Annotated in this window: 39 protein-coding genes and 1 tRNA gene; 7 read left to right on the top strand and 33 right to left on the bottom strand. The window is 56.7% G+C overall.

Annotated elements, in window-relative coordinates:
• Nucleotides 1-191: 191 nt before the first annotated feature.
• Nucleotides 192-275: transfer RNA gene (locus EI77_RS22170), tRNA-Leu, on the top strand.
• A gap of 213 nt (nt 276-488) precedes the next feature.
• Nucleotides 489-5,027: an NACHT domain-containing protein gene (locus tag EI77_RS22175; RefSeq protein WP_133797508.1), complete on the top strand. Its 4,539-nt coding sequence runs from the start codon at nt 489-491 to the stop codon at nt 5,025-5,027.
• Nucleotides 5,028-5,817: 790 nt separating this feature from the next.
• On the opposite strand, the gene EI77_RS22180 is transcribed toward EI77_RS22175, so the two are convergent.
• Nucleotides 5,818-8,613, bottom strand: coding sequence for a beta-galactosidase (locus EI77_RS22180; protein ID WP_133797509.1), 2,796 nt, complete (start codon nt 8,611-8,613; stop codon nt 5,818-5,820).
• 425 nt (nt 8,614-9,038) lie between these two features.
• On the opposite strand from EI77_RS22180, the gene EI77_RS22185 reads away from it, so the two are divergent.
• Nucleotides 9,039-10,274, top strand: coding sequence for an MFS transporter (locus EI77_RS22185; protein ID WP_133797510.1), 1,236 nt, complete (start codon nt 9,039-9,041; stop codon nt 10,272-10,274).
• Nucleotides 10,275-11,264: 990 nt separating this feature from the next.
• On the opposite strand, the gene EI77_RS22190 is transcribed toward EI77_RS22185, so the two are convergent.
• The 27 genes from EI77_RS22190 to EI77_RS22320 form a co-directional block, all read right to left on the bottom strand.
• Nucleotides 11,265-11,825 (bottom strand): response regulator, encoded by a 561-nt coding sequence (locus tag EI77_RS22190; RefSeq protein WP_133797511.1) that lies wholly within the window; start codon nt 11,823-11,825, stop codon nt 11,265-11,267.
• A gap of 1,002 nt (nt 11,826-12,827) precedes the next feature.
• The gene (gene map, locus EI77_RS22195) at nt 12,828-13,655 is read right to left on the bottom strand and encodes a type I methionyl aminopeptidase (RefSeq protein ID WP_133797512.1); all 828 of its coding nucleotides are present in this window, start codon (nt 13,653-13,655) and stop codon (nt 12,828-12,830) included.
• Between the two features lie 10 nt (nt 13,656-13,665).
• On the bottom strand, nt 13,666-15,171 hold the full coding sequence (gene secY, locus EI77_RS22200; protein ID WP_133797513.1) for a preprotein translocase subunit SecY: 1,506 nt from the start codon (nt 15,169-15,171) through the stop codon (nt 13,666-13,668).
• A 96-nt stretch (nt 15,172-15,267) separates the two neighbouring features.
• On the bottom strand, nt 15,268-15,708 hold the full coding sequence (rplO, locus tag EI77_RS22205; protein ID WP_133797514.1) for a 50S ribosomal protein L15: 441 nt from the start codon (nt 15,706-15,708) through the stop codon (nt 15,268-15,270).
• A 43-nt stretch (nt 15,709-15,751) separates the two neighbouring features.
• Nucleotides 15,752-16,279, bottom strand: a complete 528-nt coding sequence (gene rpsE, locus EI77_RS22210; RefSeq protein WP_133797515.1) for a 30S ribosomal protein S5 — start codon at nt 16,277-16,279, stop codon at nt 15,752-15,754.
• Nucleotides 16,280-16,297: 18 nt separating this feature from the next.
• A complete protein-coding gene (rplR, locus tag EI77_RS22215; RefSeq protein ID WP_279586935.1) occupies nt 16,298-16,654 on the bottom strand; it encodes a 50S ribosomal protein L18 in 357 nt (118 codons plus the stop codon).
• Between the two features lie 16 nt (nt 16,655-16,670).
• Nucleotides 16,671-17,210 (bottom strand): 50S ribosomal protein L6, encoded by a 540-nt coding sequence (gene rplF / locus EI77_RS22220; RefSeq protein WP_133797517.1) that lies wholly within the window; start codon nt 17,208-17,210, stop codon nt 16,671-16,673.
• Between the two features lie 15 nt (nt 17,211-17,225).
• Nucleotides 17,226-17,615 (bottom strand): 30S ribosomal protein S8, encoded by a 390-nt coding sequence (gene rpsH, locus EI77_RS22225; protein WP_133797518.1) that lies wholly within the window; start codon nt 17,613-17,615, stop codon nt 17,226-17,228.
• Between the two features lie 27 nt (nt 17,616-17,642).
• Nucleotides 17,643-18,230 (bottom strand): 50S ribosomal protein L5, encoded by a 588-nt coding sequence (rplE, locus tag EI77_RS22230; protein ID WP_133797519.1) that lies wholly within the window; start codon nt 18,228-18,230, stop codon nt 17,643-17,645.
• Nucleotides 18,231-18,314: 84 nt separating this feature from the next.
• Nucleotides 18,315-18,596: a 50S ribosomal protein L24 gene (rplX, locus tag EI77_RS22235; RefSeq protein ID WP_133797520.1), complete on the bottom strand. Its 282-nt coding sequence runs from the start codon at nt 18,594-18,596 to the stop codon at nt 18,315-18,317.
• A gap of 4 nt (nt 18,597-18,600) precedes the next feature.
• A complete protein-coding gene (rplN, locus tag EI77_RS22240; protein ID WP_133797521.1) occupies nt 18,601-18,969 on the bottom strand; it encodes a 50S ribosomal protein L14 in 369 nt (122 codons plus the stop codon).
• 46 nt (nt 18,970-19,015) lie between these two features.
• Nucleotides 19,016-19,297, bottom strand: coding sequence for a 30S ribosomal protein S17 (gene rpsQ / locus EI77_RS22245; protein ID WP_133797522.1), 282 nt, complete (start codon nt 19,295-19,297; stop codon nt 19,016-19,018).
• Between the two features lie 35 nt (nt 19,298-19,332).
• Entirely contained in the window at nt 19,333-19,542 is a 210-nt protein-coding gene (gene rpmC / locus EI77_RS22250) for a 50S ribosomal protein L29 (RefSeq protein ID WP_133797523.1), read from the bottom strand.
• 20 nt (nt 19,543-19,562) lie between these two features.
• The gene (gene rplP / locus EI77_RS22255) at nt 19,563-19,982 is read right to left on the bottom strand and encodes a 50S ribosomal protein L16 (protein ID WP_133797524.1); all 420 of its coding nucleotides are present in this window, start codon (nt 19,980-19,982) and stop codon (nt 19,563-19,565) included.
• Nucleotides 19,983-20,031: 49 nt separating this feature from the next.
• Nucleotides 20,032-20,865: a 30S ribosomal protein S3 gene (gene rpsC / locus EI77_RS22260; RefSeq protein ID WP_133797525.1), complete on the bottom strand. Its 834-nt coding sequence runs from the start codon at nt 20,863-20,865 to the stop codon at nt 20,032-20,034.
• A 26-nt stretch (nt 20,866-20,891) separates the two neighbouring features.
• Nucleotides 20,892-21,296 (bottom strand): 50S ribosomal protein L22, encoded by a 405-nt coding sequence (rplV, locus tag EI77_RS22265; protein WP_133797526.1) that lies wholly within the window; start codon nt 21,294-21,296, stop codon nt 20,892-20,894.
• 4 nt (nt 21,297-21,300) lie between these two features.
• Complete coding sequence (locus EI77_RS22270) at nt 21,301-22,101, bottom strand: hypothetical protein (RefSeq protein WP_133797527.1); 801 nt, start codon at nt 22,099-22,101, stop codon at nt 21,301-21,303.
• A 38-nt stretch (nt 22,102-22,139) separates the two neighbouring features.
• Nucleotides 22,140-22,418, bottom strand: coding sequence for a 30S ribosomal protein S19 (gene rpsS, locus EI77_RS22275; RefSeq protein ID WP_133797528.1), 279 nt, complete (start codon nt 22,416-22,418; stop codon nt 22,140-22,142).
• Between the two features lie 31 nt (nt 22,419-22,449).
• Nucleotides 22,450-23,289, bottom strand: a complete 840-nt coding sequence (rplB, locus tag EI77_RS22280) for a 50S ribosomal protein L2 (RefSeq protein ID WP_133797529.1) — start codon at nt 23,287-23,289, stop codon at nt 22,450-22,452.
• Nucleotides 23,290-23,331: 42 nt separating this feature from the next.
• Nucleotides 23,332-23,616 (bottom strand): 50S ribosomal protein L23, encoded by a 285-nt coding sequence (rplW, locus tag EI77_RS22285; protein ID WP_133797530.1) that lies wholly within the window; start codon nt 23,614-23,616, stop codon nt 23,332-23,334.
• 1 nt (nt 23,617) lies between these two features.
• On the bottom strand, nt 23,618-24,226 hold the full coding sequence (gene rplD / locus EI77_RS22290) for a 50S ribosomal protein L4 (protein WP_133797531.1): 609 nt from the start codon (nt 24,224-24,226) through the stop codon (nt 23,618-23,620).
• Between the two features lie 20 nt (nt 24,227-24,246).
• Nucleotides 24,247-24,897 carry a 50S ribosomal protein L3 gene (gene rplC, locus EI77_RS22295; protein ID WP_133797532.1) on the bottom strand — a complete coding sequence of 217 codons (651 nt, stop codon included), beginning with the start codon at nt 24,895-24,897 and terminating at the stop codon, nt 24,247-24,249.
• A 39-nt stretch (nt 24,898-24,936) separates the two neighbouring features.
• On the bottom strand, nt 24,937-25,245 hold the full coding sequence (gene rpsJ, locus EI77_RS22300) for a 30S ribosomal protein S10 (RefSeq protein WP_133797533.1): 309 nt from the start codon (nt 25,243-25,245) through the stop codon (nt 24,937-24,939).
• A 41-nt stretch (nt 25,246-25,286) separates the two neighbouring features.
• Complete coding sequence (gene fusA / locus EI77_RS22305; RefSeq protein ID WP_133797534.1) at nt 25,287-27,431, bottom strand: elongation factor G; 2,145 nt, start codon at nt 27,429-27,431, stop codon at nt 25,287-25,289.
• A 54-nt stretch (nt 27,432-27,485) separates the two neighbouring features.
• Nucleotides 27,486-27,959 (bottom strand): 30S ribosomal protein S7, encoded by a 474-nt coding sequence (rpsG, locus tag EI77_RS22310; RefSeq protein ID WP_133797535.1) that lies wholly within the window; start codon nt 27,957-27,959, stop codon nt 27,486-27,488.
• 51 nt (nt 27,960-28,010) lie between these two features.
• The gene (gene rpsL, locus EI77_RS22315; RefSeq protein ID WP_133797536.1) at nt 28,011-28,421 is read right to left on the bottom strand and encodes a 30S ribosomal protein S12; all 411 of its coding nucleotides are present in this window, start codon (nt 28,419-28,421) and stop codon (nt 28,011-28,013) included.
• A 905-nt stretch (nt 28,422-29,326) separates the two neighbouring features.
• Nucleotides 29,327-29,974, bottom strand: coding sequence for a response regulator (locus EI77_RS22320; RefSeq protein ID WP_166647445.1), 648 nt, complete (start codon nt 29,972-29,974; stop codon nt 29,327-29,329).
• 594 nt (nt 29,975-30,568) lie between these two features.
• Between EI77_RS22320 and EI77_RS22325 the strand changes: the two genes are divergently transcribed.
• The 3 genes from EI77_RS22325 (at nt 30,569) to EI77_RS22335 (ending at nt 33,297) form a co-directional block, all read left to right on the top strand.
• A complete protein-coding gene (locus EI77_RS22325) occupies nt 30,569-31,033 on the top strand; it encodes a hypothetical protein (RefSeq protein WP_133797538.1) in 465 nt (154 codons plus the stop codon).
• A 109-nt stretch (nt 31,034-31,142) separates the two neighbouring features.
• On the top strand, nt 31,143-32,375 hold the full coding sequence (locus EI77_RS22330) for a hypothetical protein (protein ID WP_133797539.1): 1,233 nt from the start codon (nt 31,143-31,145) through the stop codon (nt 32,373-32,375).
• A gap of 16 nt (nt 32,376-32,391) precedes the next feature.
• Entirely contained in the window at nt 32,392-33,297 is a 906-nt protein-coding gene (locus EI77_RS22335) for a trypsin-like serine peptidase (protein ID WP_133797540.1), read from the top strand.
• Between the two features lie 5 nt (nt 33,298-33,302).
• On the opposite strand, the gene EI77_RS22340 is transcribed toward EI77_RS22335, so the two are convergent.
• The 4 genes from EI77_RS22340 to EI77_RS22355 form a co-directional block, all read right to left on the bottom strand.
• The gene (locus EI77_RS22340; RefSeq protein ID WP_243839013.1) at nt 33,303-33,788 is read right to left on the bottom strand and encodes a Fur family transcriptional regulator; all 486 of its coding nucleotides are present in this window, start codon (nt 33,786-33,788) and stop codon (nt 33,303-33,305) included.
• A 61-nt stretch (nt 33,789-33,849) separates the two neighbouring features.
• Nucleotides 33,850-35,583, bottom strand: a complete 1,734-nt coding sequence (locus tag EI77_RS22345) for a lysine--tRNA ligase (protein WP_133797541.1) — start codon at nt 35,581-35,583, stop codon at nt 33,850-33,852.
• 2,092 nt (nt 35,584-37,675) lie between these two features.
• On the bottom strand, nt 37,676-37,966 hold the full coding sequence (locus EI77_RS22350) for a hypothetical protein (RefSeq protein WP_133797542.1): 291 nt from the start codon (nt 37,964-37,966) through the stop codon (nt 37,676-37,678).
• A 445-nt stretch (nt 37,967-38,411) separates the two neighbouring features.
• Nucleotides 38,412-39,023, bottom strand: a complete 612-nt coding sequence (locus EI77_RS22355; protein WP_133797543.1) for a hypothetical protein — start codon at nt 39,021-39,023, stop codon at nt 38,412-38,414.
• An 884-nt stretch (nt 39,024-39,907) separates the two neighbouring features.
• Here EI77_RS22355 and htpG point away from each other — a divergent pair.
• Nucleotides 39,908-41,764, top strand: coding sequence for a molecular chaperone HtpG (gene htpG, locus EI77_RS22360; protein ID WP_133797544.1), 1,857 nt, complete (start codon nt 39,908-39,910; stop codon nt 41,762-41,764).
• A 381-nt stretch (nt 41,765-42,145) separates the two neighbouring features.
• Here the strand turns inward: htpG and EI77_RS22365 are convergent.
• Nucleotides 42,146-42,801, bottom strand: a 656-nt coding sequence (locus EI77_RS22365; RefSeq protein WP_133797350.1) for an ammonium transporter, incomplete at its 5' end; no start/stop codon positions are given.

Genomic DNA, 42,801 nt, shown 5'->3' on the forward strand with positions numbered 1-42,801 from the left:
CGCCTCCCCCCCGCGCCGCCAAACTGGACCCCCGCCCCCCCACGCCCGACTTCCACGGCCTCCGCCAAAAACTCCACTCCCCCGCCTCCCTCAAACAAGCCATTTTGTTTCGGGAGATACTTGGCCCTCCAAAAGCCTTGCAATCCTCCGCCGACGCGCCATTCTAGAGATTCCTTTGCAAGACAGCACACGCCGGTGTGGTGAAATGGTAGACGCGCTAGACTCAAAATCTTGTTCCGAAAGGAGTGTCGGTTCGAGTCCGACCACCGGCACCACCTTGAAAATCAAGGAATTATAGTCTGAAAGTCACTTTGATTTGAGAGGTGAATTTTTTACCTATTCTCTTTTTGGGATGCCTTTCCGCTTCGAATAACCTATCCCTTGGGATCATTCAAGATCCTCCCGGATTCTTCCGCCCTCACAGGCGATTGTTGTCACGGAACAATTAAGCGTTTCTAATGGTTGACTAACCCTTAAATGAACGACTGATGCCACGCCCTGGAGGAGAATCTGGAAAACTAGGTGACCGTTATGAAGCGATCTGGACTGTCGACAGCATTCTAGATGTGCTCTGTGGTGAAGCATTGAGCATCGTTGTTGAGCCGTTCGACGCTACGGAATCGCTTGGCATTGAATTCAAAAAGGAACTGCCCGAATGCACTGAATTTCATTCTGCAAAACGGCAAACAACAGGTCAGCTTTGGTCAATTGCTGACTTGATACGCATAGATACCAATGGGCGTTCAGTACTGGGTGATCTATTCTCAAAGTTGGATCTCGATGAAAACCATCGTGTCGTCTTTGTTTCCGGGACAACGGCTCGAGATCTGGAAGAAATTTGTGGGGCGGCTATCGAAGCCCAAGATTCAGCGGCTTTTGAAACACGGCTCGACACTGTCTCTCGCAGAATGCATAGAGAAGTCGATGAGAGATTGCTTCGTCCACACTTTAAAGGCGACATTTCCGATGCCTGGCACACTTTAAGACGAGTCCGTGTTGTCAGCTTAGACGAGCGTGAAATGATTCGTCGAGTTGATCAGAGAATACGCGCGATGCTTTATCGGCCTGATGGCTCCTCATTGGATGCAACCGCTGTCCGTTGCCTAGTTGCTGAAATGGTGTTCGGTTTATTTGGGCAGCCCATCCGACGGCATCAGATAATTGATTATCTCAACGAACACAACGTGGCGGAACGCGATTGGGCTCGTGAGCATGGCCCGCGCGAAATCGTGGAGCGGCTTAACACGGCTTATATGGGCCACGTGGAAGCTGAATTGATCGCGGGTGAAAGGATTGCTCGCGAAGAAGCAAAAACGGCAGTGGATGCACTGGTTGGTGGTGGAAAAAAACGAGTTGTGTTTATTGGTGCGGCAGGGTTGGGGAAAAGTTGTGCAGTTGCACAAACTCTCGTGCATCTGCACGGCGAGCACATTCCGGTCCTCGCATTGCGACTTGATATACAGACTGCGGTGCTCACTTCCCGACGCTTTGGCGAGGAGTTGGGGCTGCCTGAGTCTCCAGTATTAGTATTGGCTGGCATAGCCAATGGCGGGAGGTGTGTGCTGGTTCTTGATCAGCTTGATGCGATTAGTTTCACTTCGGGTCGAAATCAAAGCCTATGGAATGTCTTCGAAGAGATGCTGATCGAGGCTCAGCATTATCCGCAAATGCGAGTGCTACTAGCTTGCCGCGCCTTTGATGCAGAGCACGATCCGCGATTACGTCGCCTCTTGGCCGATAAAGATAATGCAGTTCAGATCGATCTAGGTAAGCTTCCTTTCGAAACTGTAAAGAGGTTGGTTCAAGAGCACGCTGGAGTAGATCCTGCGACTCTTGATGTGACGCATCTCGACCTGTTGCGGGCTCCCCTCCACTTGAGCCTCTACCTGCAAGGTGATCCACAATCCCACCCTCGGTTTAGTGGTGTTCAGGAGTTGTTAGGTCGCTATTGGAGTCACAAGCGGCGTCTGGTGGGCAACCAACTTGGCCGTGGAAGTCGCTGGCATGATATTATTCTGAGCCTTGTCGGTCGGCTCAGTCGTGATCAGACGCTTAGCGCGTCAGTCACGTTACTCGATCCGTATGACGAGACAGAGATCGGCTTAATGGCTTCGCACAACGTGATTGTGCTGGACGGTGTTTCAGTGCGGTTTTTCCACGAGGTGTTCTTCGACTATTGCTGTGCCCGTCTTTTTATGGAGCAGGGACAGACACTCTTGGATTTCTTGACGGAAGGAGGGCTAGAACAGCATCTTTTCCGCCGTGCCCAAGTCCGTCAGATTCTCGAATATGAACGTGAGCACAATGTGGAAGCCTATCTGAGGGACTTGAGAGAATTGCTAGCCAACAGTCGTGTTCGTTACCATCTCAAAAAACTGGCACTCGATTGGTTAGGTGGACTCGCTGACCCTCGCGAAGAGGAATGGCGATTGTTGGAGTCGCTCGATTCTGCTGCTCCGATCACCCGCTGGGCATTGCGTATTTCCTGGGGACGTCCTGCTTGGGTCTATCTACTTGGACGAATCGGAGTGTGGGAACGCTGGCTCGAATCTGCTGAGGTGGAAACTGTTTGGTCCGCAGTTCGGATGTTGAGCTTACCCGAGATTATGAAGGTATACTCAGCCGAGATCGCAAGACTCTTTAGACCTTACGTTGACGGCACAAAAACATGGCGCGCGGAATTCAACGAGTTGTTCTCTTTTGGTGAATTCCATCACAGCGCCGAAATGTTTTCACTCATCTGCGATGCAATGCGACTGCATTTGCTTCGCGTGCCGAATTCTGACGATTGGTATCGCTACGAAAAACTAGCCCAGGAAAAACCGGATTTCGCAGTGCAATTGCTGGCTCTGATGCTCGATCTCGAATGCGAAAGCAATGGCGATGAGGTGGTCGGAAATATAAATGATAAGACGAACTTTATCACTGAGTGTGCTCGCAGAGCTCCAGAACCCTTCGTTCGAGCGATACTGCCTCGAGTGATTGAGCACTTGAAAAAGCATGATTCAGATGCGCCATGGAGAAGAAGCTATCATCGAAGAATGATTTCGGGTGCAGATGCCCCTGAAGAAGCCTTGGAGCAAGGGCTGGAACTCGCTTTGGAATCTCTGGCACAAGACCATCCGTATGTCTTGGACGCACTTACAGAGGTCGCGGAGGAATTTCAGAACGAAACGATCTCGATATTGCTGCTTTCAGCATGGGTGGAGAATGGATCTCACTATGCCGACAAGATTGTCTGCTATCTGCTTCAAAACCCAGAACGTTTGGGTCTTGGATATCATATGTGGCAGGCCGGAAATGGGAGGGCAGCCATCGGACGCTCAGCGGTGCGTAAAGCCTCAATACATTGCTCAGCCACCAATTATGCGATGCTTGAAACAGCGATCCTCGTTTTTACAACCGAGTATGAGCGCCAAAAGCCAGGCCACCAGGGCTATCGTAGGATGCTGTTGCTCGAATGCCTTCCATCTGAACGCATTTCAAACGAGGCTCGGTTGCATTTCGAGGAACTGAAAAGGAAATTTCCATGGGAGAAATTTGAAATGCCTGGAACGAGTTGCAGTTTTGGCTTTATTGGATCTCCCATAAAGCCAGAAGCTGTAGAGCGCATGAATAACGCTCAATGGATCAAAGCAATGCAGCGGTATGCATGTGAACGGAAACGTGATTCCTCAGATTTTCTTAAGGGAGGCAAGAGCCAGCTTGCTAGCATCCTACAAGAGCAGGCACAAATCGACAAGCCTCGCTTTGCGGAACTCGCTTTGCGCCTTGATGTAAACATCGCACCAGAATATTTTAACTCAATTTTATCGGGCATATCATCGATCAGACCTGAGTCTAGTAGGGGAACAAAGCTTCCCGCATCAGCACTGGAATCTTTAAATACTATCGTCGCTGAACAGGTTATCGCTCGGGCGCATTCTCTATATAGTCATGAGTGTGCACGAGACATATGTTGGGCGATTAAAGCGATTGCAGAGAATCATCCATCGAATGCAATCGTTGCCATTCTGTGTCACTATGCAATGAACGATCCTGATCCAGAGACGGAGCAATGGCAAGAGATGGCAGGCGGAAGTGCAATGTGGGGCGGAGATCCGCATTTCCATGGAATGAACTCCGTGCGAGGGGTGGCAGCAGAAGCGTTAGCGATTCTCCTGTTCGCAGATCAAATATACTTTGGGAAAATTAAACCTGCGGTTTTGTCTGTCGTTCATGACCGTTCAATTGCTGTCCGTTCCTGTGCGATACTATGTTTGGTTGCAATGATCAATTTTGACCGAGAACGCGCGGTGGCACTGTTTCTCGAGCTTTGCAAAAATGCCACACCCGTACTCAACACTCATTATTCTGAGCAGTTTATTTATCACGCAACCTATCGTCATTATTTGCTTCTGAGACCTGTGTTGGTGCAGATGCTAACTGTAAAAGAAGAGGGGACAAGAGCCATAGCCGGTCGCCAAATCACACTTGCGGCCTTCCACGACTCTCATGCAGCATCGGATATGCAATCCGTCTTGGGCGGAGACAATGTGTGCCGCGAAGCAGCAGCCAAAATCTATGCGCACAACTTGGGGAGAGAGGCCTTACAATCTATTTGCCGGGAGCGCCTTGCTCAGCTTTTTGATGATCCAGACGCCAAGGTTCGGGGCACAGCGGCAAATTGTTTCAGACTGCTCTCTCCAGCTCTACTTGCTCAAGAGCAGAACCTTATCTACCAGTTCATTGAAAGCATAGCCTTTGTAGAGAACAGCCACGAACTCATTCATGCACTTGAAAAATCCACAGAGGCCCTACCTGAGGTCATCTGCAGGATTCCTGAAAGACTCATTGCCGAATATCGGGCAGAGCAGCAATCCGGTCAAACCCGACGGTGGATCTATCACTTGCCAGCGCTAATCGCTCGGCTATACGAGCAGGCACGCGATGCCCAAATCAAAAGTCGGTGTCTTGATATTATCGATGGCATGCTTGAACTCGGCTTTAGCGAAATCGAAAAGGAACTGGCCCAAGTAGAGAGGTGAGTGATGGAAGCCCCCGTCGATTAGCACGGGACATTGATGACCGCGACAGTCACCGATTGCCTTGACTGTGTTAATCCGACAGCCTCTAGCCATAAGCTGGGCACTCTCAGTGAATAGGTCTACATTCATCGGCGGATTACTTCCCAGGAGGTTCTTCATAGTGCACACTCAGCAAATGACTCACTATGATGGCCAATACGTTGGCATCAGTGCTTATTTCCATCCAGCTATGAGAAGTCTGTGAAGGAATCTCCTTCGTCGGCGGATGCCCCCACTGGGTAGCGTCATCCGCCGCACTTAACGGAATCGTTAACGGTCCGTCATGACCCGGTAATCAGCCATTCTCATTCTGGCCATGCGGAAGTGCAGCCACCACCATACACATGCAATTCACCATTATGAAATTATACTTCACCATTCATACTATCCTTTCCGTTCGTTGGACGCCAGCCATCATTCTACCCATTGTAATGAGCCAATGAGGTGTGAGGTGGAACCCACAGGCCCCTATCCGAAGCGCCCCCTCATCCCTCCCAAAATCCTGCAATCCTGCAATCCTGCAATCCTGCAATCCTGCCATCTTGTTAATCCTGTAAAAAAACCTCCAACCCCCAATCCCCGTCCTCACCCTTCAAAAGTAGCCCGCTCAGTCCCCTGAGCGGATAGCCACCTCGAAGCCCCTCCCATCCACCCCACCATCGAAGCTCACCGTCTCATTACTCCGCATTCTCCGCCTCTTTGCCCCTCTGCGTTAAACCGATCACAGTATACCACCCCTCCACCCCACCCCTCACTCCTCTTCCGCTCCCGCCTTCAAAAAAACATTCGTGGCACAAATCGCACGATCCCCCTGCCCATCATTCCACCGGGCCACCAGCGGAAAAAGATCCGGCCGGGCCGCCCCGCCATCGTCAGGCACCGTCACTGTGAAACGATAACTCCGCATCTCCCCACGGGCCAGCGTCCCCGTCTCCATCCGGGCAGGCTGTACCTTCCATGCCTTCAGCGCACGCACCTCCAGGTGCCCGGGCCCCAGCGGTTCCTGCCCGGCAGTCGCCAGCTGGACCTCCATCATGAAAGTCTGCCCCGCATCAACCTGCGCCGCATGCCCATCATTCGCCCGTTCCACACCCTGGATCTGAGGGATTCCCAGCAGCGGCGGATGCTCCTTCAGCAAATAAATCACCCCCGCCGTCTCGATGGAAGGCAAGGAGACGGAAGACCGGCCATTTTCCAGCCGTTCCACACGGATCGGCTCCAGGCCCGCATCCTCCGCACGCCCAAACACAGCCAGTGACCAGGAACCCTCTGGCAACATCACCTCCACCGTAGTTTCCGGCAGGGTGATAGCACTGCCCGGCAGGCGCAGCACCGCATCCGTGGAATACGTCAGCACCACATTCCCCTGGTCATCCCCCCAGGGCTGCTCCAGGCGGACGTGCGGCTGCATCGCCAGCCCGTTTTTACCCGTCAAGCGGTACGCCGGTTCAATGCCCAGCCGCTGAAGCTGCTGCGTCAGCCATCGGCTTTCCTTAAACGCGGCAGCCACCAGGCCTTCCCCGGCATCGGCCGTGTTCGGATTCACCGGCGCATAACCACTCTCCACCACCGCCTTATCCTGCGGACTCCACAAGGACCCCAGCTTCATCGCCAGGTGCAGCACACGGCCTTTCCCCACCTTCCGTTCCGTCACCAGCGGGCGGCCATCGGCACTGCGCTTCACCGCCGTTCCCGTGGTCACTTCCACCGGCACCAGACCACTGGCCACCACGCCCGCATAGTCGCCCCCCAGATCATAAGACGACTTCCCATCCCAAGCCTCAAAACGCGCCCCAAAAAGATCATCCAGCTGATGGCGCACCCGATGCCGCTCATCGTAATAGCCTGGGCGCTCATCCGCGATCACCGTCCCCCCCTGCGTCACATACGCCGTCAGCCGCTCACACTCCCCCTGCGTCAGGTGCTCCGCCCCCACCATAAACAGCGCCTGATATCGCCCCAGGTACCCAGGGTCCAACTTATTATAAGGCAGCACATCCACCCAATACCCCGCTTGGCGCAGCCACTGGAAAACCAGGCTGCGATTATTCTCCGGATACGCCCACTGGCTTTTCATCCGGCTCGGTGGCGTCGCCAGGATCAGGTCACGCCGGGGCAGCAGGATCGCCACCCTCGGCATATCAGGCAGCGGCTGCGCCTCCTTCCACAGCTTTTCCGTACGGTGGATCATGTGCGCCCAGCGCGCCGCATAAAACATCTTGTCCCGCGGCTCCCCAGTCTTCGCGTCGATGTGGCCAAACGTCGCATAATCCTCCTCCGCCCCCTTGTGCCCAGGAGCGAACAAATTGCTCGCCTTCAGCCCGTTGCTCAGCACCCGCCAGTAAGTCGCCCCCCATTGGTAACCAGGGCCATTGTGATTATTCATCTCCGGCGTCATCACCCCGAAGGCGCCGCCCTCCAGCGGCTGGATGCAGTGGTAAATGTAATTGATCTCATACGCCTCGCGGTCGCCAGATCCATAAACATTCACACCATACAAACCGCCGCTGATGTCCCGCATCTGATCCGCAAAACGCTCGTGGTTGAACACCCCACGCCGACGGGAAACATGCGGCATATCAATCATCTGCTGCGTGGACTTGTGCACCACCGGCCGCCTCAGTGGATCATGCTCATGCAGCGTATGCGCAGCCTCCGACATGAACGCCGTGAAGGCCTCCGTTTGGAAATCATGCCAGTCCAGAAAAGCCCCAGGGTGGCTCACATACTCAGCGATTTTCGGCGGCTGAGCCGCAGCCTCCGCAAAGCTTTTGAAGCCCCCTTCCCACGCCTCATTCAGGCCGGAGATCTTCCCCCCATACGTCTTTTCCAGCCAGACAGCAAAGGCCGCCTTCGCCTCATCCGCATAGTTCAGCATCCCTTCCCACTCATTCTCCATGCCCCAAAACAGCGTCGGCTTCGCCAAAGCATGCGCCGCACCCGCCAGCCGCCCCGTCGCCGCCTTCGAGTCCAGGTGATAAGCACGCCGCCCCGGATTGAAAATATTGAAAGCCTGCTTCGAGCCACTGTCCAGCTTCCCCGTTTCCCCCTTCTCATCCACCCCCAGCGTGATCATCCCATACCCCGGTGCCTCACGCGGCAACTTAGACATCCCATGCGGCGGCGGCGGCCGCATATCCTTCGCCTGCGTAAAGCCGAACATCCCATGGGTAAACAAAGCCGCCTTCTCAGCCTCCGGCCTCTTTTCCGGCTCAAGGACCGCCCCTTCCCCAGGTCGCGCAATGGAGAAATCCTGCCACAAATTAAATCCCGCATGCGTCACCAGCCTCACCACCTGCAGCGGCGGATCCCCACCCCGAAGACCGATGGGAAAATACCCCGGCAGCGGCAGCCCCGCCGAGTCAATTTCCAGACTGTAAGCCCGCACATTCTCCAAAGGATCCCCCACCCCCTGCGCCGGAGCCTGGCCAATCCAAAGCCCTCCCACTCCTAGCCACAAAACCCCCAACCGCATCCCTCCGTGAAAAGCAGAGCCAAAAATTCGCGCACAAGCCAGTCGGCCCACCAGATCTGAGAGGAAATTCATTCGTCATGAATACACCGCCCACCCCCCAAAAATATCGCCTCATCCCCCACCCAAAAAAATAACCCCGCACGAAGCACCCGCGCCCATCCCCCATGGAGCGCGGGCGTCCCGCCTGCCGTCTTGTGCGTCCCCGCACAAGACCGTTCTAGCGCCCCCGTCCGCCACCATGGAGCGCCGACGATCCGTCGGCATTCAAAAAAAAGTCCCCAGTCCTCAGATAAAAGGGTGCCCCCGTCCCCCTCCTTCTCAGCCCCAAGCACACCTCCGCCCCTTTGCCCCTCTGCGGCAAACCCACCCCAGTATAACGCTCATTTCGTCCCACATAGAAGCAGAGCCCGCAACCGAAGCCACCCCCACCCTCCCCCTGAAAAAATCGCCCCGACCTTGCACACCCCCGCATTCTCAGCGTTAGGTGCACAGCCTTTGTGACTCAGCCGTCCACCACCAGCCGCAGCAAGCTCGCCCTCCTGTTCTTTTGCACCGCCATGCCCATGGGCATGTGGAACGTGCCACTGGCCAACATCTACGCAGCTTACGGCCGTGAGCACCTCGTCCCCTGGGTGCTCGCCACCTCCGCCGTCGCCGCCTTCATCTCCCCCCTCTTTGTCGGCGCCCTGGCGGACCAGAAACTGTCCCCCACCCTCCTGCTGCGCTGGCTCGCCCTGGCCACGGGGCTCGCCCTCGCCCTCAGTTGCACCGCCCTCGCCCAGGGCTGGAATGACGGCCTCGTACTCCTCTGCGCCCAGGTCCAGGCCCTCGTCGCCACCCCCGTCTGGAGCATCACCAGCAGCATCATCTTCTCCCAGCTCCACACCCCGGCCAAGCAGTTCGGCCCCCTCCGCGCCTGCGCCACCTTCGGCTGGATGGCCGGCTGCTGGATCGTCAGCTTCGTCCTCCATGCCGATGCCTCCCTCGTCGCCGGATACACCGCCGCCGGCCTATGGCTCCTCGTCATGTCTCTCTCCTGGACCCTCCCCCTCATCCAGCCGGCGGACATGCAGGGCAGGCGCAGCTTCCGCCAGATCCTCGGCCTGGATGCCATCGATCTCCTCAAAAACCCCGACCACCGGGTCGTCTTCATCACCGCCGCCCTTTACAGCATCCCCCTCGCCGCCTTTTACCCCTACACCGCCCGTCACCTCAAAGACCTCGGCGTCGAAAACGTCTCCGCCGTCATCTCCCTCGCCCAGACCACCGAGGTCCTCACCATGCTCCTACTCGCCGGCGTCCTTGCCCGCTTCCGGCTCAAATGGGTCTTCCTCTCCGGCATCAGCATCTGCGTCTTCCGTTACTCCCTCAATTCCCTGGATACCCGTCAGTGGATCATGATCGGCACCACCCTCCACGGCTTCGCCTTCACCCTCTACTTCATCACCACCCAGATCTATCTGGAAGAACGCATCGACCGCAAATGGCGCGTCCGTGCCCAGGCCCTCCTATACCTGCTCATGAGCGGCGTCGGCAACCTCATCGGCTACCTCGGCGGCGGCTGGTGGCACGCCGCCTGCACCCACAGCGGCATCACAGATTGGTCACGCTTCTGGTTAGGAGAATCCGCCCTCACCGCCGCCGTCTGCCTCTTCTTTGCCATCGCCTACCGCGGCATCCACCGCCAACCCGACGCCCCCCCGCCCCCCGACCCCGCATCCTCCCCCGCCTGAGTGCCCGCCGGTGCGGAATCACAGCTCCCCTCCCTCTAAAAAAGTAGCCCGCTCAGTCCCTGAGCGGATAGCCACCCCGAAGCCCCCTCCCGCCCTCTTACCATCTAGTCCACCACTCCCCCTCAAAAGTAGCCCGCTCAGTCCCTGAGCGGATAGCCGCCTCGAAGCCCTTTCCGCCCTCCTACCATCTAGTCCACCACTCCCCATCAAAAAGTAGCCCGCTCAGTCCCCTGAGCGGATAGCCACCCCGAAGCCCCCTCCCGGACCCACCAACTCCGCCTCCTCAGCCCCTCCGCAGTAAACCGATAACAGTGTAAAGCCCTGTCCCAGCCGCATAGAGGCAAAGATTGTGGGTATAAAGGATATGGATTTTCGCATACGAGCCGCGCAAGGCAGATAACTTCGTGGCCGCGCAGGACAGATCGCCTGCGGCTGTGTGGACAGATCGCCTTGGAGCGGTGGTGCCTTTAAGCCCAAAGGGCTTGTGGATTTAATCCCAGGGTTGGAACAACCCTGGGACTGGAGCACCGCAGACCGAAAATTCTGCGAACCCCAACGGGGTTCTGTCCTGGAACGTGCCCACGTTCTGCCCCCCGGCTGAATTACCCCAAGCCCGACACCAGCCCACTAAAAACCATCGCCCCAAGCCCGTTGGACTTGGGAGGGGCGAAGGGGGCACCCAGGTGGGTATAAAGGATATGGATTTACGCATAAGAGCTGCGTGGGCAGATAACTTGGTGGCCGCGCAAGGCAGATCACTTGGTGGCCGCGCAGGACAGATCGCCTGGTGGCTGTCTATGCCTTTAAGCCCAAAGGGCTTGTGGATTTAAGCCCAGGGTTGGAACAACCCTGGGACTGCGAACCCCAACGGGGTTCTGTCCTGGAACATGCCCACGTTCTGCCCCCCGGCTGAATTACCCCAAGCCCGACACCAGCCCACAAAAAAGCCGTGGATCGCAAGACCCACGGCTTCCCAAAATCTCACTCAGCTCACACCTCCGCACCCTTGTGCCCGAGCTGCTTCACCGCCTTATTCAGCTGATCATACTCGATCGGCTTCTTGATCACCGTCACCGGCCCGTGGGAAAGAATACGGCTCAGAATCTCACTGTCCGGATACCCCGTGATCACCACAATCGGCAGATCTGGATACATCTCCTTCAACTGAGAATACACCTCATCCCCCGGCACATCCGGCAGCTTCAAATCCAGGAAAACAAAATCGAATTTCTGCTTCTTCGCCACACTGATCGCCTCCGCCCCAGTGCCCACCACCAAGCGTCCGAAGCCCGCTTTCTTCAAAAACTGCTTAAACAGTGCCTGCAAAGCTGGATCATCATCCACCACCATCACGGTGGGCTGGCCTGACTCATCTTCCTTACGCAGAACATCGCGGTCAAGCAGGCTCCGCTTGATGCGCCACCGACCACCGATCTGCACCGCTGGCAATTGCCCACGCTGCACGAGATAATAGACAGTCGGCAAAGGAATGCGCAAATACTCGGCAGTCTCTTTGACTGTCATGAGTTCGGGAGAGGTCAGTTCGGCCATAATGAATTGTGGTAAAAGTGGAGATTCGAGTTGAGTCGTTGTGAACAACTCATCAAAATCAGAATTGCGTCGAAGTTGCTATATAATTACCATGACGGCAAGCCCATTTTTGCAGATTTTAACGATCTTGAAAGTTTTCATGAATGTCAAATATGAGAATAAAGACGGAACTGCGATCAAACTATGCGCAAATTCACCTCTCCCGCTCTCTTTTGAGAAACATTAAAGATATCTTAAATAGATCCATATTCGATAGAAACCCTCAACCCCCTAACCGTTCAAAGACATTTCACATACTTCATACCACGCCCCCTCAATCATGAAGTTTAACATCCCGCCTTTCTGAGCATGGAGTGTAGGCGTCCTCGCCTGCATCTGCGGCCAGGATGGCCTCACCCCGTGTAGCAGCCAAAGCATTCCAGAGCTTCAGCTCGCAAAAGCCAAGCATCAGATTCGCCCACCATTTTTGATCAGGATCACATACTGGCCTGAAAGCCCCCAAGAGCCTGATGCTCAAACCTTCTGCGGAGCGCCGATGCAAAAAGTCGGATGTGAATCAGTGCGGGCGAGACGCCCCCACCCCTTGCTTTCTACAGCGACGTCCCACTCCTTTGCACACGCCCGCCGCCCCAACCCAAGGAGTTGGGGCGTCTCGCCCCGACTTCCCCACCTCGCTTTGCTCTACGAGGATCTATGTCTTTCGATTCTCAAGATCCCAAGGGCCAGGGTGGCCTCGCCTGCCCATCCCTCGTAGGGCGAAGTGTGTCCGGCGCATTCCACATTGTTTCGCGCACCCATCCCCCCTCGCCGGATTACCCGCCTTCTTTGAAGCCGCGAGTCCTTCACCTCATCTCCGTTAAACAAAATTGCTCCGAAAGAAAAAAGGGCACCCTCAAAGAAAGGCGGGTCATTCCACGAGCTATCGGCTCATGATCACAAGCCAATCCCACCACAAAACACCCCACCCCATAACCTGCCCATCCCCCTCACGCCCCCCAAACCTCAAAACAACTCGCTCACCGGCACAGGCGTCAGATCCTTGACCCCTTGTGGAAACATCCGTTTGCGGAAAGTCAGCAGTTCCGGCTCCTTGTCCGTCACCAGCACCACGTGCTCATAATGGGAACTCGGTTTACGATCCACCGTGATGACCGTCCAGGCATCCGCCAGCACACGCGTCTTCGCCGTGCCCATGTTCACCATCGGCTCGATGGCCAGCGTCATCCCGGACCTCAGCCGTGGCCGCTCACCCTTCACGCCATAGTTCGGCACCTCAGGTTTTTCGTGCAGTTTCCTGCCCACCCCGTGGCCCACAAATTCACGTACTACGGTGTAACCGTACTGCACCACGTGCTCTTCCACCGAGGCACACAGGTCCCCCAGCATCCAGCCGTCGCGGGCATGGTTCGCAGCCACGTGCAGGGATTCCTCCGTGGCCGCCAGCAGATGCAGCGTTTCTTTCGCCACATTGCCCACCGGCACCGTCAGCGCATTATCGCCGATCCAGCCATTGTATTCGATTCCGACATCGATCTTCACCACATCCCCATCCTGGATCACGCGCGGACCGCCGATGCCATGGATGATTTCCTCATTGATGGAGATACAGATGTGCCCCGGAAACTGCCGGTAGCCTAAAAAAGCACTCTTGCAGCCACGGGCCTTCATCTCAGCAGCCGCACAGCGGTCCACCTCCCCCGTCGTTATGCCCACCTGGGCCAGACTGGCCGTTTTCAGCAGGATATCGCGCGCCATTTGGCAGGCTTCGCGGATGCCCTGCTGCTGGGCACCGTGACGGACGGGGATCTTTTGACTGTTGATGAACGCCATGGACTCAGTCTTACATGCCCTTATTGTAGATCAGCCAGGCCACCCCCACGAGGGTGATCACAGCGATCCCGGACCAGAGCATGACCACCGTTGCAGGATTGGCCACATTGCCACTCTGCTGCATGCGGTCGAAACGGCCACGGATACGGCCCTTCTTCAGGAACCCATCATAATGGCTCTGCAGAAGGTGCGTCTCGATCTGGCGCATCACATCCAGCACCACGCCGACAAGAATCAGCAAGCTCGTGCCGCCGAAGAACTGCGCCGTCTGCGGGGCGATGCCCAGCAACGCACTCACCACACCCGGCATCACATAAAGCAGCGTCAGGAAAATAGCGCCAGCAAAGGTCAGGCGGCTCATCGTGAAGTCCAGGAAATCAGCCGTTGGCTTGCCCGGGCGGATGCCAGGAATGTAACCACCGCTCTTCTTCAGATCGTCAGAGATCTGCGTCGGCTGGAACATCGTCGCCACCCAGAAGTAGCTGAAGAAAAAGATCAGCGCCGCAGAGATCGCATAATACACCCAGCCCGTCGCGATGGCCTGGGAGAAACGTTGCACCCAGCCCACATCCGGGAACATGGAGGAAATGATGGAAGAAGGGAAAAGCAGGATGGCCTGCGCAAAGATGATCGGCATCACCCCGGAATAATTGATCTTCAAAGGCAGATACTGAGTCTGCCCGCCATACACCTTGCGGCCCACCACGCGCTTGGCGTACTGGATCACGATGCGCCGTGTCGCCTGCGTCAGGGCGATCACCCCGGCGATGACCGCAATCATGAAGGCCAGCAGCAGCACCAGCGTCGCCGGCTTGCTCATGTCACCATCCACATTGCCCACGTAAGTCTGCCACACCTGCACCATCGCACCCGGAAGATCCGAAACGATGTTCACACAGATCAAAAGAGAAACCCCGTTACCGATGCCGCGCTCCGTGATCATCTCACCCAGCCACATCATCAGCATCGTACCCGCCGTGATCGTGATGACCGTCGTGATCACAAACCACATGTCATAATCCGGCACCAGCGGCCGCTGCAAGCGGTCGATCGTGTCCTGCAAACCACCCAGGAAAATGTTCTGCCCTGGATTCTGCAAAGACTGCGCCAACAAGTAACCCTGGAAAACGCAAAGAACGATCGTCGCGATACGGGTGTATTGCGTGATCTTCTGGCGTCCACCATCTTCACGGGCCAGCTTGCTCAGACGTGGCACCACTGCCGTCAGGAGCTGGAGCATGATGGAAGCACTGATGTAAGGCATGATGCCCAGCGCAAAGATCGCACAGTTCTGCAGGCCACCACCGCTGAACACGTTCAGCAACGCCGCCACCTGGGCTGCGCCGGAGCCGGCATCAGCCGTGCGGGTCTTGATCCATTCATCCAGCACTGTCACATCCACGCCAGGCAGCGTGATGGAAGCACCGATGCGGACGATGACGATCATCGCCAGCGTGAACAGGATGCGGGAGCGAAGATCTGGAATTTTGAAGCTGTTGGCGAAAGCAGAAATCATGAGTAAGGGGAGTATAAAGAAAGCGGGCCTAGCCATCTGACAACCGCAAAGGTTGATCGGTGACTGGCCCGCTGACGGGTTGAGTTCGATCCGTTATTAGGCAGCGATGGAACCGCCGGCCTTCTCGATCTTCTCGCGGGCCGAAGCACTGACGTTCTTGATCTCGATAGTCAGCTTGCGGGTCAGCTCGCCATTGCCGAGGATCTTGATCGCGTCGCAATTGCGGTTCACGATGTTGTTCTCACGCAGGAAAGCTTCGTTCACCACGGTGCCATCTTCGAAGGCATTCAAAGCGCCCACGTTGACGACTTCATACACGTCGCGGAACTGCACATTGCTGAAACCCTTCTTGGGGAGACGGCGGTGAAGAGGCATCTGGCCACCTTCAAAGCCTGGGCGGATGCCCGCACCAGCACGGGCCTTCTGGCCCTTGTGTCCCTTACAGGAAGTCTTGCCGTGGCCGGAGCTCTCACCGCAGCCGATACGCTTGCGGCGCTTTTTAGCCCCTGGGCGGGGTTTGACGTCTTGGAGTTGCATACAGAATGGAAAAGTAAAAATTGAAAACTGAAGTCAGCTTCTCTTAGAGAGCCTTCTTCTCTTTGATCTCCTTGCCGCGAGCGCGGAAGATTTCATCACGTGGACGCAGAGCGCCGAGAGCCGCCAGAGTCGCCTTCACCACGTTAGCGTGGTTGCTGGAACCCAGAGACTTGCCGATCACGTCACGCACACCGGCTGCTTCCAGCACGGCGCGGGCGCCACCACCGGCGATGATGCCCGTACCAGGCGTCGCAGGCTTCAGCATGATGCAACCGCCACCGTGCTCACCGATCACCTCATGAGGGATCGTGTTGTTGTTCAGGTGCACGCGGTTCATGTTCTTGCGGGAAGCTTCCGTGGCCTTCTTGATCGCGTCAGCGACTTCGTTAGCCTTACCGAAACCGCAACCGACTTTACCCTGCTGGTCGCCAGCGACGACGAGAGCAGAAAAGCTGAAACGACGACCGCCTTTCACGACCTTGGCGCATCGGTTGATGTGCACCACTTTTTCAATGGTATCCGGGCGGGAATCAGAAGATTCGCCTGCGGGACTGAGTGTAGCTGCTGCCATAAATGGGATTCGTCGGGATTAGAATTTCAGACCCTTTTCGCGGGCGGCGTCGGCCAGTGCTTTCACTTTGCCGTGATAGGTGAAGCCGCCGCGGTCGAAAACCACGGCTGAGATGTTGGCGGCAATGGCGCGCTCGGCCACAGCCTGTCCCACCTTAGCGGCGGTTTCGCTGTTAGCACGGCTTTCGCCAAAGCCTTTTTCCTTAGTGGAGGCGGACACGATGGTCTTGCCTGCCACATCATCAATGATCTGGGCATACACGTTGGAGTTTGAAAAATAAACTGCCAGACGTGGACGCTGAGAGGTGCCACTGAGAGTCTTGCGGATGCGCGCGTGGATACGCGAGCGGGTGAGTTTGCGGTTCTTCGCTGCCATGATGACTTTCCTCCTGTTACTTCACACTCTTGCCTGCCTTACGGCGGATTTGCTCGCCTGCATAACGGACGCCCTTGGCCTTATAAGGCTCAGGCGGATAATAGGCGCGGATATCAGCGGCGAGCTGCCCGACGACCTGCTTGTCAATGCCTTCAATCGCGATCTTTGTGTTGTCAGCGACGGTGACTTTCACACCTTCGGGGATCGGATGGAGACGTGGATGAGACTGGCCCAGGTTCAGGTCAATCACGTTACCTTTCACAGCAGCGCGGAAACCGACGCCGTGGATTTCAAGGTTGCGTGTGTAGCCCTTGCTGACGCCTTCGATCATGTTGCTGATCAGGCGCTGGGACGTGCCATGCATGGCGCGCACCCGGCGGTCTTCGCTGGAACGGGTGACAGAGAGCTCCTTGCCTTCATTGGCGACGGAGACACCTTCAGGCAGGGTCCAGTTGAGCTTGCCCTTGGGTCCTTCGACGAGGACGCTGCCATCAGCACCGATTTTCACGGTGACCTTGTCTGGGAGAGAAATGGGTTGTTTACCGACTCGTGACATAATGTATTCCTCGTGTTACCAGATTTGCGCCAGGAGTTCGCCGCCCACTTTGGCTTTCTTCGCACGGGCACCAGTCATGATGCCGCGTGAGGTGGACAGGATAGAGATGCCAAGGCCGCCGAGCACGCGAGGGATCTCGGTGGAGCCAACATACTTGCGCAGACCAGGCTTGCTGATGCGGGTCAGGCTGCGGATCACCGGGGACTTGCCCTGGTACTTAAGCTTCAGTTTCAGACGTGGGTGGGCATCAGTCGTGTCCACTTCGTAGCTCCAGATGTAGCCTTCTTCCTGCAGGATGCGGGAAAGCTCGGCCTTCATTTTGGAGAAGGGCACAAACACTTCCTGCTGGCCAGCAGTGGCTGCATTGCGGATGCGGGTGAGAAAATCGGAAATCGGGTCAGTCATTGGGACGCGGAATATCGGCTGTTAGAATTAGGCGGCGGCTTCGGTAGTCTCACCAGCCTTGTTCACGGCAGTCTTGCCACGGAAGGGCATGCCGAGAGCGCGCAGCAGTTCCCGCGCATGGTCATCGCTGTTGGTCGATGTGACGAAAGTGATGTCAAAACCCAGAGTGCGCTTGACCTTGTCGAGCTCAATCTCAGGAAAGATGGACTGGTCATTGATGCCCAGTGTGTAGTTGCCACGGCCATCAAAGGCTTTTGGAGCAACACCGCGAAAGTCACGGATACGTGGGATGGCGGTCTTCACCAGACGCATCAGGAAGTCATACATGCGGGTGCCACGCAGGGTCACCTTCACACCGACGGCTTCACCTTCACGCAGCTTGAAGTTGGCGATGGCCTTCTTGGAAAGCGTGATGACTGGCTTTTGGCCGGTGATCAGCGTCACTTCATTGACGGCATCTTCAATCGCCTGCTTGCGCTCCCCTTGGGAACCCACCGAGCAGTTGAGGACAATCTTCTCAAGCTTCGGGACTTGATGGACGTTTTCGAGAGCGAGCTGAGCTTTCAGCGCGTCGCGGACAGTATCTTTATAGAGCTTTTGCAGCAGGGGTTCCATGGATCAGATTTGGCTGAGCTTCCTTTCCTTTGCAGGCCGGGCGAAGACCAGGCGCGAAACAAAGGGGGTGAGCATATTCGTTGACTACTTCTTCTTCGCAACTTTCTTCTTCGTCGATTTTGCTTTTGTTTCTTGTTCAGCAAGTTTGACGTTGGAGATATGAATCGGGCCTTCTTGCTCGATGATGCCGCCACCCGGACGTTCCTGGGATGGCTTGACCGTTTTCTTGATCATCCGCACGCCTTCAATAAGCACGCGGTTCTTTGCGGTCTGCACTTCGATGATGGTGCCCTGCGCACCTTTATGGGCGCCGGAGGTGACGACGACAGTGTCGCCTTTTTTGACGTGGGTCTTGATCTGGCTCATGGCATTACAGCACTTCGGGGGCGAGGGAAACGATCTTCATGAAGTTCTTGTCACGCAGCTCACGAGCCACAGGACCGAAGATACGGGTTCCTTTTGGATTGTTGTCTTTGTCAATGATGACGATCGCATTCCGGTCGAAGCGGAGGATCGAACCGTCATTGCGGCGGATTGGGTGCGCGGTGCGCACGACCACAGCGCGGACGACTTCGCCCTTCTTGACGCTGGCGGTCGGGGTGGATTCACGAACGTGGGCAGTGATGATATCACCCACATAAGCGAAACGGGTATTCTTCTTGCCGAGCACGCCGATCATTTTGGCGACTCGGGCTCCGGTATTATCGGCGACCGGAATTGACGACTCCATTTGCAACATAAACTTTTCTTCCTCAGATGAATGGGTTGAACTCTAACGTACCAGCTTAGTGCTTCTGCACTTCCACCAGGTTCCAGCGCTTCAATTTGCTCAGCGGGCGGCACTCAGCGATGAGCACTTTGTCACCCACCTTTGCCTGCTCGCTCTCATCATGCGCATAGAACTTGGATGTCTTGCGGATGATCTTCTTGAACCGTGGGTGTGGCACGCGGCGCTCCACTTCGACCACGATGGTCTTGTTCATCTTGTCGGAAACCACCACACCCACACGTTCCTTGCGGACGGGAGCCTGGACGGGTTGCGCTTCTGCGGTTGTAGCCTCACTCATGATTTGAAAAAAAGGTCGAAATTGCGGGGTTGGCCTTAGGCGGCCTTGGCGGCGGCGGTGCGGGTGCGGTCCGTCACGACGGTCTCGATGCGGGCCACTTCACGGCGCAGCACCTTGATGCGGGACGGGTTTTCAAGCTGGCCGCTCTGCTGCTGCATGCGCAGGTTCAGCATTTCCTGGCGCAACTCACGGCGGCGGGCATTCAGCTCGTCAACGGAAAGTTCACGGAGTTCTTGGATCTTCATGATGGGTCAGGGGGCGGATATTAGATGGTGGCAGCGCGGCTCACAAAACGTGTGCGCAGGCCGAGTTTGTTGGCCGCCAGGCGGCTGGCTTCACGGGCAGTCGCCTCGTTCACGCCGGAGATTTCAAACAGCATGTGCCCTGGAAGAACCACTGCCACCCAGAATTCCGGGGAGCCTTTACCTTTACCCATTCGGGTTTCTGGTGGACGGGCCGTCACTGGCTTGTGAGGGAAGATGCGGATGAAGACCTTACCCTTACGCTTGAGGAAACGGTTGATCGCCACACGGCAGGCTTCGATCTGGTTGTTTTTGATCCATCCACGATCCAGGGTCTGAAGGCCAAACTCACCGAAGTCGAGTTTGTTGCCACGGGATGCGGTGCCAGAGCGGCTACCGCGCTGGGTCTTGCGATGTTTTACACGACTGGGAAGAAGGGCCATAGGTCAACTCCTGTTGGAATCCTGAAAAGGGGGTGGTTACTTTGAAAAATTACTGGGCTGCTGCAGGTGCGGCTTCGGCCTGGGGCGCGGGAGCTGCGGACTGCTGGTAAGAGGACTGGCCTCCCTGCTGATAACGTGGCGGGCCGGAGCGCTCACCACCGCGACGGCCGATGCCACCGGCACCACCGCCACCACCACCGCTGTTGCGGTCACCACCACGCTCACGGCGGCGGTCGTTACGAGGGGTCGTGTTTTCAGGGGCATTGCCACGGTTCATCCACACTTTCACGCCGATGATGCCGTAAACCGTGCGGGCTTCCGTGAAGCCGTAGTCGATCGGGATACGCAGTGTCTGGAGAGGCACTTTACCCTGACGATACTGCTCAGCACGGGCGATGTCTGCACCGCCGAGGCGGCCTGCGACGCGGATACGAATCCCTTCGCCACCCATTTCCATCGCAGTCTGCACCGCACGCTTCATAGCGCGGCGGAAAGAAATACGGCGCTCAAGCTGAACGGCCACGCTCTCAGCGATGAGCTGCGCGTCCAGTTCCGGCTGCTTGATCTCGAAGATGTCAATCTTCACCTGCTTGCCACCGCACATTTCAGAGACCTTCTGGCTCATCACTTCGATCTCCTGGCCCTTACGGCCGATCACCAGACCCGGACGGGCGGTGTGGAGGGTCACGCGCACCTGGTTCCAGGCACGCTCAATGATGATCTTCGACAAGGCGGCCTGCATGAGCTTCTCCTTGAGATACTTGCGGATGGCAAGGTCGCTATGCAGAGCATCGGCGTATTCTTTCTCAGGAGCATACCACTTGGAGCGCCAGTCTTTCGTGACTGCGAGGCGGAAGCCGATTGGATTAACTTTCTGTCCCATAAATCAGTGTGTGTGGCTGAGTGAAATTATTCGGCGGCTGCGGTCGCGGCCTTGGCCTTTGGAGACCGGTTTTTACGGACAGGCTTTTCAGCCTCTTCCGGTTTGGCGCCCAGCACGACGGTGATGTGCGTCATGCGTTTTTTGATTGGGGAGGCCGAGCCACGGGCACGTGGCGTGATGCGCTTCAGGGCTGGCCCTGGGGTGGCGACGGCACTGCGGACGACGAGCTCCTCGGCATCCAGTTCATGATTGTTTTCCGCGTTAGCGACTGCTGACCGAAGAACTTTACCAACCAAAAAGGCGGCTTTCTTCGGGGTGAAGTCGAGAACGCTGAGTGCCTGCGACACAGGCATACCGGTGATTGCCCGTGTAACTTGACGCGCTTTCTGCGACGAGATGCGGGCGTATTTATAGATTGAACGCACTTCCATAACCTTAGAATGATCTGTTGATATCCACTTTGCCTCTGTCTCCGACCTTCACCGGATCAGCTGCGTTTGCTAGCTCCTGAACCACTGCACCGCTTACAGAGCTGCGCACTTCAGTGACGAGGATTTTTGCGATGGGTTTGTCCTCGCGATAAATTTCAAAGGGCATCCCTGGCTTCACGCCATCACGGGATCCGACTGACAAAACTGCGATGCCGAGGTCCGGCTTCAAGCTGACGATCCGCGCATCTTGCAGATTCGTCCGTTCCGTGGCCACTTCCTCCGTCTGCGGAGCCGCAGCGGCGGCACTCAGCACAGCCTCAGCTGTCGAGAGGGCCTTGGAAAGGCGGTCGCTGGAGGCAGCATCCGGAGTTTGCACCGTTTTGGCAAACTGGAGGGAGGCTTCAGCCAGCTCCATCAGGCTGTCGGCCAGCTTCTGACGGGAGGTCTCAGCGATCCGCAGATCACTGAGGGAGGCGAGCAGACGCCCCTGCGTCTGTTCAGTTGAGTTTTCCAGGGCGGAGATCCCCAGACCTTCCAAAAGGCCGCGAAGCCTTTCATAACGGTCCTTCAGCTCTGCCGCTTCCTGGTTGGCCGCTGCCGCACTCTGCGTCAGCGCATCCGTTTTATCCTTGGCCGATGCCAGTTGAGACTCCAGAGACTGGATCTTCTGGGCAGCCACCTGCAGCGTCATGTTCAGCTCCTGCAACTCATAGGACGTCTGCGCCTGCGCACCGCCCAGCATCACCACGGCTGCGAAAAGCAGCGTAGCGCACTGGTTAAAACGATGATGCAGACGGGTGGTCATGAAAGTGGGGAGGAGAAAAACGAAAACGCTAACAGTGATTACTTGGCGGCCTTCACCGTATGGGCACCGTGGCCCTTGAAGATACGGGTCAGGGAGAATTCACCAAGGCGGTGACCCACCATGTTTTCCGTGACGTAAACGCTCACGAAGTCTTTGCCGTTATGCACCAGGAAGGTGTGACCGACAAGGTCCGGAGTGATCATTGAGCTGCGGGCCCAGGTCTTCACCGGGCGCTTTTGACCGGCGTCGTTGAGCTTGTCCACTTTGTCGAGCAGGGCTTGCTGGACGAATGGGCCTTTTTTGAGTGAGCGTGCCATAGGGCTATTAAATCAGGATTCGGAAAACAGGTTACTTCTTGGCGTGACGGGTCTGAACAATCAACTTGTTCGTCGCCTTCTTCTTGTTGCGGGTCTTCTCGCCCTTCGCATGGCCCCATGGGCTGAGAAGGTGCTGACGACCACCGCCGGATTTCGAGCGGCCTTCACCACCACCGTTCGGGTGGTCGATCGGGTTCATACACATACCGCGGACGGTCGGGCGGGTACCCTGCCAGCGTGTGCGGCCAGCCTTGCCGGAAACCACGTTCATGTGCTCGGTGTTACCCACCTGGCCAATGGTTGCGTAGCATTCAGCGTGAATCTTGCGGATTTCTCCAGAAGGCATGCGCACCAGGGCGTATTCACCTTCACGGTTGGAGAGGATCGCAGCCTGGCCAGCAGCACGGGCGGCGACGCCACCCCGGCCTGCGGTCAGTTCCACATTGTGGATCTGCGTTCCCAGAGGGATCTTGCGCAGTGGCAGGGCATTTCCCACATCGGGAGCCGCCTTTTCACCGGCGATCACACTCGCTCCGACCGCCAGGGCGTTCGGGGCCAAGATGTAAGCGCGCTGGCCATCTGCATATTCCAGCAGCGCAATGCGGGCGGAACGGTTCGGATCGTACTCGATGGCGATCACTTTGGCAGCTTCATCACGGCGGGCACGCTTGAAATCAATCAGGCGGTAGCGGCGCTCATGACCACCACCAATGTGGCGGGTCGTGATACGGCCGGTGTTGTTGCGTCCGCCGGACTTACGAAGGGCGACCGTGAGGCTGCGCTGCGGGCTGTCCTTAGTGATCTCCTCGAAGGAGTTCCACTCCTTGTATCGATTTGACGGGGTATTGGGCTTGAAAGTTTTCAGCGCCATGGCTCTTCGTCTTTCTGTTTAAAGGGTTACCGAAATTTGAAATTACACCAGGTCCAGGGTCTCGCCGTCTTTCAGACGCACGATCGCTTTTTTCCAGTGGTTGGTGCGGCCAGAGTCAGCACGACGTTCGCGACGCGCTTTGCCTGCATAGTTTGCGGTGCGGACACCCACGACTTTTTTGCCGAAGTGTTTTTCCACTGCCTGCTTGATCTCCAGCTTGTTAGCCTTCGGATGCACGACGAACACATATTCATTGTTCGTTTCACCAAGCATCGTGGCTTTCTCTGTGAGACGGATCGTTTGGATGATCGATTGCGGATCTTTCATATTAGACTGCAGTCCTCCGGGCAAGGATTGGAAGGGCGTCAGCGATCACGAGAACCTGCGGGTAAAGCAGCAGTTGTTCGGCGTTGACCTCTTCAGCGGAAATGAGCTGGACATTCTGCACGTTGCGTGCGGAGCGGAAGGTCAGTTCGTCGAAGGAGCCGACGATCAGAGTCTTCTTGGCGGTAGAAAGCGCATCCACTGCGCTCACGAAACTTTTGGTCTTCCCATCGCTGATGGAGAAGCTCGGGATGGTGGAGATCGCACCATCCGTGATGCGGGCTGTCAAAGCCGTGCGGAAGGCCAGTTTCCTGACGTTCTTCGTGGTCTTTTTGGACCAGTCACGGGTTTTTGGGCCGAAGACGACACCACCACCGGACCAGATTGGGGAGCGCTTGCTTCCCATACGGGCGTTGCCGGTACCCTTCTGGTTCCAGAGCTTCGAGCCGGAGCCGGAAACTTCTGCACGAGACTTGGTGTGGGCGTTACCCTGGCGGCGATTGGCGCGATAGGCGACGAGGACGTCGTTGAGTGCCTGCTTGCCCTGATGACCCTCAACGAGGTTCAAGCTGGCCTGCTTGGCGCTTTCTGTAGAAAGGACGGTTGCTGACATGATTCAATTCCTCCGGGATGTTACTTGGCTGGAGCAGGCTTCTTCTTGGCAGGGCGCACCACGACGATGCTGCCTTTGTTGCCAGGGATGGCTCCGCTGATGAGAAGCACGCCATCTTCCGGGCGGCTCTGGATGACTTTCAAATTCTGCGTGGTCACGCGGTCCACACCATCATGACCGGGCATCTTCTGGTTCTTCCAAACCAGACCTGGTGTCAGACGGCAACCGATGGAACCTGGGCGGCGATGCATCATCGAACCGTGGGTCTGGGGCTGTCCGGCGAAGTTCCAGCGTTTCACAACGCCCTGGAAACCTTTACCTTTTGTCGTGCCGATCACGTCCACCCACTGGCCGGCGCTGAACAGGCTGGCGTCGATGGTTGCGTCTGCTGCAGGGAGCTGGTCGTCAGAGGTGACGCGGAATTCCTTGATGATGCGCTTCGGGCTCACGCCGTGCTTCTTAAAGTGGCCCAGCACTGGCTTGGTCAGGCGGCTTTCCTTCTGGTCATCATAACCGATCTGGACAGCGCTATAACCGTCTTTGCCTGCTGTTTGCTTCACTTGGATCAGAGCGTTGCCGCTGACATCCACAACTGTGACGGCGATGGCTTCGCCTTTGTCGGTATAGACTTTCGTCATGCCGAGTTTTTTGCCAATCAATCCTAAAGACATAGTGATTTACCTCCTGGGGAGTCGTTCGCGGGGTGGAAACTAGATTTTGATCGTGATGTCCACGCCAGAAGGAAGGTTGAGCTTCTTCAGCTCGTCCACGGTGCGGGATGTTGGGTCCACAATGTCAAGCAGGCGCTTGTGTGTGCGGATTTCGAACTGGTCCATGGACTTCTTGTCCACGTGCGGGGAACGGTTCACGGTGAACTTCTCGATACGGGTCGGAAGAGGGATCGGGCCGGCCACTTTGGCACCCGTGCGCTTCGCTGTTTCGACGATGTCTGCCGTGCTCTTATCAAGCACGCGGTAGTCGTAAGCGCGGAGGCGGATTCTGATTCTCTGATTGCTCATGGCGTGTGTCCGTGAAGGGGTTGTCTTAAATTTGCTTAGTGCTACTTGCCGCCGCGCTGCTCGACGATCTGTTCCACAATCTGCTGTGGCACCTGTTCAAAGTGCGAAGGCTGCATCGAGTAACTGGCGCGGCCGGAGGAAAGAGTGCGGATCGTGGTCGAGTAACCGAACATTTCAGCCAGGGGCACTTCAGCACGGATGATGGCAGTCGTGCCGCGGGTGTCGATGCCCTGGATCTTACCACGGCGACGGTTAAGGTCACCCATGATGTCGCCCTGATAATCTTCCGGTGTGGAAGCTTCCACCGCCATGATTGGCTCAAGAAGAATGCACTTGGCTTTTTTCAGCGCGTCCTTGACGGCGAAGATGGCGGCCATCTTGAAAGCGTTTTCGTTGGAGTCCACGTCGTGGCTCGAACCGTCCACCAGATCGATGCTCATGTCGATCACCGGATAACCAGCGATGATGCCATTCAGAGCGGCTTCGATACAACCAGCTTTGGACGGGTTGATGAATTCTTTCGGGATGCTTCCGCCGACGGTCTTGTTTTCGACCACGATACCAGTCCCCTTTTCACCAGGGCGGATCTTGACCACCACGTGACCATACTGACCGCGACCACCGGACTGCTTCACCAGCTTACCGTCGCCATCAGCTTCCTGCGTCAGGGTCTCGCGGTAGGCGATCTGTGGCTTACCAGTGTTGGTTTCCACTTTGTGCTCGCGCTTCAGGCGGTCGCAGAGAATTTCAAGGTGAAGCTCACCCATGCCGGCGATGATCGTCTGGCCGGTTTCTTCATCCGTCTTGACGAAGAAGGTTGGATCTTCTTCCGACAGACGCTGGAGGGCGTTGCCCATTTTTTCCTGGTCACCCTTGGTCTTCGGCTCGACAGCCATGGAGATCACGGGTTCTGGGAAGGTTGGTGGCTCGAGGAGCACTTCCAGGCTCTCATCGCAGAAAGTATCACCTGTGCGGACATCCTTCACACCCACCAGGGCGGCGATGTCACCGGAGTAACAGCAGTCGATGTCCTTATGCACGCTCGCCTGGATCTGGATCAAGCGGCCCACACGCTCAGACTTGCGAGTGCGGGGATTGTAAATCGTGTCACCCTTGCGGACGCAACCGGAATAAACACGGAAGAAAACGAGGCGGCCGAACTTGTCAGACCAGAGCTTGAAGCCCAGGGCGATGAACTTGCCAGCATCATCCGGGATGGCTTCGATTTCGTTCTCAGGCTCATCAATGACGTGGCCTTTCTGAGGGGCGATGTCGAGAGGTCCTGGCAGATAGTCGATCACGGCGTCGATCAGATACTGAACGCCCTTGTTCTTGAAGGCGGAACCACCGGCCATCGGGATGATCTTGTTAGCGATCACGCAGCGGCGAAGGCCTTCCTTGAGCTGCTGGATGGAGATCGGCTGTTCTTCGAGGAAGAGCATGCCGATTTCTTCATCGTGGCTGCAAACCTGGTCCAGAAGACCATCATAAGCTTCTTTAGCTTTGGCGATTTCAGCACCTTCGAGCTCACGGACGGTATAAGTGGAGCCGAAACGGTCGTCATCATTGTAGATGATCGCCTTGTTGTTCACCACGTCGATCTGGCCGATCAGATTTTCTTCAGCACCGATCGGGATCAGGATCGGCCAGGCATTTGCACCCAGCTTCTCACGGACATCTTTGACCACGTTGTCGAAGTTGGCACCTGTGCGGTCCATCTTGTTCACAAACGCGATACGAGGCACACCATACTTCTCAGCCTGGCGATAAACCGTTTCAGACTGCGGCTGCACACCGGCCACACCGCAAAGAACGAAGATCGCACCGTCAAGGACGCGGAGGGAACGTTCCACTTCAGCCGTGAAGTCCACGTGTCCAGGGGTGTCAATGATGTTGACCCGCATGTCCTCGTTTTCGCGCATCTTATAGATGCCCTCTTCCTTGAGCTGCTTCCAGCGTGCTGTCACAGCAGCGGAAGTAATCGTAATACCGCGCTCTTTTTCCTGCTCCATCCAGTCGGTTGTCGCAGCGCCATCATGAACTTCACCAATGCGGTGAATCATGCCTGTATAGAACAGGATACGCTCAGTCAGTGTGGTCTTGCCCGCGTCAATGTGAGCACAGATCCCGATGTTACGGGTGCGCTCCAGAGGGTATTCGCGGTTGGGAGAATTAGGATTCGACATGGGACAGAAAAAAGTGGCGTGAACAGTGCAGCGTGGTGGGGAAAGGAACCGCTATTAGAAGCGGAAGTGGGCGAAAGCGCGGTTGGCCTGAGCCTGCTTATGAACGTCGTCACGCTTGCGGACGGCGGAACCCTGGCCTGTGGAGGCCTCTTTCAATTCATTGGCGAGTGCGCGGTGCATCGGGACGCCTTTGCGACCCCGAGCATAACCGACGATCCAGCGCATGGCCAGAGACTCGGAGCGGCCACCGCTCACTTCCAGAGGCACCTGGTAGGTGGCACCACCGACACGACGCGCCTTGACTTCAACCTTAGGCTTGGAGTTTTCGATGGCGCGGTTGAAGAGGTCCAGAGGATCGATGGAATCCGTCTTCTCATTCAACTGCTCGATGGCGGCATACACAATGCGCTCAGCGAGGGACTTCTTGCCGCTCTGCATCACGCGGGCAATCAGGTGGGCCACAAGCTCGCTATCATAGCGGGAATCTTTGTGAACAGGCTTGTCGTAAACTCTTTTTCTGCGGGCCATAACGGTAAAGGGATCGTGGTGGGCTTAACGGATGATTGATTCAGCAAAGGCTTACTTCTTACCCTTGGCAGGAGCGGCAGCAGCAGCACCCTTCTTCGGACGCTTGGCACCATACTTGGAACGGCCACGGCGGCGCTTGTCCACCCCAAGGCAGTCAAGGGTACCACGGACGATGTGATAACGCACACCCGGCAAATCCTTCACACGTCCGCCACGGACCAGCACGATGCTGTGTTCCTGGAGGTTGTGGCCTTCACCGCCGATGTAGGCGATAACTTCAAAACCGTTCGTCAGACGAACTTTGGCGACCTTACGCAAAGCCGAGTTAGGCTTCTTTGGCGTGCGGGTCATGACCTGAAGGCAAACGCCGCGACGCTGCGGGCAGCTTTCAAGCGCAGGCGACTTCGACTTCACCGCTTTATCTTTGCGGCCGTGTCTGACGAGTTGATTGATGGTGGGCATGGTCTGAAAAAATGTTCCGTTCCTAAATGACCTAAAAGGGCATGGAATCAGAAGAAGACAGTGCCGCCACCCTCGAGAGGGTTTAGCACAGTGTTTTTCCGGTTCACTGCTCCGATAGCAAAGACTCACTCTCGTGAATCATTAGCCAGCACTCACTAGGAGCGCTTGGGCCGGGGAGCGGGCACCTTGGAGGTGATCCCGTTTCGTGCAACATGTTTTTTGCATCTTTGTGAAGTTTTTCACAACCATTTACCTAACACATCCGAAGCATTTCCCCTTCCCCAAAGCCTTTCCAGGCCCTCCCTCCCTGATCCCATCTCTGGTTAGACCGCCAATCCACAATTGGTTAGACCCAGGTAAAACCAGCCTCCCTGCCCGTCCCCATGGAGCGCACGCGTCTCGCGTGCCGTCTTGTGCGTCCCGCGCAAGACCGTTCTCACGCCCCCGTCCGCCACCATGGAGCGCCGACGACCCGTCGGCATACAAAAACAAGTGCCCAGTCCTCAGCTCAGAGCATACCCCGTCCCCCCATGGAGCACACTCGCCAGTCCACCATGGAGCGCGGGCGTCCTCGCCTGCCGTTGCCTGCGTCCCGCAGGGAACCGTTCTCACGTCCCCGTCCGCCCCAACAAGTACTGTGGGAACTCTTGCCCACGACTCGTCCGCCCCAACCCATCCTCGCCCGCAAATCTCCCCGCTTCTCGAAGCCCCAGAACGCTCGTTCGCGGGCAAGAGTTCCCACGGTACTTCATCCCCCGTCCCCCATGGAGCGCCGACGATCCGTCGGCATTCAGAAACCAGTGCTCAGTCCTCAGACTTCCCCCCCTAACCAAGCCCCTAGCTCCTATCCATCCTAAAAGCCCAATTACCCTCTAACTACCAGACACTGAATACCGCGGAGCCCCCTACCCCTCCCCACACAGCGCCGCATGACGCCGCAGCGCCCCTGCACTCCCCAGCTTCAGCTTCTCTTTAATACGGTGGCAGTGCGTCTCCACCGTCTTCACACTCACTCCCAGCTCCTGCGCCAGCTCCCGCGTACTTAGCCCCCGGCCCAGCAGCCGCAGCACCTCCCGCTCCCGGTTGGACAACCCCGCCTCCGCATTCCCGCGCAGCTCCATCTCCCCGCAGGCCAGCGTATTCAGCATCACATGCTCCACCCGAGGGCCGATGTGCCGCTCCCCCCGCACCGCACCCTCCAGCGCCACCATGAGCGCCGTCAGCGGATCCCGCCGCGTCACATACCCGCTGGCCCCCGCCTGGAAAGCCCGCTGCACCGTCAGCGCATCCTCCAGCGCCGTGAAGACCACCACCCGCGCCCCCGCATGCCAGCGCCGCAGCTCCTTAATAAAGGTAAAACCATCCCCCATCGCCAAATCCACCAACACCAGGTCAGGCTCCCCCTGCTCACACCACCGCCGCGCCCCGCTCAGCGAATCCACATCCCCACAAACACAGAGGGAAGACTTCTCCTTGATCAACTGCATCAGCCCCAGCCGTGAGGCAGGCTCCGCATCCACGATGAGAACACGCGTTTTTCCAGGATTTGCCATACGAAGATCGATTTCGTCTTCTGTAATGGAACATCTGACACACATACAAGCAAATTATTACGCAATATCACTTCCCCCTGTAAGCCCCTTACCCCCGCCCCTACCCCCACACCATTTGACACACCTCCCCCTCTTGCGTGCATTTCACCCCGCTGTTGGATGCGTGCATGGCACCACAATTCAGATATATCCTAACACGAACCTCGCTGTTAGGCCTCGGCATCGGCCTTTTGTATATCCCATCTGTATTCAGTCAGACTCCTCCGACTGTCTATATTCAGGTGCCTTCAAACGCCCCAGCAGGGCAGGCAGATTCATCGTTGCTAAATAGGCCTTCAGATAGCGACATGAGGCCCTTTCGCGGAACGAGGCCCAATGATGGTATCCTCATAATACCAGGCCACAGCACCACCCCTCAGCAGGATCTTCAGATGCAAATCTTAGCGCTGGAACTCCAGGTAACAAAACAAAAGGAGCTCATTGATTCTCAAACAGCCTACATCGCCAGACTTGAGGCAGAAATCACCCGGCTCAAACCACCCGTGTCTCCTGAGGCACCTCAACCTTGATTGTTAAATCCTTCCCATACCCATTATGTCCGAAGCCACTCCGCCCAATCCAGCCCTAACTTTAGAGGAACTGAAAAAAGCTGTGGAGACTAAAACCGCTGCCACTGAGCAAGCGGCCGAGGCCGTGAACCAGATAACCACACAGGGTCAGCCCACTACAGAGTCAGCCGCCAACGCAGCCGGTTGGAGTCCAGAGCTGGTCACCCATCTCGGCCTTGGCCTCTTAATCTTCAGCATCCTTCTAATGGGTCTCATCGGCTTTCTCATTTACAAAGAGAAGATCACGCCACCCCTCCATGATGGCCAGTGGCTCGTCCGCACCCTCGTCATTCCCATCTGCGTCATTGCCGCCGTCTTTCTCGTCATCACAGGTTATTCGCAGGACCAGATCGCCCCCGTCATCGGCCTCCTCGGCACCATCATCGGCTACCTCCTCGGCGCCGGCACCCGCACCCCTCCGGATACTGCCGCTCAAGCCCCCACGAGATAATCCATCCGCCATATGCCACATTTTCAGCCGGAACCTCACCTAAAGACCATCTTTTGATATGATTAAATATTGTAATAAGCTGTGTAATACTCGCCTGACACTTTGCTTCATGCCTTTATTGATCATGAGTTGCACAAGCCTTCAAACCACCGAGCAAGGCATTGGCAACCAACAGTTTAGCCCTGAAAAAGATGATGGTATGGGACTGCATTATTTTCTTCCAAAGGCTCTGCTTACTATAGAAGGAGCACCAGATGATAAAAGCCCGGGGGACTTCAAGGTAATCGTCAGTCGAAAAATGGTAGCTGATGATCGCAAAGAATTTCATCTTCGCTGGAAAAACAATCCTTTTTACCACGATAAAATTTCCACTCCCATTGAGGTCAATGAGCAGTGCCTGCTGACCAGTGTACAATTTGATGCCGAAGATAAGACTGCCGCCATTCTGGAAGACCTTACAAAGACTACTATTAATGTCTTCAAGATTCTCGGCGGTGGCGGACCACAGTTAGGGGATGCTCCAGGACCAATGGAATCATTTAGCATTACCTTTGACCCCTTAGATATCGCAGAAACACGATCTGCCCAGTCCGCTTTGAAAGCCCTTATCGGAGGCGATATAAATATATGCCCTCCCGCAAATCGCATACAGAGCTGCATAGGCGATGGGATGTCAGGGCATGATGGCAAATTCGTCGCCGTGGATCATGCTAGTGCGCAGAGAGAAGCCCAAGATCGAGGTGGGGTGCTATATCATCCACCAATGGCCATCGAACTGCGCTTCGATTTTAGACCTAAAGCAAACATCATACATCGTGAAACCGTTCTTGTCCCTAACCCAGATAGAATCGCCAGTTTTCATTTCGGTAGGTCGGCGTTTGTGAAAAGATCCACATCCCTCACATTGAGCAATGGCATGCCGACGAAATTCAGCCTAGACCGTCCTAGTCCCATTCAAGGGTTCACAGGCATGTTAAGCTCCGTTACTACTATCGTTGGTCAAGCCATCCCTACATTGGTCAATGTTAAAGTGAATAAAGAAATTTCAGAAATAAACGCTGAGAAGAGTCTAATCGCGGCTAAAACTGCCCTTGCTAATGCTGAAAAAGCGAAACTGGATGCTGACAGTGCACTCAGCAAAGTAATTCTCAATTCAAGCGCTGGAGGACCCCAATATGGTACTCCAGATGTCAAAAGCAATATGCAACCCGGTCCTGGGTATACACCACCTGGCGGCGGTAATCCAAAGTCTGGGGATGCCTCTGCCCAGTCAGGAAAGAATGAGAGTAAAGAAGACACTAAAATGCTACAGTTCCAGGGAACAGTTGAGCTTCCAAACTAATTAACAGATCCGATTTATGGCCACCAAAAAGGCAATAACAAAGAAACCAAAAGGTATTCCAAAGTCACCAGACTCTGTTCCCGACTCCCCCACTCGATGGATGCCCAGAGGCAACATCGGAGCACGGCTTCCAAATGTAAAAACCGGCTTCAAAACGGAATGTATCATCCCGGCCGCCTCTTCAATAGTCCCCTTTTCCTCTTCGTTAGCACTGCATCCAATTGCAGAGAGTTTAGAGCGGCGCTTAAGCGTCTTATCGGAGTTACACACGACGCCTCAAGTCATCTCCAATCCAAATGCGATGCCTTGGAGTTCCCATGTTTTAATGGAAATGGTGGCTATTGATGGAAAAAGAAAAATCGGGTCGGGGTGGGTGATTGGTCCGCGCACTATCATTACCGCAGGTCATTGTGTGTATGATGGTGGATGGATGCGTGAAATATTAATCACCCCAGGAGGCCATGGCTCGCAATTTACTAAGCGCATCCGTGGCATCCATTGGAATACTACAGATGATTGGATCAATGGATCAACATCCGCACTTCGAGAAAGTGCAGATGTTGGAGTCGTCTATCTAGACCAAGACATCTCTATAGACACCGGAATCCTTAAATATGCTACATATAGTGACAGTGTGATATCCCGTATTCCTGCGGGCCGGATCAGTGTTGCAGGCTTCCCCGCTGACCCTTATGGAACATTTTTGGCAGATTCCGGCACATTACGCGGATACACGGCGTCGCATCTTATTTACGACATTCAAACCTATAAAGGCCAAAGCGGAGCCCCTGTTCTTTATTGGGAAAGGGATGACTCTCCCACAGTCATTGGCATTCACCACTGGGATGTAACAAATAATTTGAACCGTGCCATACGAATCACTCCAGAAGCAGCCAGCTTGTTATTGAACTGGACAGCCTAATCCCCTCAACCCACCTTCTCCGCGCAGTCGGGGCACTGGCCGAAGAATTCGAGCTCGTGGTACAGCTTTTTGAAGCCGGATTTTTTGGCGATCTGCTTTTCCAGGACTTGTACGGGGCAGGCGATGTCCAGTTTCTCGATGCGGCCGCAGTCGTTGCAGATGAGGTAATCGCTGTGCTCACCGGGCAGGATCATGGTGTAGTAGGCGGAGCGGTCATGCAGGCCCAGGCGGCGGATGAGGGAGCGTTCCTCCAGCTTCATCAGCAGGCGATAGACGGTCGCTTTGTCCGCGCCGCTGTCCAGGTCCTTGGATTCGGCGATGTCTGCCAGCGTCAGTGGCTGGCAGGCATCGATGAGGATGGACAGCACATCCTCCAGCGCCTTGGTGCGGCGCAGGCCGGAGGCGCGGGCGCGCTCCACGGCCTCCTTGACCAGCTTTTCGGGCTCAGGCCGCACGCAGCCTTCGTGGTGATGATGGTGATGTTTGCTCACAGTGCTTCTTGTTATACACAACGGCTCTGCCGCGTCAGGTGTTGCTAAAAGTCACACCTGCTTACTCGGCCTTGCGTTTGAGCTGGGGGAAAAGGACCACGTCACGGATGCTTTCAGCCCCGGTCAGCATCATGATGAGGCGGTCGATGCCGATGCCGATGCCGCCTGCGGGGGGCATGCCGTGCTCCAGGGCCAGGATGAATTCTTCGTCGATCTTTTGGATCTCCTCGCCGGCCTGGTGCTCCAGGCGCTCGCGCTGGACGATGGGGTCGTTCAGCTCAGAGTATCCGGGGCTGATTTCCTGGCCGTTGATGACGAGTTCGTAAACGTCCACCACGGAATCATCCGTGGTATTCTGCTTGGCCAGGGGCACCAGCTCCTTCGGCACATGAGTGACGAAGAGAGGGTTGAAGCTCTTTTCTTCCACCAGTTTTTCAAAGGCCTTCTGGTCCAGCTCATAGTGCTCATCCCCGGCATGGATCTCATGCACGCCCAGGCTCTGCGCACGCTGCACTTTTTCTTCCTTGCTGAGGGTGAACCAATCCTCCCCGGCAGCCCCTTTCACCAAGTCCCGGTAGGGGGTGCGCTTCCAGGGGCGGCTGAGGTCGATGAAGGCCTCCGCACTCAGTTCTTCCAGCTTGGCCAGCATGCCGGCGAAGAAGCCCTTCTGGCCTTCGTTCAGGTGGTCGCCGCAGGCGGTGACAAAGCGGGTCATTTCTTCCTTGGCCGTCTGGGCCACAGTATTCGCGCTGTCATGGTCCAGCTCATTGAGCGCCTTGTGCGCCATGGCGATCACGGCCTGGAATTCGGTATTCGCCTCCGGGGTCAGCGTCAGGTTATGCTCCTGGCACAGGCGCGGGATCATGAACAGGATGGCACGCACTTCCGTCACGCGATTGCGCTTGATGCGCAGTCCGCCGCAGAACTTTTCCGCCAGGTGGCAGATCAGGCTTTCCACCAGGTCCGCCATCTGCTCGAAGTCGGAGAAGGCCCAGTAGGCCTCCAGCATGGTGAATTCTGGATTGTGGCGGCGGCTCACACCTTCATTGCGGAAGTTGCGGTTCAGCTCAAAGACGCGTGTGAAGCCGCCCACGAGCAGCCTTTTCAGGTAAAGCTCCGGCGCGATGCGCAGGTACATCTTCTGGTCCAGGGCATTGAAGTAGGTCTCAAACGGACGCGCAGCGGCCCCGCCGGGGACGTCCTGCATCATGGGCGTCTCCACCTCCATGAAATCGCGGCCATGCAGGAAGCTGCGGATCTCCGCCACCATCTTGCTGCGGGTCACGAAGATTTCCCGGCTGCGGTCATTGGAAATGAGGTCCAGGTAACGCTGGCGATATTTGATCTCGCGATCCGCGATGCCATGCCACTTGTCCGGCAGCGGGCGCAGGGCCTTGCCCATGGGGGTGAGCACCTTCACATGGATGGAGTTTTCCCCCTTCTTGGTCACGAAGCTCAGGCCCTCAATGCCGACGAAATCGCCGATGTCGATCTGGTGGACAAAGAGGTCGTAGGCTTCCTCGCCCACATCGTTCTTGCTCAGGTAGCACTGGATGCGGCCCGTGATATCGCCGATGTCAAAAAACGTCGCCTTGCCCATCTGGCGGCGGGAGAGGATGCGGCCAGCCACGCGGACGTCCAGGCCCTCCGTGAAATTCGCCTTCAGGGTGCCGGGATCATGGGAGACCTCGAACTTGCCGCCGAAGGCCGCGATGCCGCGTTTCTGCAACTCCTCCAGCTTGTGGCGGCGGAATTGGAGCAGTTCGGATTCGGAGTGTTCAGGAGCAGGTTGCATGGTCAGACGAATAATGGGGCCGTGTCTTTAGCCCGTCCAGCCAGCCTTTGCCACGGCAAAATGATGGCGTGTGGTGGATGAAGGGGGAAGCGGTGGGGTCCGGTGTCGCCGCGCCCGCCAGGGCGTGGGGTCTTGTGTGGCTGCGCCCGCCAGGGCGTGGGTCCGATGTGGCTGCGCCCGCCAGGGCGTGGAGTCTGGTGTGGCTGCGCCCGCCAGGGCGTGGGGGTTAGGGATGGAGTGTTGGAGGGATGTGAAGGTGAGCTTCGATGGTGGGTTGGATGGGTGGAGGCTGGTAGGGGGCTTCGAGGTGGCTATCCGCTCAGGGACTGAGCGGGCTACTTTTGAGATGGGGTGGAGGTTTCGAATGGGGAAATGGGGAGCGATTGTTATTTTTCCCCATTTGGGGATTTTTCCAGGTAAGGGGTTGAGGGTGAATGGATTGCGCATGGTGATTCATGGGGATTTTGTTCCCCATGGGGGAGATTGGGGGAATTTTGAATGCCGACGAGGGCGTCGGCGCTCCGTGGGTCTGCGCCCGCCAGGGCGTGGAGGGGTGGTATATTTTGATCGGTTTACCGCAGAGGGGCAGAGGGGTGAAGGAGGCAGAGTGCTTGTTTCTGAATGCCGACGAGGGCGTCCGCACTCCGTGTGGCTGCGCCCGCCAGGGCGTGGGGTTTGGAGGATCGATGGCGTGAGAACATTTGTGAGGGCGAAAGGGGGTCGCAGAAAGCTCGCCCACTCGCTGGTGCGAGCAGCTACAGGTGGCTGATGGGGAGCGATTGTTATTTTTCCCCATTTGGGGATTTTTCCAGGTAAGGGGTTGAGGGTGAATGGATTGCGCGTGGGGATTCATGGGGATTTTGTTCCCCATGGGGGATTGAGGGGGATTTCTGAATGCGGACGAGGGCGTCCGCGCTCCGTGGTCAGAGGGCAGACGGGGCTTGAAGTACGGTGGGCACTCTTGCCCGCCTGGGTGGGGGGCAAGTGATGCGGGCACTCCTGCCTGCAACTTCGCGGCTTCGAGAAGCGGGGAGATTTGCGGACGGGGATGGGTTGGGGCAGACGAGTCGCGGGCAGAGTGCCCACGGTACTTGTTGGGGCGGACGGGGGCATGAGAACGGTTCCCCGCGAGACGCGGGCAACGGCACGCGAGATCGCCGCAGTCGCGGGACAGGCGCGCGCGCTCCATGGCGGACGAGGGCGCAGGGGCATGCGGAATTTTCCGGGCGGTAAACGGGGATGGCAAGGGGCTAGGGGTGGCACTTGGGCCAAGTGAGGAAAATTGGGGGTCCTCTCCAACGTCATGTCGTTCCTGCGCACTAGCTACCCCCCACCCCAAAGGTCCGACATCCCGGCCCATCTGCACCCCAGACTGGCCTTCACCTGTCTGCCCCTAAATGAACCTCTGCATCCACTTCCATACCTAGACAAACGCCTCTTCAGCACTTGCTGCGTCGGGTTCATCACTTAACTGTCCTGATGAAGGACCTTTTGAATCCTCTGCCCAGCATTCAGCATACTCACGTGTGCACTTACATTGAATGCAATGCCCAGGTGGAGACAGCGGCCCGAGCCTATCGCTTTGGCCTGTTAGAAGGCAGCCCACAAAAGATGGTCGTTTTTTTCCAGACGGTTAGACATCAGCCAGGGTCATTCGCCACCTGGACTCAAATGGACATCGAGGATGCCATTGCAGAGCGAATACGGTCCGAGGTGAATACCATCCATATCCCTTTATGCTCGCCAGCACGCAATTGGAGTTCAATGCACTGCAACCGCTCCCTAATGCTAGAAGCTCGGGGAATGGCACTGGACCTTTGGTGGGATTCAGAAGACAGCCCCCTGGGGGATGCACTCCGCCCACTGCTCTGTCTGTTAAGAGATGTAGTGAAAGCAACAGAATTAATCTCTGAGAAAAAACGCAGGGCAATAATCCTTGATGATGAGTTGTGAGTGGGAAACGGCATCAGGCTGCGACTCTTGATAAAAAGATCGTCAAGCCCAGATCTCCAGCCTCCGCCCTGATCCCCGCCTGAGTTCGGCTTCAATGCCTATCCGTGTTCATCCGTGACATCTGTGGTTAAATCAGGATTTAGCGGGCTTTTTTAAAGCTGTCAGCCCTCACTTCATCCAAAAACGCAGCAGCTTCTTCGGCCAGTTTTGTTTCCAGGAAATTGTCGATCTCATACTCCTTTTTTTCCAGTACCAAAGCGAGGCCACCATACAATCGGCCGCTCGTTAGCGTATGCGTGACCCAGGTAACATCAGACCATGGGAAGGTGATCTCCTTCTTGTAAAAGGGTGCTACATGCAATATTTGAATTCCAGTGCGGTCCGCCACACACTTCACGGTGGAGAAAGTTTGGAGGTATTGATCACCCAAGAAAATAACCCCTCCAATCATCCACAACACACTCCACAGCCCGACAAAAACTCGGGTGCTTGTCACCAAATCAGGGTCATCAAAGCTCACGACCGCCTTTATACCCAGTCCTCCGAAAAGGAGCAAAAAGAGACAGCAACAACCAGCAAAGGTATATCAACCGCTTTTCTAAAATTCCAGGTGGTTATCTCTAAACCAGAGCTGGTTCGACGGGATTTAAGGGTCCTTGAAGCAAAAGTCTGCATGCATATTTATATACTGGAGAAACTGCGTCAGCCTATTGTTCACCAAAAAATCATCGATCCAAGATTCCCAGCCTCCGCCCTGAGCCCCACCTCATTCAGCTCAATCCCCATCCCTGGCCATCTGCGGGCAACCAGGGTTATGCCGATGAGCTTGGGAAAGGTAGAAAGCACAAATGCTGCGTTTCATGCGTTTCAGCGTTTCAATCTTTTTGGGTGCGGGACTTTGTTTGGGAGAGGAGTTGTTGTTTGCGGGTGGTTTCGGCCTGCTGGAACTCTTGCAAGCGCTGGCTGCTGCCGAAGAGGGTGAGGAGCTGGACCTCGGCAGCGAGGCGGATGCTGTCTTGGCGGGTGATGCTTTGTTCCCAGTGGGCGCTGTCGCGGGCGGTTTTGCTGAAATCTCCTACGGCGAGGGGGCGGTCCTGGAGGAACTGCATGGAATCTTCATGCAACTGGGTCTGGCGGTCCTGAATGATTTGGAGGGCGTGGGTGATTTGGGGTTCGCCAAAGCCCCATTCACTGAAGAGCTGGCGGTAGGTGGGTTCCATGGCGCGCATCCAGTTTCCAATGCTTTCGCGGGTGAGGGCGGGGGTGAAGCGGGAGGCTATTTCACTCATCTCCAGGGCGCGATTCATGGCCTGGGCGGCGTGGGTGGTCTGGGGCGAGGTGTTTTTTTCCAGGGGGGCCGGGGGCTGTTTTTCTAGTTGGGGCGGGGCGGCGGGGATGATCCCCTGCCCTGCGGTGGGGGCCAGCCTCTGCCAGGCCAGGGTGCCTAACAGCATGAGGCTGAGGAGGAGGAGGGCGGCGGTTTTCATGGAGGGGTGGGCTGGATGGTAGGAGGGCGGGTGGGGGCTTCGAGGTGGCTGTCCGCTCAGGGGACTGAGCGGGCTACTTTTTGAGGGCTAACTTTGCTTCTTTGCTCCTCTGCGGTAAAAACTGGGCGTTCTGCTGTCATCGGTTGGCCGCAATGGGGCGGAGTTGGAGGGGTGGGCTGGATGGTAGGAGGGCAGGTGGGGGCTTCGAGGTGGCTGTCCGCTCAGGGGACTGAGCGGGCTACTTTTTGAGGGCGGGAGCTAAATGTTTTGTTTATAGATTATCGGTGATTTTAGCAAGTGTGTTGTGGAGGGGATGCAGGGATAGAACGGAGTTTGGGGGTTGGAGGGGGCTGCTTTTACAGGATTAACAAGATGGCAGGGTTGACAGGATTTTGGGAGGGACAAGGGGGCGACAAGGCGCTGCGGATAGGTGCGATGGGGGCAGATACATCCTATAGGGTTTTGAACTGGGCTGCTAACTCTGAGCACTGAGGACGGGTATCTGAATGCCGACGAATCGTCGGCGCTCCATGGTGGCGGACGGGGTTTGGAAGTACGGTGGGCACTCTTGCCCGCCTGGGTGGGGGGCATGTGATGCGGGCACTCCTGCCTGCAACTTCGGGGCTTCGAGAAGCGGGGAGATTTGTGGCCGGGGATGGGTTGGGGCAGGCGAGTCGCGGGCAAGAGTGCCCACGGTACTTGTTGAGGCGGACGGGGGTTTGAGAACGGTTCCCCGCGAGACGCGGGCAACGGCACGCGAGATCGCCGCAGTCGCGCGGGACAGGCGCGTGCGCTCCATGGGCGGACGGGGGTTTGACAGGGGGCGTTGGGCGTCTATTCTCTGCGCCCGTTTTTAAAACCTTTCTCTTTTTCTATCCCTTCCTATGAGCAACACGACCGGCAATAGCAGTACGCATGAGTTCCAGGCTGAGGTAAAACAGGTCCTGGATATCGTGATCCACAGTCTTTATACGGACCGCGAAATCTTCATCCGGGAGCTGGTCTCCAATGCGGCGGATGCGCTGGAGAAGATGCGCCTGACGCAACTGACGGAAAAGGAAGTCTATGGGGCGGAGCTGCCGCTGGAGATCCACATCACGACGGATGAGGCGGCGGGGACGCTGACCATCGCGGATCACGGCATCGGCATGACGCGGACGGAGCTGGTGGAAAATCTGGGCACCATCGCGCATTCGGGGTCGAAGGCGTTTGCGGCGGCGCTGAAGAACGCAGGCAAGTCCAATGAGGCGTCCCTGATCGGCCAATTTGGCGTGGGATTTTACAGTGCCTTCATGGTGGCGGATGAGGTGCGGGTGCATACGCACTCCTGGCGCATGGAGGGTGAGCCGCTGGTGTGGACGAGCACGGGTGCGGGCACGTATTCCATCGAGGACTCGGCCGAGGAGGTGCGGGGCAGCCGCATCGTGATCAAGCTGAAGGAGGATGCGCTGGAATTTTGCCGCCCGGACCGGGTGAAGAGTGTGCTGGGCAAGTATTCAAACTTTGTGGGCTTCCCCATCCAGCTCAATGGTGAGCGGGTGAATACGGTGGAGGCGATCTGGCTGAAGAGTAAGGATGAGGTGACGGAGGAGCAGTATAAGGCTTTTTATCAGTTCACGGCGCATGCGTTTGATGAGCCGAGCTATCGCCTGCACTTCCAGGCGGATGCGCCGCTGGTGATCAATGCGCTGCTTTTCCTGCCGGACCAGAATATGGAGGCCTTCGGCATGGGGCAGATGGAGCCGGCAGTGGGCCTGTATTGCAAGAAGGTGCTCATCGACCCGCATCCGAAGAAGCTGCTGCCGGAGTGGATGCGCTTCGTGCGCGGGGTGATCGACAGTGAGGATCTGCCGCTGAATATTTCCCGCGAGTCCATGCAGGACAGTGCGCTGGTGCGGAAGCTGGGTGAGGTGGTGGCGAAGCGCCTGCTGAAATTTCTGGATAAGGAAGCGCAGGATGATGCGAAGAAATTCCAGGAGTTTTACGCGAAGTTTAGCCGCTTCTTCAAGGAAGGCGTGGCGACGGACTATCTGAACCGCGATGCCATCGCGAAGCTGCTGCGCTTTGAATCCAGCCTGACGGAGAAGGGCGAGGTGATCGGCCTAGCGGACTATGTTTCACGGATGAAGGAGGACCAGAAGGCGATCTATTACCAGGTGGCTCCGTCCCGCAATACGATCGAGTCCGGTCCGTATGTGGAGGCCTTTAAATCGAAGGGCTATGAGGTGCTGTATCTGTATGAGTCCATCGACGAATACGTGGTGAACAGCCTGCGCGAGTTCGACGGTAAGCCTTTGCAGGCGGTGAACAGCAATGAAGTGGACCTGGGCGATCTGGCCAATGAGGGCGAGGCGCTGAATGAGGCGGAGACGCAGATGCTGTGCGACTGGCTGAAGGGCCGCCTGGCGAGCGGGGTGGAGGATGTGCGCAGTGGCAAGCGGCTGGTGAGCAGCCCGGCACTGGCCATCACGCCGGATGGTGAGATGACGCCGCAGATGCGCCAGATGATGCGGGTGATGAAGCCGGATGAGGTGGAGGCCCCGAAGGTGATCCTGGAGATCAACCCGCGTCACGAGATCGTGAAGAAGCTTTCCGCGCTGAGCGTGAGCGATGCGGACAGTGCGCAACTGGTCGCGGAGCAGGTGCTGGACAATGCGCTGCTTTCCGCCGGGCTGCTGGATGATCCACAGCGCATCGTGGCGCGGACGGAGAAGATCATGGAGCGCCTGCTGGCGAAGTGAGTTTAGCGGCCTGAAAAGGGCTGATTGAGAAAAAGGCATCACGTTTCGGCGTGATGCCTTTTTTGTTAGGTGGGGGGATATGGGATGGGATGAGGGATTTTTAAACTTCTTTGCCTAACAATAGGCTTAGCCCTCTCTGCTCCTCCGCCCCTCTGCGGCAAAAGGGGTGTCACACTGATATGGATTTACCGCAAAGAGGCAGGGGGGCAGAGGTGGCGGAGAGTTTTGTAGTCCCGGCTTTAGCCGGTCTGGCCATCGATGACTTTGTGGGGACTCAGCAGCCAATGCACCGGCTGAAGCCGGGACTACAATGCACAAAAAAGCCGGAGCGCTTTCACGCTCCGGCTTCCTTTCCTGGCAGGATCTCTCCTGCCCAAGTTCTTAGTGTTCGTAGCCGGACTCGCCGTGCTCGGAGAGGTCCAGACCCACCTGCTCCACTTCGTCCGTTGGACGCAGGCCCACGATCAGTTTCACCACCAGGGTGATCACGAAGGTTGCCACCACGCTCCACACGATGGTCACTGCCACTGCTTTGAGCTGCTCCATGAGCAGGCCTTCTTTCAGACCTGCCACGATGGAGTTGGCCTTCTCATCGGCCAGCACGCCTGTCAGGATCGCTCCCATCGTTCCGCCCACACCGTGCACACCAAAGGTGTCCAGTGCGTCGTCATAGCCCAGGATCTTCTTCAGGAAGGCCACCGCGATGAATGGAACGATACCAGCTGCCACACCCATGATCACTGCGCCATTGGCAGTCACGAAACCAGCTCCGGGAGTCACCACCACCAGACCGGCCACGATGCCCGAGCAGAAGCCCAGCACGGATGGCTTGCCACGAGTGATCCACTCCAGGAGGGCCCACACAAATCCGGCGATGGCGGCTGCCAGCGTCGTGGTCATGAATGCGTTGGAGGCGATGCCATCAGCACCCAGAGCGGAACCGGCGTTGAAGCCATACCAGCCCACCCAGAGCATGCCTGTGCCCACGGCGCAGAGCACCATGCTGTGAGGAGCCATCTGCTCTTTGCCGTAACCTT

Source organism: Prosthecobacter fusiformis, assembly GCF_004364345.1.
In the GTDB taxonomy this organism is placed as follows: Bacteria; Verrucomicrobiota; Verrucomicrobiia; order Verrucomicrobiales; family Verrucomicrobiaceae; genus Prosthecobacter; species Prosthecobacter fusiformis.

Coding starts and splice junctions, on each gene's coding strand:
- rplB (WP_133797529.1), bottom strand. CDS start 23,289: ATGGCGCTGAAAACTTTCAAGCCCAATACCCCGTCAAATCGATACAAG.
- EI77_RS22180 (WP_133797509.1), bottom strand. CDS start 8,613: ATGAATTTCCTCTCAGATCTGGTGGGCCGACTGGCTTGTGCGCGAATT.
- EI77_RS22330 (WP_133797539.1), top strand. CDS start 31,143: ATGCCTTTATTGATCATGAGTTGCACAAGCCTTCAAACCACCGAGCAA.
- EI77_RS22335 (WP_133797540.1), top strand. CDS start 32,392: ATGGCCACCAAAAAGGCAATAACAAAGAAACCAAAAGGTATTCCAAAG.
- rpsS (WP_133797528.1), bottom strand. CDS start 22,418: ATGGCACGCTCACTCAAAAAAGGCCCATTCGTCCAGCAAGCCCTGCTC.
- rpsE (WP_133797515.1), bottom strand. CDS start 16,279: ATGGCAGCAGCTACACTCAGTCCCGCAGGCGAATCTTCTGATTCCCGC.
- rpsG (WP_133797535.1), bottom strand. CDS start 27,959: ATGGCCCGCAGAAAAAGAGTTTACGACAAGCCTGTTCACAAAGATTCC.
- rplO (WP_133797514.1), bottom strand. CDS start 15,708: ATGCAACTCCAAGACGTCAAACCCCGCCCAGGGGCTAAAAAGCGCCGC.
- EI77_RS22270 (WP_133797527.1), bottom strand. CDS start 22,101: ATGACCACCCGTCTGCATCATCGTTTTAACCAGTGCGCTACGCTGCTT.
- EI77_RS22345 (WP_133797541.1), bottom strand. CDS start 35,583: ATGCAACCTGCTCCTGAACACTCCGAATCCGAACTGCTCCAATTCCGC.
- rplD (WP_133797531.1), bottom strand. CDS start 24,226: ATGTCAGCAACCGTCCTTTCTACAGAAAGCGCCAAGCAGGCCAGCTTG.
- EI77_RS22175 (WP_133797508.1), top strand. CDS start 489: ATGCCACGCCCTGGAGGAGAATCTGGAAAACTAGGTGACCGTTATGAA.
- EI77_RS22325 (WP_133797538.1), top strand. CDS start 30,569: ATGTCCGAAGCCACTCCGCCCAATCCAGCCCTAACTTTAGAGGAACTG.
- secY (WP_133797513.1), bottom strand. CDS start 15,171: ATGATTTCTGCTTTCGCCAACAGCTTCAAAATTCCAGATCTTCGCTCC.
- rpmC (WP_133797523.1), bottom strand. CDS start 19,542: ATGAAGATCCAAGAACTCCGTGAACTTTCCGTTGACGAGCTGAATGCC.
- map (WP_133797512.1), bottom strand. CDS start 13,655: ATGGCGTTCATCAACAGTCAAAAGATCCCCGTCCGTCACGGTGCCCAG.
- rplF (WP_133797517.1), bottom strand. CDS start 17,210: ATGTCACGAGTCGGTAAACAACCCATTTCTCTCCCAGACAAGGTCACC.
- rpsQ (WP_133797522.1), bottom strand. CDS start 19,297: ATGAGTGAGGCTACAACCGCAGAAGCGCAACCCGTCCAGGCTCCCGTC.
- rplR (WP_279586935.1), bottom strand. CDS start 16,654: ATGGCAGCGAAGAACCGCAAACTCACCCGCTCGCGTATCCACGCGCGC.
- rpsH (WP_133797518.1), bottom strand. CDS start 17,615: ATGACTGACCCGATTTCCGATTTTCTCACCCGCATCCGCAATGCAGCC.
- rplV (WP_133797526.1), bottom strand. CDS start 21,296: ATGGAAGTGCGTTCAATCTATAAATACGCCCGCATCTCGTCGCAGAAA.
- htpG (WP_133797544.1), top strand. CDS start 39,908: ATGAGCAACACGACCGGCAATAGCAGTACGCATGAGTTCCAGGCTGAG.
- rplX (WP_133797520.1), bottom strand. CDS start 18,596: ATGAGCCAGATCAAGACCCACGTCAAAAAAGGCGACACTGTCGTCGTC.
- EI77_RS22355 (WP_133797543.1), bottom strand. CDS start 39,023: ATGAAAACCGCCGCCCTCCTCCTCCTCAGCCTCATGCTGTTAGGCACC.
- fusA (WP_133797534.1), bottom strand. CDS start 27,431: ATGTCGAATCCTAATTCTCCCAACCGCGAATACCCTCTGGAGCGCACC.
- rpsJ (WP_133797533.1), bottom strand. CDS start 25,245: ATGAGCAATCAGAGAATCAGAATCCGCCTCCGCGCTTACGACTACCGC.
- rplE (WP_133797519.1), bottom strand. CDS start 18,230: ATGGAACCCCTGCTGCAAAAGCTCTATAAAGATACTGTCCGCGACGCG.
- rplP (WP_133797524.1), bottom strand. CDS start 19,982: ATGGCCCTTCTTCCCAGTCGTGTAAAACATCGCAAGACCCAGCGCGGT.
- rpsC (WP_133797525.1), bottom strand. CDS start 20,865: ATGGGACAGAAAGTTAATCCAATCGGCTTCCGCCTCGCAGTCACGAAA.
- rplW (WP_133797530.1), bottom strand. CDS start 23,616: ATGAAAGATCCGCAATCGATCATCCAAACGATCCGTCTCACAGAGAAA.
- EI77_RS22190 (WP_133797511.1), bottom strand. CDS start 11,825: ATGGCCGAACTGACCTCTCCCGAACTCATGACAGTCAAAGAGACTGCC.
- rplN (WP_133797521.1), bottom strand. CDS start 18,969: ATGTTGCAAATGGAGTCGTCAATTCCGGTCGCCGATAATACCGGAGCC.
- rplC (WP_133797532.1), bottom strand. CDS start 24,897: ATGTCTTTAGGATTGATTGGCAAAAAACTCGGCATGACGAAAGTCTAT.
- rpsL (WP_133797536.1), bottom strand. CDS start 28,421: ATGCCCACCATCAATCAACTCGTCAGACACGGCCGCAAAGATAAAGCG.
- EI77_RS22320 (WP_166647445.1), bottom strand. CDS start 29,974: ATGGCAAATCCTGGAAAAACGCGTGTTCTCATCGTGGATGCGGAGCCT.